General features: G+C 41.6%; 44 protein-coding genes, 1 pseudogene and 1 riboswitch. Of the genes and pseudogenes, 40 read left to right on the forward strand and 5 right to left on the reverse strand.

Annotated elements, in window-relative coordinates; genetic code table 11:
* Positions 1-2 precede the first annotated feature (2 nt).
* Together NBH03_RS16150 and NBH03_RS13795 are read left to right on the forward strand one after the other, a co-directional pair.
* Positions 3-116: a zinc ribbon domain-containing protein gene (locus tag NBH03_RS16150; protein ID WP_334303175.1), complete on the forward strand. Its 114-nt coding sequence runs from the start codon at positions 3-5 to the stop codon at positions 114-116.
* A 303-nt stretch (positions 117-419) separates the two neighbouring features.
* Positions 420-1,415, forward strand: coding sequence for an SIS domain-containing protein (locus tag NBH03_RS13795; protein ID WP_178441409.1), 996 nt, complete (start codon positions 420-422; stop codon positions 1,413-1,415).
* Between the two features lie 245 nt (positions 1,416-1,660).
* On the opposite strand, the gene NBH03_RS13800 is transcribed toward NBH03_RS13795, so the two are convergent.
* Positions 1,661-1,963 (reverse strand): 2-oxoacid:ferredoxin oxidoreductase subunit gamma family protein, encoded by a 303-nt coding sequence (locus NBH03_RS13800; protein WP_215689103.1) that lies wholly within the window; start codon positions 1,961-1,963, stop codon positions 1,661-1,663.
* Between the two features lie 71 nt (positions 1,964-2,034).
* Here NBH03_RS13800 and NBH03_RS13805 point away from each other — a divergent pair.
* The 4 genes and pseudogenes from NBH03_RS13805 to NBH03_RS13820 form a co-directional block, all read left to right on the forward strand.
* A pseudogene (locus NBH03_RS13805) lies at positions 2,035-2,190 on the forward strand (FAD-binding oxidoreductase); the annotation flags it as partial.
* Between the two features lie 212 nt (positions 2,191-2,402).
* A complete protein-coding gene (frlC, locus tag NBH03_RS13810) occupies positions 2,403-3,227 on the forward strand; it encodes a fructoselysine 3-epimerase (RefSeq protein WP_227082962.1) in 825 nt (274 codons plus the stop codon).
* A complete protein-coding gene (gene frlD, locus NBH03_RS13815) occupies positions 3,224-4,033 on the forward strand; it encodes a fructoselysine 6-kinase (protein WP_250799917.1) in 810 nt (269 codons plus the stop codon). Before frlC ends, frlD begins: the two co-directional genes overlap by 4 nt.
* 81 nt (positions 4,034-4,114) lie before the next feature.
* Positions 4,115-4,738: a M48 family metallopeptidase gene (locus NBH03_RS13820; protein WP_250799918.1), complete on the forward strand. Its 624-nt coding sequence runs from the start codon at positions 4,115-4,117 to the stop codon at positions 4,736-4,738.
* A gap of 47 nt (positions 4,739-4,785) precedes the next feature.
* Here NBH03_RS13820 and NBH03_RS13825 read toward each other — a convergent pair whose 3' ends face one another.
* On the reverse strand, positions 4,786-5,742 hold the full coding sequence (locus NBH03_RS13825; RefSeq protein WP_250799919.1) for a DMT family transporter: 957 nt from the start codon (positions 5,740-5,742) through the stop codon (positions 4,786-4,788).
* Between the two features lie 268 nt (positions 5,743-6,010).
* On the opposite strand from NBH03_RS13825, the gene NBH03_RS13830 reads away from it, so the two are divergent.
* The 4 genes from NBH03_RS13830 to larE all read left to right on the forward strand — a co-directional run bounded on the left by NBH03_RS13830 (position 6,011) and on the right by larE (position 10,764).
* Positions 6,011-7,339 carry an aspartate kinase gene (locus NBH03_RS13830; protein WP_215689107.1) on the forward strand — a complete coding sequence of 443 codons (1,329 nt, stop codon included), beginning with the start codon at positions 6,011-6,013 and terminating at the stop codon, positions 7,337-7,339.
* A gap of 271 nt (positions 7,340-7,610) precedes the next feature.
* Positions 7,611-8,369: a nickel pincer cofactor biosynthesis protein LarB gene (gene larB, locus NBH03_RS13835; RefSeq protein ID WP_117539277.1), complete on the forward strand. Its 759-nt coding sequence runs from the start codon at positions 7,611-7,613 to the stop codon at positions 8,367-8,369.
* Positions 8,370-8,480: 111 nt separating this feature from the next.
* The gene (gene larC, locus NBH03_RS13840) at positions 8,481-9,872 is read left to right on the forward strand and encodes a nickel pincer cofactor biosynthesis protein LarC (protein ID WP_250799920.1); all 1,392 of its coding nucleotides are present in this window, start codon (positions 8,481-8,483) and stop codon (positions 9,870-9,872) included.
* Positions 9,873-9,954: 82 nt separating this feature from the next.
* On the forward strand, positions 9,955-10,764 hold the full coding sequence (larE, locus tag NBH03_RS13845; RefSeq protein ID WP_215689109.1) for an ATP-dependent sacrificial sulfur transferase LarE: 810 nt from the start codon (positions 9,955-9,957) through the stop codon (positions 10,762-10,764).
* A gap of 111 nt (positions 10,765-10,875) precedes the next feature.
* Here the strand turns inward: larE and NBH03_RS13850 are convergent, their stop codons facing one another.
* Positions 10,876-11,250 (reverse strand): ParB N-terminal domain-containing protein, encoded by a 375-nt coding sequence (locus NBH03_RS13850; protein WP_117539271.1) that lies wholly within the window; start codon positions 11,248-11,250, stop codon positions 10,876-10,878.
* 201 nt (positions 11,251-11,451) lie between these two features.
* Between NBH03_RS13850 and NBH03_RS13855 the strand changes: the two genes are divergently transcribed.
* The 17 genes from NBH03_RS13855 to atpC all read left to right on the forward strand — a co-directional run bounded on the left by NBH03_RS13855 (position 11,452) and on the right by atpC (position 23,821).
* Positions 11,452-12,231 carry an ABC transporter permease gene (locus tag NBH03_RS13855; RefSeq protein ID WP_250799921.1) on the forward strand — a complete coding sequence of 260 codons (780 nt, stop codon included), beginning with the start codon at positions 11,452-11,454 and terminating at the stop codon, positions 12,229-12,231.
* A 1-nt stretch (position 12,232) separates the two neighbouring features.
* The gene (locus tag NBH03_RS13860) at positions 12,233-12,961 is read left to right on the forward strand and encodes an ABC transporter ATP-binding protein (RefSeq protein ID WP_250799922.1); all 729 of its coding nucleotides are present in this window, start codon (positions 12,233-12,235) and stop codon (positions 12,959-12,961) included.
* A gap of 21 nt (positions 12,962-12,982) precedes the next feature.
* The gene (locus NBH03_RS13865) at positions 12,983-13,945 is read left to right on the forward strand and encodes a glycosyltransferase family 2 protein (RefSeq protein WP_250799943.1); all 963 of its coding nucleotides are present in this window, start codon (positions 12,983-12,985) and stop codon (positions 13,943-13,945) included.
* 12 nt (positions 13,946-13,957) lie between these two features.
* The gene (locus NBH03_RS13870) at positions 13,958-15,013 is read left to right on the forward strand and encodes an L-threonylcarbamoyladenylate synthase (protein WP_284703471.1); all 1,056 of its coding nucleotides are present in this window, start codon (positions 13,958-13,960) and stop codon (positions 15,011-15,013) included.
* Between the two features lie 81 nt (positions 15,014-15,094).
* Positions 15,095-15,523 (forward strand): ribose 5-phosphate isomerase B, encoded by a 429-nt coding sequence (gene rpiB, locus NBH03_RS13875; RefSeq protein ID WP_015513208.1) that lies wholly within the window; start codon positions 15,095-15,097, stop codon positions 15,521-15,523.
* Positions 15,524-15,616: 93 nt separating this feature from the next.
* Complete coding sequence (locus tag NBH03_RS13880) at positions 15,617-16,102, forward strand: deoxycytidylate deaminase (protein WP_250799923.1); 486 nt, start codon at positions 15,617-15,619, stop codon at positions 16,100-16,102.
* 220 nt (positions 16,103-16,322) lie between these two features.
* On the forward strand, positions 16,323-16,598 hold the full coding sequence (locus tag NBH03_RS13885) for an AtpZ/AtpI family protein (RefSeq protein ID WP_015513210.1): 276 nt from the start codon (positions 16,323-16,325) through the stop codon (positions 16,596-16,598).
* The gene (locus tag NBH03_RS13890; protein ID WP_117528591.1) at positions 16,549-16,980 is read left to right on the forward strand and encodes an ATP synthase subunit I; all 432 of its coding nucleotides are present in this window, start codon (positions 16,549-16,551) and stop codon (positions 16,978-16,980) included. Before NBH03_RS13885 ends, NBH03_RS13890 begins: the two co-directional genes overlap by 50 nt.
* Before the next feature lie 4 nt (positions 16,981-16,984).
* The gene (gene atpB / locus NBH03_RS13895) at positions 16,985-17,680 is read left to right on the forward strand and encodes a F0F1 ATP synthase subunit A (protein WP_250799924.1); all 696 of its coding nucleotides are present in this window, start codon (positions 16,985-16,987) and stop codon (positions 17,678-17,680) included.
* A gap of 45 nt (positions 17,681-17,725) precedes the next feature.
* On the forward strand, positions 17,726-17,992 hold the full coding sequence (gene atpE / locus NBH03_RS13900) for an ATP synthase F0 subunit C (protein ID WP_250799925.1): 267 nt from the start codon (positions 17,726-17,728) through the stop codon (positions 17,990-17,992).
* 62 nt (positions 17,993-18,054) lie between these two features.
* A complete protein-coding gene (locus NBH03_RS13905; RefSeq protein WP_250799926.1) occupies positions 18,055-18,570 on the forward strand; it encodes a F0F1 ATP synthase subunit B in 516 nt (171 codons plus the stop codon).
* Positions 18,558-19,040, forward strand: coding sequence for a F0F1 ATP synthase subunit B (locus NBH03_RS13910; RefSeq protein ID WP_250799927.1), 483 nt, complete (start codon positions 18,558-18,560; stop codon positions 19,038-19,040). The genes NBH03_RS13905 and NBH03_RS13910 overlap by 13 nt, the downstream gene beginning before the upstream one ends.
* Positions 19,028-19,567 (forward strand): ATP synthase F1 subunit delta, encoded by a 540-nt coding sequence (atpH, locus tag NBH03_RS13915; protein ID WP_015513215.1) that lies wholly within the window; start codon positions 19,028-19,030, stop codon positions 19,565-19,567. The genes NBH03_RS13910 and atpH overlap by 13 nt, the downstream gene beginning before the upstream one ends.
* Positions 19,568-19,588: 21 nt before the next feature.
* Positions 19,589-21,109, forward strand: a complete 1,521-nt coding sequence (gene atpA, locus NBH03_RS13920; protein WP_015513216.1) for a F0F1 ATP synthase subunit alpha — start codon at positions 19,589-19,591, stop codon at positions 21,107-21,109.
* Between the two features lie 6 nt (positions 21,110-21,115).
* The gene (atpG, locus tag NBH03_RS13925; RefSeq protein WP_015513217.1) at positions 21,116-21,982 is read left to right on the forward strand and encodes an ATP synthase F1 subunit gamma; all 867 of its coding nucleotides are present in this window, start codon (positions 21,116-21,118) and stop codon (positions 21,980-21,982) included.
* 23 nt (positions 21,983-22,005) lie between these two features.
* Positions 22,006-23,394: a F0F1 ATP synthase subunit beta gene (atpD, locus tag NBH03_RS13930; RefSeq protein WP_015513218.1), complete on the forward strand. Its 1,389-nt coding sequence runs from the start codon at positions 22,006-22,008 to the stop codon at positions 23,392-23,394.
* A gap of 16 nt (positions 23,395-23,410) precedes the next feature.
* Positions 23,411-23,821: an ATP synthase F1 subunit epsilon gene (gene atpC, locus NBH03_RS13935; RefSeq protein WP_215689114.1), complete on the forward strand. Its 411-nt coding sequence runs from the start codon at positions 23,411-23,413 to the stop codon at positions 23,819-23,821.
* A 64-nt stretch (positions 23,822-23,885) separates the two neighbouring features.
* Here the strand turns inward: atpC and NBH03_RS13940 are convergent, their stop codons facing one another.
* On the reverse strand, positions 23,886-27,416 hold the full coding sequence (locus tag NBH03_RS13940) for a DUF6270 domain-containing protein (RefSeq protein ID WP_250799928.1): 3,531 nt from the start codon (positions 27,414-27,416) through the stop codon (positions 23,886-23,888).
* 183 nt (positions 27,417-27,599) lie between these two features.
* Between NBH03_RS13940 and NBH03_RS13945 the strand changes: the two genes are divergently transcribed.
* The 9 genes from NBH03_RS13945 to NBH03_RS13985 all read left to right on the forward strand — a co-directional run bounded on the left by NBH03_RS13945 (position 27,600) and on the right by NBH03_RS13985 (position 41,544).
* Positions 27,600-29,771 carry a glycosyltransferase-like membrane protein gene (locus NBH03_RS13945; protein ID WP_250799929.1) on the forward strand — a complete coding sequence of 724 codons (2,172 nt, stop codon included), beginning with the start codon at positions 27,600-27,602 and terminating at the stop codon, positions 29,769-29,771.
* Positions 29,768-31,027, forward strand: a complete 1,260-nt coding sequence (locus NBH03_RS13950) for a CDP-glycerol glycerophosphotransferase family protein (RefSeq protein ID WP_250799930.1) — start codon at positions 29,768-29,770, stop codon at positions 31,025-31,027. The genes NBH03_RS13945 and NBH03_RS13950 overlap by 4 nt, the downstream gene beginning before the upstream one ends.
* Positions 31,024-31,761: an IspD/TarI family cytidylyltransferase gene (locus NBH03_RS13955; RefSeq protein WP_250799931.1), complete on the forward strand. Its 738-nt coding sequence runs from the start codon at positions 31,024-31,026 to the stop codon at positions 31,759-31,761. The genes NBH03_RS13950 and NBH03_RS13955 overlap by 4 nt, the downstream gene beginning before the upstream one ends.
* Positions 31,761-32,837 carry an NAD-dependent epimerase/dehydratase family protein gene (locus NBH03_RS13960; protein ID WP_250799932.1) on the forward strand — a complete coding sequence of 359 codons (1,077 nt, stop codon included), beginning with the start codon at positions 31,761-31,763 and terminating at the stop codon, positions 32,835-32,837. The genes NBH03_RS13955 and NBH03_RS13960 overlap by 1 nt, the downstream gene beginning before the upstream one ends.
* Positions 32,838-32,848: 11 nt before the next feature.
* Entirely contained in the window at positions 32,849-35,449 is a 2,601-nt protein-coding gene (locus NBH03_RS13965) for a CDP-glycerol glycerophosphotransferase family protein (RefSeq protein WP_250799933.1), read from the forward strand.
* A 15-nt stretch (positions 35,450-35,464) separates the two neighbouring features.
* Positions 35,465-36,586 (forward strand): CDP-glycerol glycerophosphotransferase family protein, encoded by a 1,122-nt coding sequence (locus NBH03_RS13970; RefSeq protein WP_250799934.1) that lies wholly within the window; start codon positions 35,465-35,467, stop codon positions 36,584-36,586.
* A gap of 64 nt (positions 36,587-36,650) precedes the next feature.
* Positions 36,651-38,534, forward strand: coding sequence for a L,D-transpeptidase family protein (locus NBH03_RS13975; RefSeq protein ID WP_250799935.1), 1,884 nt, complete (start codon positions 36,651-36,653; stop codon positions 38,532-38,534).
* A 24-nt stretch (positions 38,535-38,558) separates the two neighbouring features.
* Positions 38,559-40,436: an NlpC/P60 family protein gene (locus tag NBH03_RS13980; RefSeq protein ID WP_250799936.1), complete on the forward strand. Its 1,878-nt coding sequence runs from the start codon at positions 38,559-38,561 to the stop codon at positions 40,434-40,436.
* Between the two features lie 142 nt (positions 40,437-40,578).
* Positions 40,579-41,544: a glycosyltransferase family 2 protein gene (locus NBH03_RS13985; RefSeq protein ID WP_250799937.1), complete on the forward strand. Its 966-nt coding sequence runs from the start codon at positions 40,579-40,581 to the stop codon at positions 41,542-41,544.
* A gap of 64 nt (positions 41,545-41,608) precedes the next feature.
* Here NBH03_RS13985 and NBH03_RS13990 read toward each other — a convergent pair whose 3' ends face one another.
* Entirely contained in the window at positions 41,609-44,104 is a 2,496-nt protein-coding gene (locus NBH03_RS13990; RefSeq protein ID WP_250799938.1) for a phage tail tip lysozyme, read from the reverse strand.
* A gap of 190 nt (positions 44,105-44,294) precedes the next feature.
* On the opposite strand from NBH03_RS13990, the gene NBH03_RS13995 reads away from it, so the two are divergent.
* The 4 genes from NBH03_RS13995 (at position 44,295) to NBH03_RS14010 (ending at position 49,408) form a co-directional block, all read left to right on the forward strand.
* The gene (locus NBH03_RS13995; RefSeq protein ID WP_250799939.1) at positions 44,295-45,965 is read left to right on the forward strand and encodes a hypothetical protein; all 1,671 of its coding nucleotides are present in this window, start codon (positions 44,295-44,297) and stop codon (positions 45,963-45,965) included.
* A gap of 76 nt (positions 45,966-46,041) precedes the next feature.
* Positions 46,042-46,881 (forward strand): MBL fold metallo-hydrolase, encoded by an 840-nt coding sequence (locus NBH03_RS14000; RefSeq protein WP_250799940.1) that lies wholly within the window; start codon positions 46,042-46,044, stop codon positions 46,879-46,881.
* A 73-nt stretch (positions 46,882-46,954) separates the two neighbouring features.
* Positions 46,955-47,057: riboswitch (NiCo riboswitch) on the forward strand.
* Positions 47,058-47,157: 100 nt separating this feature from the next.
* Positions 47,158-48,045, forward strand: coding sequence for a cation diffusion facilitator family transporter (locus NBH03_RS14005; protein ID WP_250799941.1), 888 nt, complete (start codon positions 47,158-47,160; stop codon positions 48,043-48,045).
* Positions 48,046-48,460: 415 nt separating this feature from the next.
* A complete protein-coding gene (locus NBH03_RS14010) occupies positions 48,461-49,408 on the forward strand; it encodes a substrate-binding domain-containing protein (RefSeq protein WP_250799942.1) in 948 nt (315 codons plus the stop codon).
* Positions 49,409-49,580 lie beyond the last annotated feature (172 nt).

Consider the following 49,580-nt stretch of genomic DNA (forward strand, 5'->3'; position numbering starts at 1 on the left):
AACTGAAACTTTCGGACAGAGTATACCTTTGTAGATGTGGAAATCGGATAGATCGGGATCTGAATGCGGCAATCAATATACGTGAAGAAGCACGCCGCATGTTGTTAGCAGGATAAATGGGAAATGTCTGTATCCAGACAATGAAAATATCCCATAACTGGGGAAAAATAAATCGCGGGGCACGCGAGGATAGCTTGTAGATACTTGGCTCAGTAGAGCCATTGAGCAAGAAGCCCCCACTTCAAAATCTGTGATTTAAGTGGTGGGAGCATGTCACTAATTTCTCTTTAGTGTCTATATCTAATTTAAGGATGGTCTGATATAATTTTCTGATGAAAAAGCTTGCAACAAAGACTTAACTGATGTATGATGAGATAGGTTAATTATTTGACAGTATTTAAGAAATGGAGATAAAGATTATGCTGAAATTTGATGAACAGAAGCAGCTGGACAGCGTCAATGGTGCTCTGGCTCTTCGCGGTCGTATTGAAGAAATTGTTGATGCTATTTGTGCTGAAGGATACAAGAATATCTGCTGGCTTGGCATTGGCGGTACATGGGCTTCTGCTCTGCAGGCTGAAGTGCATATGAAGGAGAAATCTGCTATTGAACTTTTCTCAGAGAATGCAGCTGAGTATGTGACAACAGGCAACAAGCGTGTCGGCAAAGGCACAATTGTGATTCTGTCTTCTGTTACAGGAAGCACGATTGAGATGGTTGAAGGTGTGAAGAAAGCACAGGCTGACGGTGCTAAAGTATTTGGTTTCATTGATAAGGCAGAAGCTGAACTGGCGAAGATGGTAGATTATGTGATTTCCTATCCGGCCAATGAACAGCTGAAGTTCTTCATGGTTGCAGACCGTTTCATGAAGAATGCAGGCGAGTTTGAAGATTACGATGAATATTATGCAGAAATGGATGCACATCTGGCTCAGGGTCTTGTAGATGTAGAGAAGGCTGCAGATGCTTTTGGTGCTGCTTACGCTGAAAAGCACTGCAATGACAAACTGCATTACTTTGTAGGTGCCGGCAATCAGTACGGCTCTACATATTCTTATGCAATGTGTTATTGGGAAGAACAGCATTGGCTGCGTACAAAGTCTATCCACAGTGCAGAATTCTTCCATGGTATGCTGGAAGTTATCGACAAAGATACACCTGTAACTGTATTTGTCGGTGAAGATTCCCAGAGAAGACTCAGCGAAAGAGTTGCAGCATTCCTGCCAAAGGTATGCGCCAACTACACAATTATTGATACAAAAGATTATCCGATCAAGGGTATCAGCGAGAAATACCGTGGCAGCATCAGCCATCTGATCAGCCATGCAGTTACTCAGAGAATCGATGCGCATATCGAGAAGATCAACTGCCACCCAATGGAGATCAGAAGATATTACAGACAGTTTGATTATTAAAATATAGTAACTGTTCAGAGCCAACCTCCAAAATGCTACGCATTTCGTCGGTGTGGCGTATCCGCCAAATAAAATTTCAAAAACAGTTTTAAAAATGCAAGCGTTTTATACCTGTTTTTTGAAATTTTGCCTGGCTCTGAACAGTTACAAATAGTGATAGAAAAGAAGAAGCATTGTACCTGCAATCACAGAGACAATGCTTCTTCTTTTGTCAAGTAGAAAGGAAAATTTATCAAAAATTAAAGTTATACGGCATTAAATCCAGCATCAAAAGCCCTGGCATTAGACTCGTTGAATTTGGATTTGCCTTTTTTGGCAAACATATGGTTCATAGCCAACAGCAGATCTGGTGTTTCTGGTGATGGGTTGTAGATATAACCGTCATTGCTGTATTTGACTGTACAGTTGGCTGTACCGCCACGCATAGCGGAACCATAGGATGGTACCCATGTGACGTGAATACCTTCACTTGCTGCGATATCAGAGATAATCAGGCCGGAAGTAAGGACACCCTGGCCGCCGGAGCCTGCAAATATAATTTCTTTCATTTATTTGGCCTCCTCTCTCCTGGTGATGAAGGCGCTCAGGTTGGCGGTATGTGTATTGAAAATGCGGTGGTGTTCGTGCCGTTAAACATGGTACAGGTAAGACAAGAAAACCTTACATGAATCTGCAGTATACACCGCATGTACTTGGTATCATGAAGAGCATCAAGAAAGCCTTTGACCCGAACAACATTCTGAATCCGGGTGTTATCATCGATTTAGATGATTAATGACCATAAATAAGCAGGTTTTGCTATATAACTTCCTCGACCAATGATATTGACCAATCATCATTGAACACTTACACAAAAAGACGATTCGCCGGGAATCGTCTTTTTTGTGTGCAGCAAAACCTGACCTTGTATATCTGTTTGTTCTATATTAAAATAGAAGTATTATTTATTATTTAAAGTAGAAATACTAAAATGAAATGGAAAGGAAGGTGGCAGAATTGGAGCTGGGGCTTTTTACGAGTGGCTATCAGCGGTATCCGTTGGAGCAGGCTTTTGAGGATGCCAGTCGTTTTGGCTATGATTATATAGAATTATGGGGCGGTTATCCGCATGCGTATGTGGAAGATCTGACGGCAAGAGGGGTTGGAGAAATTGACAGACTGATTCAAAAATACCGGATGCCTGTGAAATGTTTTACACCGGAGCACAATGGCTATCCCTTTAATTACATGGCCGGAGACGAATTTCAGTGGGAGCGATCAATGGTGTATTTAGAGAAAGCCATTGAGCTGACAGCGGCCATGGGCGCACCGATGATGCTTTTCTCGGCCGGTCATGCAGGGTATCAGATGACAGGACATGAGATTGAAGAACGGCTTCAGAAAAGTCTGGAACGTCTGACAGCAAAGGCAGAGCAGCAGAAGGTGAAGTTGATTTTAGAGCCTCTGACGATTTATGAGAGCAATGTTATTACAAGTCTAAATGACCTGGAACGGGCATTGGATAAAGTCCCGTCACCGTATCTGGTGGGCATGTGTGATCTGGCGGTGCCATATACAACAGGTGAACCGGCAGCGGAGTATGTCAGGCGTCTTGGCGGTCGATTCGGGTATCTGCATGTGATTGACAACGATGGCGTCAGTGATAGCCATATTCTGCCGGGGGATGGCAATATGCCTCTTGAAGGAATCCTTCGGGAAATCAGAAGGGCCGGATATGATGGCTGCGCTACCATTGAACTGGTGACAGGGTATCTGAAAGAACCGTCGGTGTATGCGGAGATAGCGATAAAAAGAATTAGGAGTATTTTATGAGAGAAAACAAAATGAAGAAAATAAGAATTGCAGCAGCTGGTGACAACTGCATGGATGTTTACGATAAAGAGAATAAGGCTTTTCCGGGAGGCAATCCTGTGAATGTGGCGGTTTATGTGGCACGTCTTGGCGGTGCGTCCGCCTATATCGGACCGGTGGGGACAGATGTCTACGGCAAGCAGATGATGGATGCCATTCAGGGCAAAGGTGTGGATGTTTCCCGGATGAAGATACTTGAGGGAACAACTGCTGTGACCCACGTGGAGATTGTGGATGGCGACAGAGTGCTTGGTGATTATGAAGAGGGGGTTATGGCCGATTTCAAGCTGGATGCGGAAGATATTGATTTCCTCAGCAGCTATGATATGGTTGTTTCCGGTCTCTGGGGCATGATTGAGAATGATCTGCCGGTTTTGAAGGAAAAAGGGGCAATAGTAGCCTTTGATTTTGCCACAAGACCGGATGATCCGGTATCTGTCAAGGCTATTCCGTATGTAGATTACGGTTTCTTTGCTGATGATGACAAGGATGAAGAAGAATTGAAGAAAATGCTGATTGACCTGCATGCCAAAGGACCGAAGGTGATGGTTGTTACCCGCGGCGAGAAGGGCAGCATGGCTTATGACGGCGAGAAGTTTTATTATGGTGGTATTGTGCCTTGCGAAGTGGTGGATACCATGGGGGCAGGCGACAGCTTTATTACAGGATTTCTTTATGCTATTTGCGAGGGAAAAGGAATTCAGGAAGCTATGGCGGACGGTGCGGCTAACAGCAGTGTGACCATTGCCTATTCCGGCGCTTGGTAGGATACAAACAGAAACAGGAATTTGAGTGAATAATGAGCCAAAACCTATGTGAACAATAAAGGATAGAATGCGGCGATACAAATGGTATTAAATTTAAGAAAAAATATACTGATTTTGAATGATTTGTCTATATCCTGCCGGCTGATTCGTTCAGACAGACGTTCCTTGGGGCTTGAGATAAGAAAAATTCCGGAGGGCGGAGCGGAACTTCTGATTCGTGCACCAAGGCGGATGAAGATAGCGTATATTGAATGGTTTATCAATGAAAAAGAACGGTGGATAACTGAGAAATATTTGGCTGCACTTGTGGAAAAACCAGGTCCGCAAATGATGGAAATTCCGGAATATGTGACGGAACAATGGCTTCGGACAGAAGGGGCTGAAAGATTCCAGCAAAAGACGGCTTTTTGGGCGGCAAGAATGAAAGTGACTTACGGCAGGATCACGATCCGTGATCAGAAAACACGGTGGGGAAGCTGTAGCAGTCGGGGAAACTTGAATTTTAACTGGCGGCTGCTTCTGATGCCGGAGAGGGTTATGGATTACGTGATTGTCCATGAACTGGCCCACCGGCGGGAAATGAACCATTCTGCGGTTTTCTGGCAGATCGTCGAAACGTATCTGCCGGATTACCGGGAACGGCGGCAGTGGCTGAAAGAAAATGGTGTTCGGTATGCCGGGCCTGTTGAACTGCCGAAGTACTAGAGTAAGCAGGCACTGAAATCTTCAGATAAAATGACTGTCGAATTCGGCTAAGCGGCCACAGACTTTTTCTCAGGGATTTGAGAAAGCATAATGGCGGCAAACATCAGCAGACAGCCGCAGAGTTCTTTCGGAGACAGATACTGATGCAGGATAATCCATCCGGCTAACAATGAAAATGCAGATTCCAGACTCATAAGGAGTGAGGCAATAACGGGATCTGTATTTTTTTGTGCCACGATCTGCAGCGTATAACCTACCGCACAGGAAAGTACACCTGCATAAAGGAGAGGCTGCCATGCTGTCAGAATGGCATGGAGATTCGGTGATTCTGTCAGCATGGCAGGTATGCCGCAGATGATGCCGCAGGTGAAAAACTGAATGCAGGACATGCGGACACCATCGACTTTTGGTGAAAAATAGTCCACCACCATAATATGAAACGAAAAACAAAAAGCGCAGATAAGGACAAGAATATCACCTTTGCCCAGGGAAAGACTTTCTGTCATGCAGAGCAGGTACAGGCCGATGACGGAGAGTCCGACACTGATCCAGGCAATAAGACGGACTTTTTTACCCACAAAAAGGCCGAGGATCGGGACAATCACGATATACATGGCGGTGATAAATCCAGCCTTGCCAACGGTTGTGTAGATAATGCCAACCTGCTGAAAAGAACTGGCAATTGCCAGAAGGATACCGCAGACAATACCGCCGATGATCAGTGTTTTCTTGTCAGATACGGATGAGGAGGATGTCGATGCAATGTCGGTGGCAGAGACCGCATCACTGTTGGAAGCGTTGACGGTTGCTGCGGATTGTCGGTTGACTTTGTCAAGTAATGGAATAAAAAGCAGCAGAACAAAAGTACCGATAAAATTTCTGACAGAGTTAAAGGTAAATGGACCGACATAATCCATCCCCACACTCTGTGCGACAAAAGCAACACCCCAGATGAAGGCGGTCAATAAGAGCATCAGATTGCTTTGCATTTTTTTTGAATTCATATTTGTCTCTCCTTTAGGTGACCATCTATTATTCGTTAAGGCACATGCAGGCTGTTTTTGTTCGGTATCGGTATGGATAAAGACGTAAAACATGTGCTTTTTGATGTTTTATAGTGGTAAAGTATTGTAATAAGGTTTATAATAGCACATGTATCTATGAAAATAAAAGAAAAATGCATAAAATTTGAAAAAAACACTTGATTATCGACAAAAATAGTGTATTTTATGTAATTAGGAAATTATTTCGAAATTGTCGGAGGATTAAATCATGAAGATCGTTGTAAAATTCGGCGGAAGTTCCCTTGCAAGTGCCGAACAGTTTAAAAAAGTTGCGGATATTATTCACGCAGACCCACACAGAAGATTTGTTGTCCCTTCTGCACCGGGCAAGCGTTTTGATGGAGATACAAAAGTTACAGATATGTTATATGGATGCTATGATCTGGCAGAAGCCGGCAAGGATTTTGATGGTGCATTGGCAGACATCAAGGCCCGCTATGATGAAATTATTGAAGGACTTGGGCTGGATCTGACACTGGACAAAGAGTTTGAGACAATTCATGAACAGTTCCGTCTGAAAGCAGGAAGAAATTATGCCGCATCCAGAGGTGAATATCTGAATGGTATCGTGCTGGCCAATTATCTTGGTTTTGAGTTCATTGATGCAGCTACAGTTATCCGTTTTGATGATGCAGGCAATTTTGAAGCAGACAGAACAGATTTGATTTTGTCTTCAAGATTGAAAGATGTTGAATATGCCGTTGTGCCTGGTTTCTATGGGGCTCAGGATGATGGTGTGGTGACAACTTTCTCCAGAGGCGGTTCTGATATCACAGGTTCTATCGTGGCAAAGGCTGTCCATGCGGATGTATATGAGAACTGGACAGATGTTTCTGGTTTCCTTGTGGCAGATCCGAGAATTATCAAGAATCCTGAAGCGATTGAAGCAATTACATATAAGGAACTGCGTGAGCTTTCTTACATGGGCGCATCTGTACTGCATGAAGATGCTATTTTCCCGGTACGTAAAGAGGGCATTCCGATCAATATCCGCAACACAAATAAGCCGGATGATCTGGGCACATGGATTGTAGAAAGCACATGCCGTAAACCGAAGCATACAATTACCGGTATTGCCGGCAAGAAAGGCTTTGCATCGATTAATATTGAAAAAGATATGATGAACTCCGAAATCGGATTTGGCAGAAAAGTTCTGCAGGTATTTGAGGATAATAATCTTTCTTTCGAACATATGCCGTCAGGCGTCGATACAATGACTGTGTTTGTACACCAGTCAGAGTTTGAGCACAAAGAACAGCAGGTCATCTCAGGTATTCACCGTGCAGTTCATCCGGATCTTCTGGATCTTGAATCCGGTCTGGCACTGATCGCGGTTGTGGGACGCGGTATGAGAGATACGCGTGGTGTGGCAAGTAAAGTATTCGATGCACTGGCCAAGGCGAATATCAATATTAAGATGATCGACCAGGGCTCCAGTGAGCTGAATATTATTATCGGTGTGAAAGAGAAGTATTTCGAGGATGCGATCAAAGTCATCTATGATGCTTTTATCACCAATGCAGCACCGGCTAAATAGTCATCACGCAATATTGGCATAACATCAGTCTAAAAACATATAACCATAGTAGGAGTTATAATTGACGCTTATTCGCTGATATGTTAGAATGAGTGAGAAAAGTCCGGTACGAAGCCGGCTGTGAATTTTAGAGAGACGATATAGAATAAAGATAACTGAACAGTTACATATCAAGGCCACGAAGGCGTTTGAGCGTGAATACCCATATGTGTGAGATATGGTTTAGCTCGGTACGTTTTCGTGGCTTTCGTTTTGCATGGGGAGGGACAATATGGACGTTTTAAAGCTACTGGAAGATGTGAAAAATGATAAGGTTTCACTGGAAGAGGCAGCTAAGGAATTAAAGCAGCTGCCTTATGAGGATCTGGGATTTGCCAAGTTGGATCATCATCGGCAGATTCGTTCCGGATTCGGCGAGGTTGTATTTTGCAGTGGCAAATCGGATGAGCATTTGCTGAAGATTTATGAGACATTTTATAAAACTGATACAGAGGTACTCGGTACGCGCGCTTCTGAGCATCAGTATGAGCTAGTGAAAGCCGTTATACCGGAAGTGACTTATGATCCGCTGTCAAGAATTTTGAAGATTGAGAAGCCCGGAAAGGAAAGAATTGGCCGTGTGGCTGTCTGTACAGCCGGTACGGCAGATATTGCAGTTGCTGAAGAAGCAGCACAGGTGGCGGAATATTTTGGCACCAACGTTGATAGATTTTATGATGTGGGTGTTGCAGGCATTCATCGTTTATTTGCCAAACTGGAAGAAATTCGCAAAGCCAACTGTATTATTGCTGTTGCCGGTATGGAGGGAGCACTTGGCGGTGTTCTGGCGGGCCTTGTTGAAGTACCGGTGATTGCTGTTCCGACTTCTATTGGTTATGGTGCGAACTTCGGCGGTCTGTCAGCACTTTTGACAATGCTGAATTCCTGTTCCAATGGCATTACTGTTGTCAATATTGATAATGGTTACGGTGCCGGCTATATCAGTACACAGATTAACCGTTTGGCAGTCAAAGCCTATAAGCCGGAATAACAGAGACGGGGATTTGGCGGCAATATCATATAGATGAAGCAGTGCCTGCCTGAGAAATTGATTTTGAGCAGTCTATTGTAATTTAAGTATAAAGATAAGGGGATTTGTAAAATGAGCAAGAAAGTTTTATATCTGGAATGTTTTTCGGGTATCAGCGGGGATATGACGGTTGGTGCATTATTAGATCTTGGGGCAGACCCGGAAGTATTAAAACAGTCATTGGATTCACTGCATGTGGATGGTTATGAGGTAAAGATCGGCAGAAGCAGCAAGTGTGGTATTGATGCCTGCGATTTTGATGTGCTGATACCAGATCAGCCGGAATATGATGAAGGCCATATGCATCACCATGATGATGACCACGATCACGAACATCACCACCATGATGATGACCACGATCACGAACATCATCACCACGATGATGACCACGACCACGAACATCATCACCACGATGATGACCACGATCACGAACATCATCACCACGATCATGACCATCATCATCATGATCACGGCCATGGTCATCATCATGCGCATGTACATAGAAATATTCATGATGTATTCGCAGTGATTGATAGACTTGAGAATGAGCATGTTAAGACATTAGCGAAAAAAATGTTTATGATTGTTGCGGAAGCAGAGTCTAAAGCCCATGGCCTGCCGATTGAAGAAGTGCATTTCCATGAAGTAGGTGCCATTGATTCTATTGTAGATATTATCAGTGTGGCTGTCTGTGTGGACAATCTCGGTGTGGACGATATTGTCGTTTCCGAATTATATGAGGGATCCGGCCATGTGCATTGTCAGCATGGTATGATGCCTGTGCCTGTACCTGCAACTGCGAATATTGTTGCGGCTAATCATCTGCCGATGAAGATTACGGACGCTCAGGGAGAAATGGTCACACCGACAGGTGCAGCGATTGCAGCTGCTCTTCGTACGCAAGATCATTTGCCAGAGGATTATCAGTTACTGAAGATCGGCCTTGGTGCCGGCAAGAAGGATTTCCCGAAGGCAAATGTTTTGAGAGCAATGCTGCTTGAGACAAAGGATCAGCCACAGACAGGTGAGGAAGAAGATATCTGGAAACTGGAGAGCAACATTGATGACTGTTCAGGCGAAGTTCTCGGCTATACAATGGAGCGTCTTTTGGCTGCAGGGGCGAGAGACGTATGTTATGCGCCGATTTACATGAAGAAGAATCGTCCGGCCTATATGCTTCATGTGCTGTGCGACCGCAGACAGATTCCTGCAATGGAAGAAATTATTTTTAATGAGACGACAACCATCGGTATTCGCAGATATAAGGTTGAGCGTACAATTTTAAAACGTCATGAAGCAAAAGCCAAAACGGCTTATGGCGAAGTGGAATTAAAAATTTGTGAGAAGAATGGTATCGTTTATCGTTATCCTGAATATGAAAGTGTTAAAAAGCTTTGTGAGGCAGCCGGTGTACCGTTTAAAGTTGTATATCAGGCAGCCTGTGAAGCAGAAATCAGTGAATAAACAGCATGGAAAGCGTGCTGTAAATGAAATAAAATGTCGAACAGGGCATCAGGTATGAGACACAAGAAGTGAGGAATCAGACATGGAAATCAGAACACGTTTAGTAAATTATATGAAGGAATTGGGGGATAAGGATCTGTGTGTGGCTTTTTCAGGCGGCGTGGACAGCTCAGTTATCTTAAGGGCAGCCTGTGAGGCGGCAGCAGCTAATGGTAAAAAGGTGTACGCAGTGACCTTTGAGACAAAACTGCATCCAAAGGCAGACTTGCCACAGGCTCAGAAAGTGGCCAAAGAAGCAGGCGCTATTCATCATGTTATCTATGTCAATGAGCTGGATAATGAGGAGATGCTCAACAATCCTGTGAACAGATGCTATCTCTGCAAAAAATATTTGTTCCAGAATTTGCTGACATTTGCCGCTGAAAAGGGTATCGATACAATCATGGAAGGCAACAATGCAGATGATCTTCTTATCTATCGACCGGGAACACAGGCAGTTAAAGAGCTTGGAGTATTAAGTCCGCTGGCAGAGCTGGGGATTACAAAGGCACAGGTGCGTGAAATTGCAGCAGATATGGGACTTTCATGTGCCAGCCGTCCATCTTCTCCTTGTCTGGCAACACGACTGCCGTATGGTACACCGATTTCATTCGAACTGCTTGCAAGGGTGGATGCCGGTGAACAGTGGCTGAAGGAGCAGGGATTCCCAATTGTCCGTCTGCGTGTTCACGGTGATATTCTGCGTATTGAAATTGACAAAGAACGTTTTTCGGATTTTATTGCAATGGCAGATAAGATCACAGCAAAAATGAAGGAACTTGGTTTCGTCTATATTACATTGGATGCGGAAGGTTTTCGCTCAGGCAGCATGGACGTACATATTGTGAAATAGACAGAAAAGAAATAAAGTAAAATGAGCCGTTCCGGGACTGAAATAGAAGAAACGATGCCCGGAACGGTTTTTGTGTCAATGATAAAAAGCCGGAAAGGAAGCAGTTGATTCTTATGAAACACAGGCAATAATGTGCTCATATTCAGATGGTCTGAAATGCACAATAAAATGCTGCTGCTGTTTCTGAGAAAGATAATAGCACGGAATATTTTCAAGACCAAGCGCTCTGGCTTTATGCAGACGGTGATTGCCGTCGATCAGCAGCAAATGATCTTTGGAAAGCTCGGCAACCACCAGAGGCTTTGTCAGATCGGAGGCCATGGCCCGGGTGTGACTGACTCTGGCATCATTATGGTCAGCCAGTAAAGCGGTGGAAAGTGTCTGGATTGTATAAGAATCAGGATGTTGTTCAATGTCTTCAAGAATAGAAGTGACATCCCAGATGAGAATACCGTTGTCTGTTGCAAAATGATATTTCTGTCGCATAAATCAAACCCTCTGTAAATGGAAAAAGTTGGTAACAACGAAAAAAGGCAACGTGCGATAGACGCCGTTGCCTTTTACTGCTCTATCATAGCATAATATTTTTAAAATGTATATCCCCCTAATTTAAAAATATTGATTTATGGGTGCAGATATAGTATGATAATCAGAGAATTTTATGAAAAAGAATTTAGGAGGCGTAATGTGAAGCGGTTTATTAACGATACGAAAAAGTACTGGAAATATACCTTATACGCTGCAAAGTCACAGTTGAAGACAGAGGTAGCCAATTCCTACCTGAACTGGATCTGGTGGGTGCTTGAGCCATTCTGTTTTATGTTGATTTATGCATTTATTTTTGGGTATATGCTGGGGCGTAAGGAATTATATTACAATGTTTATATATTTGTGGGTCTTGCCATCTGGGATTTCTTCAACAGATGTATCAAGAGTTCTGTCAGAATGGTGAAGCGCAACAAGTCCATTGTGTCGAAAGTGTATTTGCCGAAGCACACATTGATTATGTCTGATATGATGGTGAACGCATTCAAGATGCTGATCTGCTTTGGCCTTTCAGCCGGCATGATTATTTACTATAGAGTACCGATTGGCTGGCAGGCACTCTATGCGATTCCCGCATTGATCACGATGATCATATTTACGTTCGGATGCTGCTGTATATTGCTTCATCTGGGAGTTTTTATTGATGATATGGCTAATGTGATTAATATTGTGCTGCGTTTTGTGTTTTATTTGACAGGTATTTTCTATAATATTAATATTTTTCCGGAGCCAATTTATAGTCTGGTACTGAAGGGAAATCCGCTGGCATTTATGATTTCAGGTTTCAGAGATTCTATCCTGTATCAGACAGTACCTTCGAGAAAATGGTTGTTATTCTGGTTTGTCATTTCAGTGGCACTGGCTGCATTTGGTGTGCGGAACATTTATAAGAATGAGAATACGTATGTAAAGGTAATATAATATGGAAGAATATGCAATTACAGTCAAAGATTTAAAGATTCGTTATAAAAGTGTACAGGCCTATTCAATCAAAAAGAGTCTGCTTCGGTTGAAAGGTGTGGAGGCGAAAGCCTTTGAAGCCGTGCGCGGCATCAGTTTTGAAGTTAAGCAGGGCGAAATCCTTGGTATTACAGGCAAGAATGGAAGCGGCAAATCAACACTGCTTCGCGCATTGGCACATATCTTTTCTGCGGATGAAGGTAGTATTGATCTGCATGGCCATTCTGTTTCACTGCTGGCCATTGGTGTTGGATTCAAGAATGAGATGACAGGACGTGAGAATATCATGCTGTCAGGTATGCTGCTTGGATTCAGCGAGAAAGAAGTACAGGAACGTATGGAGGACATCATCGAATTTGCCGGATTGGGTGAATTTATTGATATGCCGGTGCGTACCTATTCAAGCGGTATGTATTCCAAGCTCGCATTTTCTATTACGGCCATTCTTGAAACAGATATCATGCTGATTGATGAGGTACTCAGTGTAGGTGATGAGAAGTTCAAGAAGAAGAGCTATGAGAAGATGAAATCACTGATCTCACAGCGCAACCGGACGGTTGTTATTGTGTCACATAATCTTAAGACTTTGGAAGAATTGTGTGATCGTGTTATGTGGATGCATGAAGGCAAGATTGTGAAGATCGGTGAACCGGTTGAAGTATTGAATGAGTATCGGGAGTTCATGAAATAGATGATGAAAGGAAGCGATAGGATGAATGGCCTGCTGTCAGTCATTATACCTGCTTATAACGAGCAGGAGATGATACCAAAAGCCGCAGCGACAATTGCAGAGATACTTGAGCAGGCAGAGATTTCCTATGAATTGCTTTTTGTGAATGATGGTTCCAGGGATCTTAGCTGGCAGTGTATAGAAGAAGCTGCGGATCAGAATCCAAGCATCCGCGGATTGAATTTTTCGAGAAATTTCGGCAAAGAATCGGCGATGTTTGCCGGTTTATCAGAAGCAGCGGGAGATTGTGTGGTCGTGATTGACTGCGATCTGCAGCATCCGCCGGAGAAAATTGTCGAAATGTATCGGCTCTGGCAGGAAGGATACGAAGTTGTTGAGGGCATAAAGAGTAGCAGAGGCAAAGAAAGTCCTGTTCATACATTTGCGGCTTCATGCTTTTACAAATTGATTGGGAGTGCGACGGGATTTGATATGAGCCGTGCATCTGATTTTAAGCTGCTGGATCGGAAAGCGGTGAATGTTCTCCTGAATATGAAGGAGAAGAATGCGTTTTTCAGAGCTCTTTCATCCTGGGTTGGATTTAAGACAACAGAGGTTCCTTTTGAAGTGCAGGAGCGGGAAGCCGGTGAGTCCAAGTGGTCTGTGAAGGCCCTTACCAGGTATGCCATTTCCAACATTACATCATTCTCGGCTGCGCCGATGCAGATTGTGACATTTTTGGGCGTTGTCATGCTGATTGTATCCGTTGTTCTTGGTGCCATTGCACTTGGGCAGAAGATATCAGGAGTGGCGCTTGGCGGTTTTACAACGGTGATTATCATACAGCTTTTTACCGGAAGTATTATCATGATCAGTTTGGGAATTATCGGGTATTATATTGCTAAGATTTATGATGAAGTCAAGGGACGCCCCCGTTTTATTATTGCATCCACCTGCGGAAAGACGCAGTCGGGGAATAACGGGAAAACGGCAGGAGAGAAATAGAAGGTGACAGAATTGAAAACAATAGTTGAGTTGTACAATGATGATAATCGCAGACCGGAAGTTATGGAAAGGGCAGGAGAAATCCTGAAAAAGGGCGGACTTGTAGCTTTTCCGACAGAAACGGTGTACGGACTGGGTGGAGATGCTCTGAATCCTGAAGCGTCGGCCAGAATTTATGCGGCAAAGGGACGGCCATCGGATAATCCGCTGATCGTGCATATCGCAGATATGGAAGCGCTTAAAGTACTGGCATCGGAAGTCCCTGAGAAAGCCAGACTGCTGGCGGATCGTTTTTGGCCGGGACCATTGACCATGATTATGCCTAAATCAGATGCGGTGCCTTATGCAACAACAGGTGGTCTGGATACAGTTGCTATTCGTATGCCATCGCATCCGACAGCTTATGAATTGATCAGAAGCTCCGGTGTGTATATTGCGGCACCGAGTGCCAACACATCAGGCAGGCCAAGTCCGACAACTGCACAGCATGTCTATGAGGATTTGAATGGACGTATTGATATGATTATCGACAGCGGCAAAGTGGATATCGGATTGGAATCTACCATTGTGGATCTGACCGGAGAGATACCAACGATTCTGCGCCCGGGCTATATAACGAAGAAAATGCTGGAAGAGGCTGTGGGCCCTGTGACCATTGACAAGGCAATTCTTGCAGATCATGAGGATCCGAATCTTCGTCCAAAGGCGCCGGGAATGAAATATAAGCATTACGCACCGAAGGGCGATCTGGTTATTGTGGAAGGAAAGAAGCAGGCAGTGGCCGAGACAATCAATCATTTAACAAAGATGAATGCAGAAGCCGGATTAAAAACAGCAGTTATTGCTTCTGATGAGAATTTATCTCTTTATGATGCGGACTGCAAGATCAATATCGGGTCCAGAGAACATGAGGAAAGCATTGCGGCTAATCTGTATGAAGTCCTTCGTGAAATGGATGAGATGGGGGTTCAGAAGATGTATTCGGAGAGTTTTGCCGGCGGCGGACTTGGCGCGGCCATTATGAATCGCCTGCTGAAAGCGGCCGGACATCATGTGATCCGCGTATAATATTTAAGGTACTCAGCCGGATGCCTGGAGGCATGGACAAAGGGTATCCGGACAATATATATAACAAAGGAGAATGAGAAAATGATAGCACTTGGATGTGATCATGGTGGTTATGAACTGATGCAGGAAGTGATAAAATATCTGGAGGAGCACGGCCTGGAATATAAGAATTACGGTACTTATTCCACAGATTCCTGTGACTATCCGGATTATGCCAAAAAGGTAGCAGAAGCAATTCTTGCAGGTGAATGTGAAAAAGGTATTCTGATCTGCGGTACAGGCATTGGTATTACAATTGCAGCCAACCGTTATGAGGGAATCAGAGCGGCCAACTGTACAAACAGCTTTATGGCGGAAGCTACAAGAGAGCATAATGATGCCAATATTCTTGGTATGGGAGCACGTGTCATTGGTGTGGGCACTGCATTGAAGATTGTGGATACATTCCTGAATACACCATTTTCCAATGATGAAAGACATAAGAGAAGAATTGCAAAGATTGAACATTAAAGCATCAAATCATCCGCCGGGCAGGCGGCAGTGCCTGCCTTTAACGGGTGATTTTTGCTGTTTATATGAATAATGAACAAAAGGAGGATAAAGATGTCAGAAAAGAGGCAAGATTATATCAGCTGGGATGAGTATTTTATGGGGGTAGCAAAGCTTGCAGGGCTAAGATCTAAGGATCCGAACAGTCAGGTTGGTTCCTGCATTGTCAGCCCGGATAATAAGATCCTGTCCATTGGTTATAATGGTTTTCCGAGGGGGTGTTCGGACGATGTATTCCCCTGGAGCCGAGAAGGCGATGAATTGGATACCAAGTATTTTTATGTTACTCACAGCGAATTGAATGCTATTTTGAATTACCGCGGAGGCAGCCTGGAAGGAAGCAAAATTTATGTGTCATTGTTTCCGTGCAACGAATGCTCCAAGGCGATTATCCAAAGCGGAATTCGAGAGATTATCTATGATTCGGATAAATATGGTGACACACCGGCTGTTATAGCATCGCGAAAAATGCTGGATGCAGCGGGTGTTCATTATCGCCGTTATATTCGGAGCAGGCGGGAACTGAAGATAACAGTATAAAAAACAATAAACAAACGTTGAGCAGTTTGCATGAATTGTTTGTGTGCAAACTGTTCAATATATACATTGAATAGATACAGAATTATGTATACAGTAGACATGTTAAATAGTAAACATGACGCTATGCAAAAGAATTATAGACATATTTATTAAAATTTGCTAAAATAATTATTGAGCGAATTTTGAAACAGATAGAGTAATCATAAAAGGGAGAGAGAGGATGAGAGATAAGCATGGTATAGGACAGGCGATTGTGATGATCACACAGCTCAGCATCAATATGCTTGTACCTGTTTTTATGTGTCTGTTTATTGGTATCTGGCTGGATAAGCGATTGGGTACAGGATGGCTGACACTTGTTTTTCTGATTCTTGGTATTATGGCATCTATTCGTTCAATGTTCATCACGTTAAAGCCATTGTTGAAGGGAGAAAGAGAGAAGAAGGATGAAGCATTTAAAAAGCAACTGGATGAGCAATTTAAAGACTCAGAATGAAGCACTTGCGGATCTGATTCTTGGTATCCTGATATTTGGCATACTGGTAGTATTTGTGGGACTGTTTGTGGCCCCGGATAAAGCAGCCTTTGTGTTGGGTGCAGTACTTGGTACAGCGACTTCCGTAATCCGAGCCGTGCATATGGCGGTGACACTTGATCGGCAGCTGGATTACGGTGAGAAGGATGCAAGAGCTTATGCGGCACGTAATTATGGTATTCGTTATCTGATTATGATCGCAGTGCTTCTTGTTTCAACCAGACTGGGTGTTTCCGGCATGGCGGGAGCTGTCATCGGATTGTTTTCGATGAAGCCTGCTGCGATTCTGAGTCCTCAGATTCACAAGTATATTTATACCAGAATTTTTGGCAAAGGAAGGTGAAGTTATGGGCAATGAAGTCGACTTTATGGTACATGGATATGTTCCTCTGAACATTTTCGGCCATGAAGTCTGGTTGACGACAACACATGTCTGCCTGCTGATTGTCTGCCTTTTTATGCTGGTCATAGGGCTGATTGTCAACAACAAGATGAAGCACGCAACAGAGGTGCCGGGAATGGTACAGAACATTGCGGAGCTTTATGTGGAAATGATGGACGGCGTGGTCCAGTCAAGTATGTTCAGGCATTGGGGCAAATATGCCAACTATATCCTGACAATTTTCATGTTCCTTCTGTTTTCCAACATTTCGGGTCTTTTCGGACTCAGACCGCCAACTGCTGATTACGGTGTGACATTGCCGCTGGCATTGATCACATTTGTTTTGATTCAGTTTAATGCATTCAAGTGGAAGGGTGTTGGAGGCTATGTGAAGGATCTGATGGATCCAATCCCATTATTCCTGCCACTCAATATTATCAGCGAATTTGCAACGCCGGTTTCACTGTCGCTGCGTCTGTTTGGTAATGTCATGGCCGGAACCATTATGCTGGCATTGTATTACGGCATGCTGCCTGTGCTGGCAACAGTAGTGATTCCGTCATTCTTACATGCATATCTTGACTTATTCTCCGGAGCAATCCAGGCATATGTCTTCTGTATGCTGTCAATGACATTTATCTACCAGAAAATGCCGGAATAAAATATCCGGACAATCAAAATTTTATTTTTTTAAGGAGGAAATATAATGAATGGTATAACAAATGAAGGTTTAGTATTAGCGTGTTCAGCAATTGGCGCCGGCCTCGCTGTTATTGCCGGTATCGGACCTGGTGTAGGCCAGGGTATTGCAGCCGGTCATGGTGCATCTGCAGTTGGACGTAACCCGGGTGCTAAGGGTGATATCATGAAGACAATGATTCTTGGTCAGGCCGTTGCCGAGACAACAGGTCTTTATGGTCTGGTTATCGCTCTGATCCTGCTCTTCGCCAACCCATTATTGGGCAAACTGTAAGATCAGACAATATTGTTTAAGCAACAATATAAAACAGAGATATTCTGAAAGGAGGCTTAAACTTGGAGGACAGATTGTTTGGGCTTGACGTGCAGCTCCTGTTCGATGCGTTTGTACTGTTTGTTGTGATTATGATCATGTACGCCATCATGAGCAGGCTCTTCTTTAAGCCGGTGCGTGCATTCCTTGAACAGAGAAAGCAGGCAGTGGCAGCAGACAGAGATGAAGCACAGCAGCTTCAGGAAGCAGCCGAGGTATCAAAGGCGGCTTATGAAGAAAAGCTGAAGGCTGTACACAAAGAAGCCGAAGAGATTCTATCCGCATCCAGAAAAGCTGCAATGAAGCAGCAGGATGCCATTATTGACCAGGCGAAGTCAGAAGCCTCTGCAATCATGGAACAGGCAGACAGGGAAACAGTATCTGAAAAACAGCGTATCAAAGCGGATGTGAGAAAAGAGATGTGCGGACTGGCACTTGCAATGACAGGACGGTTTGCAGATCAGGCTGATCCACAGCGCGGAGAAGTTCTTCTTGAGGAAGCGCTGAAGGAAATGGGTGGTGGAGCATGGTTGAATTAATTGTTACAGCGATCAATGTGTTCATCCTGTTTTTCCTGATAGGATACCTTGTCTCGGATATGCTGTCCGGAATGCTGACTAAGCGTCAGGAACGGATTGCTGATGACATCAACACAGCCCGTATGAGTAAAGAAGAAGCACTGGCTCTTAAGAATGATTATGAGCACAGACTGGCTGATTTTGAAAGTGAAAGGGCTGATATTCTTGAGAATACACGCAGGAAAGCTGCACAGATGGAAGAGAGAATTCTGCTGGATGGACAGCAGGAGGCTGACAGAGTGATTGCCCGTGCGAAGAGAGAAGCTGAGTTGAAGAAGACGAAGCTTATGGAAGAGGTCAGACATGATATGATCATGGCTGCATCTATCACAGCATGCAAGCTGGCAGCAGAAACTCTTGATGACAAGAAGCAGGCGGTATATATTCAGGAAATGCTGGATGAGATGGGTGAATCAACATGGCAGAATTAATTGATAAGACATATGGAGAGGCATTGTTTCAGCTGAGCCTTGAAGAAGGCAAGGTAGAACAGTATGCCGATGAAGTAAGAAGCATCAAAGAAGCCATTGCTGAGAACCCTGAATTCATGGTTTTACTGGACCATCCTCAGATTACGAGGGAAGAGAAAGTGGAAGTTATGAGAAACTGTCTGGATGGCAGAGCCTCTGACAGTGTGACCGGCTTCTTTGTTACCGTTATTCAGGCGGGAAGACAGCATTTTCTTATGGGAATGATTGATTATTTCCTGGATGCTGTCAGAAAGTATCAGCATATTGGCATAGCAGATGTGACCAGTGCCTGTGCATTGAGTGATGCGCAGAAGGCGGCCGTTGAAAAACGGCTTTTGGAGACAACGGGTGATGTCTCCATTGAGATTAATTATCAGGTAGATCCTGAGATCATTGGAGGATTGGTTATCCGGATCGGTGACAAGGTTGCCGATAATAGTATCCGGACCCAGATCAATACTCTGACGAAGGCTATATTAAACAGCTAGAAAGAAGGTGCCAAAAGCTCCATGAATTTAAGACCTGAAGAAATTAGTTCAGTTATTAAAGAACAGATTAAGAGATATAAATCAGAACTTGAAGTATCAGATATTGGTACAGTTGTTCAGGTAGCGGATGGTATTGCGCGTATTCACGGACTTGAGAATGCGATGCAGGGCGAACTTCTTGAATTCCCGGGTGACGTTTATGGTATGGTCATGAACCTGGAGGAAGATAATGTTGGTGCCGTTTTGCTCGGCAGCAACAGAAATATCAATGAGGGAGACGTTGTTAAGACAACAGGACGAGTAGTTGAGGTACCGGTTGGTGACGCAATGCTTGGACGTGTTGTCAATGCTCTTGGTCAGCCAATCGATGGCAAAGGCCCTATTGATACCAATGCTTTCCGACAGATTGAGAGAGTAGCCCATGGCGTTATCGAGAGAAAGAAAGTCGATACACCGTTACAGACAGGAATTAAGGCGATTGACGCCATGATCCCGATTGGCCGTGGTCAGCGTGAGCTGATTATCGGTGACAGACAGACTGGTAAGACAGCCATTGCCCTTGATACGATTATCAATCAGAAAGGACAGGATGTCCTTTGTATCTATGTTGCAATTGGTCAGAAACAGTCGACAGTATCTTCTATTGTACACACACTGGAATCCTTCGGAGCCATGGATTATACAGTTGTTGTTGCAGCAACAGCATCCGAACTTGCACCATTGCAGTATATCGCGCCATATGCGGGCTGTGCGATCGGTGAAGAGTGGATGGAGCAGGGCAAGGATGTCCTCATTGTTTATGATGACTTGACAAAGCATGCTGCTGCTTATCGTACACTTTCCTTGCTTCTCCGCAGACCACCAGGGCGTGAAGCATACCCAGGTGACGTTTTCTACTTGCATTCAAGACTTCTGGAACGTGCTTCCAGACTGTCCGATGATCTGGGCGGCGGTTCATTGACTGCACTTCCGATCATTGAAACACAGGCAGGCGACGTATCTGCGTATATTCCGACGAACGTTATCTCCATCACAGACGGACAGATCTACCTTGAAACAGAAATGTTCAACTCAGGTTTCAGACCAGCGATCAATGCCGGACTTTCTGTCAGCCGAGTTGGTGGTGATGCGCAGATCAAGGCAATGAAGAAGATTGCCGGTCCTATCCGTACAGAGCTTGCTCAGTTCAGAGAGCTGCAGTCCTTCGCACAGTTCGGTTCCGATCTGGATGCGGATACACTGCAGAACCTGGCACAGGGTGAACGTATCCAGCAGATACTGAAACAGCCTCAGTATCAGCCAATGCCGGTTGAGAAGCAGGTTGTTATGATTTATGCCGTTACAAGAAGACATCTGACAGATATTCCTGTAGATCAGGTACTTGACTTTGAAAAGGGTCTGCTTGAATACATGGACAGCAAATGCGATGATGTTCTGGCAGCTATCCGTACAGAAAAGGTACTGACAGAAGATATCGAAGCAGGTCTTGTAAAGGCAATCACAGAGTACAAGAAGGTATTTCTGGAAGAAAATAAGAGGTGATAAAGCATGGCCTCAATGAGAGAAATTAAACGACGCAAAACCAGTATTCAGAGTACGGCTCAGATTACAAAAGCCATGAAACTGGTTTCTACGGTTAAGTTTCAGAAGGCGAAAGTCAAAGCTGAAACCACCCGTCCGTATTTTGACAAGATGTATGAGACAGTGTCTTCTATCCTGTCAAGATCAGGCAATATTCACCATCGTTATCTGATGCAGGGTGAATCTCAGAAAAAGGCAGTTATTGTCATTACGTCCAATCGCGGCCTTGCCGGCGGCTACAACAGTAATGTTGAAAAGGCTGTTACCAGTGTCGGTTTTAATCCTGCAGATGTGCAGCTTTACACAGTAGGTAGTAAAGGACGTGACAATCTCTCCAAAAAAGGTTATGCCGTAGCAAAGGATTACGGCGATGTCATTGAAGCACCAACGTATCGTGCAGCAATGGATATCGGCCGTGATGTGCTGAATGCCTTTTCGTCCGGTGAAGTGGGTGAAATCTGGATGGCCTATACGGTCTTCAAGAATACGATCACTCATATTCCGAAGATGATCCGTCTTCTGCCTGTAGCTGTTCCTGAAGAGGAAACAGCCGAAGAGAAGAAAGACGGACCACTGCTTCTGATGAATTTTGAGCCGGAACCGGAAGAAGTACTGGATGCAGTCATTCCGAAGTATATCAATAGTGTTATTTACGGTGGTATGATGGATGCCGTTGCCTCTGAGAACGGTGCCCGTATGACAGCCATGGATAATGCAACAAGCAATGCAGAGGATATGATTGAGAATCTGACATTAAGCTATAACAGAGCAAGACAGGGTGCGATTACACAGGAAATTACCGAAATCGTATCCGGTGCAGAAGCGCTTAAATAAACAGAAGGGAGTGATAGCAGCATATGGCAGAGCATAGTATTGGCAAAATCACTCAGATTATCGGTGCGGTACTGGATATCAAGTTTGCCGACGGAAATCTTCCTGAGATAAACGATGCCATCCGCATTACCAGAAAAGACGGCTCAACACTTGTTGTTGAAGTTGCTCAGCATCTGGGTGATGATACTGTCCGCTGTATTTCCATGGGACCTACTGATGGTCTTGTGCGTGGTATGGAGGCTATCGCTACAGGCGGCCCTATTACGGTGCCTGTAGGTGAAAAGACACTGGGACGTATTTTCAACGTTCTCGGTGAAGCAATTGATAATAAAGAAGCTCCACAGGCTGAAGAACACCTGCCGATTCATAGAAAACCACCTGCTTTTGAAGATCTGTCTGATGAGCAGGAAATCCTTGAAACAGGTATCAAAGTCGTTGACTTACTTTGCCCTTATCAGAAGGGTGGTAAGATCGGTCTGTTCGGTGGTGCCGGTGTAGGGAAGACCGTCCTGATCCAGGAGCTGATCCGTAATATCGCAACAGAGCACGGCGGCTACTCTGTATTCACAGGTGTAGGCGAGCGTACCCGTGAAGGTAATGACCTTTACACAGAAATGTCTGAATCCGGTGTTATCAACAAGACAACCATGGTATTCGGACAGATGAATGAGCCACCTGGCTCAAGAATGCGTGTCGGTCTGACAGGACTGACAATGGCAGAACATTTCCGTGATACCGGCAAAGACGTGCTGCTTTTCATTGACAATATTTTCCGTTTTACACAGGCTGGTTCAGAGGTATCTGCTCTGTTGGGCCGTGTACCTAGTGCCGTTGGTTATCAGCCGACACTGCAGACGGAAATGGGTGCGCTTCAGGAGCGTATCACATCTACAAAGACAGGTTCCATTACATCCGTACAGGCTGTATATGTACCTGCCGATGACTTAACAGACCCTGCTCCGGCAACGACATTCACCCATCTGGATGCAACGACGGTACTTTCACGTTCCATCGTTGAGCTGGGTATTTATCCGGCCGTTGATCCGCTGGAATCCACATCACGTATGTTGGATCCGCATATTGTTGGTGAAGAACATTACCGTGTTGCCAGAAGCGTACAGGAGATTCTTCAGCGTTATAAAGAATTACAGGATATTATCGCTATTCTTGGTATGGATGAACTTTCAGAAGAAGATAAGCTGGTTGTATCCAGAGCACGTAAGGTTCAGAGATTCCTGTCCCAGCCTTTCTTCGTAGGCGAACAGTTTACAGGTCTGAAAGGACGTTATGTACCGCTGTCTGAGACAATCCAGGGCTTCAAGGAAATCATTGCAGGTAAATACGATGATATTCCTGAAAGCTATTTCCTGATGGCAGGTAATATTGATGACGTTCTTGCCAAAGTGAAATAAGTCTGGAGGATGAGATATGGAAGCCTTGATGCAGCTGCAGATCATTACACCGGATCGTCTGATGTGTGATGAATCTGTCAAAATGGTTGAAATGAGAACTGCGGAAGGCGAGATTGGCGTCCTTCCGGGACATATTCCGGTGACTGTCATGATGGCGCCGGGAGTTACTCATATCACAAAGGCTGACGGAAGTATCCGACATATTGCGATTCATGATGGTTTTGTAGAAATACAGCCAGACAAGATCAGCATCATGGCGGAAATTGCCGAATGGCCAGAGGAAGTCGATCTGGATAGAGCAAAAGCTGCGCTTTCCCGTGCGAGAGAGCGTATCACTAATCCAGGTCCGGATACGGATATTGCCCGCGCAAGACGTGCATGGGCCCGTGCCGCAGCTCGAATTGAATTACTTACCAGAGAGTGGTAAAAAAAAGACAGCTGTCGATAACAACTGATATTTATATACCAGTTGGATATCGGCAGCTGCTTTTTTATTTCAATAATTTATGATACAACCTGTGTAAAAAACGGTCTGCTTTATTAAGATGTGATTGTTTAGCTTGCGGCGTCCATACAGCTTCTGCTATGACCAAACGAATATTGTTCATCGGCATGCAGGGAAGTGTGCCTTGGTCAGGCAAAATTGCTTTTAAAGATGCAAAATTTTTGGTAGAAGCAGATAGTGTTTCTGATTGCAATGTTCCGTCGGACATATACCAATACCATTGACCATCAATTTTAACACGGATTTTCCAACCGGAAAAAATATAATCTTTCTGTTGATAAGCATTTGGTTTGAGAATATTGGAGCCATCATTGTATAAGTACTGACTGGTACAGCGATATTCATAAGAACCACTTGGATTGCGGACCATTTGCCCATCCTTCTGGTCGTATTTCCATGAAAGAGATTTGTGAGGTTTTGCTGTGTAATAGTATATATTAAAAGCATTTTCTTTATTGTTTTTCTCCCAGGATGCGCATAAGATGACTTCTTTAATATGTTTTAATGGTAAGTGAGGAATCGCCTGATTATTAAAGAAGCGATATAGCTGTGCATCTTCATGCCATTTATAATCACTTTGAGGAACTAGACCACCGGATTGTAAATACCAGAAATAACATGTATTGATTTTTACCAAAATATTCCATCCTAAGAAATGATATCCATCGCGCGTAAAGGGATTATTTAATGGGATGGAAGTACCATCATTTGATAGATAATAGTCTTTGGGCTGATAGATATATCCATAGTCTGTTTTCAAAAATTCATCAAAATTATTTGATTGATAATGAATGCAGTGTTCATCAGTGTCAGGCAATTCTGAATAGCTGCAAAAACGAACAGGATATATAAGATTATCAACGTTGGACTGCTCATTGGAAGATGGGGTAGATATTTTATGAGCAGCTTTTTCAATAGTGGTTAAAATCAAATTTTCAATAATATTGCATTTTTCTTGTATATAGCCGGATTGAACAGATTCATCTGATGTGGTCATTGATGGCAGAAATGCACAATCAGCAGTCATATTTTTCCCACAAGTCAGTCCAATAGCCGCGGCGTAGGAAGAATCTGTAAAAATATATTGAGCATAATAAAGATATCCCAACCATTCTTCAATACTGATATTGGTTAAACAGTTATAAACTATCTGAGTACCGCAGAAAGATTTATCCAAGGTTTCTTGACACTCATCGAAAATAAAGATATCTGTATGATGATCAAGTGCATAACGGTGGGCTTGTTCGATCATATGAAGCCCCTTTTCTGATGTTATATGCAGAAATACAAAATTTTCCACTGAAGGTTTTGACAGAATCTGGTGATAAAAATTTTTATCCTGCAATAATAAAAGAGATATTTTATGCTCCGGTTGACAATTAAGAAGACTTTCGGCATCTATACAACAATCACATCCCGGGGTTGTAAACTCTAACATATCCGGAAGATAAGATGAACGTGTTCTTCTGATATGTTTAGCTGTAAATTTTTCAGAAACCGAAATATTATTGGAAGGTATGATGCTGGCAGCATATAGTGATTGATCGTTAATAATTGTGTTGTCGATATTGTGATTATCAAGAAACTGTTGAAAAGCAAGGGCAAAAAGAGGGGTTATAAAGGAAGTATCTTTACTGCAAAGGGAAGGAAAGCGTAAACCGACTCTTTTTTTCTTTCCAATAAAATATTTCTGTTTAGGTTTATTTTTGACAATATAACGGATGTAGTCTAAAGTTTCTTCATAACAGGCGTTTTGGTAATGGACATCTTCGAGATTCATAAAACCTGTTTCATCGGAAATGTAACTTCCGGTAACATTAATATAATAGCAATTGGTCAACTGTACAAAATATTGAGACATTTCATACATAAGAGGATTGGCTTTTTTGTTTTTTTCAATGACTTTATCAGAAAACTTTTTAATTTCAGATTCTTGTGAAAGAAAAGTATCCTGACGTTTACATTGAATCATAATAATATGACTGCCGTATCTTTGCTTTAAAGCCTGGGCATAAATACGCAGGCGACGCTGCAATTCGGAAATTGGCATATCATCCAAAAATGAATATTTTTCTGCATGCAGCGCATCAGCAATAAGACCTCTAAAATCGGTAAAATAATGATCACCGATACGGTGGGCTCTGGGACTGGATAAACTGAAAAAGTCAACTAATAACCATTCACCGGGAGAATCATTGAGTTTTTTCATAAATGTTCCTGACAGCTCATCCTGTGCAATTTGGTCATACCAGGATGAGGTGTATTTTGCAATGGCCTGCTTATCATATTTTGCGGGCGTAGTTTCGACAAAAGGCGGTACCTGAAAAAGATAAATAGATGTTACGAAGTTTTTTTCGTCATCAAAATTTAAATTAGTTCGGGAAATGCAGGATCCCCAGAGGTCAACAACAACGGGACGTAATATATCCTTTTCATAGTGTAATGCCGAGGCTGCATTTTCAAATGCTTTTATATCGGATGTTTGCATGAATGCAAACCAGGCACCATAATTTTGAAAAGTAATCTGTTTTCTATGGGTGAGACCTAATTGATTCAACTGCGGTTTGGCCCATTTTTGAATTGCATTTAAAAGTGATGGGATTCGAAAACCATTTGAAAAAAGGCAGTTATAGACGATGTTTTTTTGATTATATTTATGACGGCGAACCGCATCAAAAGCCTGCAATACCTGACATAATTCGGAAATACTATCAAAATGCTGATTCTGAAGCTTTTTAAGATAAACTTGAATGGATTGATTCGTATTGTTGTCGTTTGCGAGATATAAAAGGGCAGCTTGATGCTTTGATAAAAATTCCGGGGATGAACATAATACAAAATCTTCCAATATATGTGTCTGATCTAAAAAAAGGTTAAATGCTTTCTTTTCCAGTGTATCAAAATAAGACAGAAACCTGTCTAAACTATATGGAAAGTAGGGTTCTGTGTCAAATATATCTGTTTGTGTTTGAAACCATGTGTCGATTCGGTATACTATTTCATGATAATAAGCATCTTCGAATCGATAAAGCGCTAATTTCTGGCCATAGGGTTTAAAGGAAAAATAACAGTTATGAAGAGAAATTGTGTGGCATGCAATTTTGTCATGAAAGGCCTGCTCTATTGCTTGAATGAGCGGTATATAGTCATTGGCAGTTTTGGAGCGGATTCGATTTTTGACAATATAATATTGTGGACGAAATACGTGTAAAAGCAGAATTTGATTAGCTGAAAAATGCAACGCAATGTCAGAGGAAAATTTGTCCATCCACGTAAGAGCTTCTTCCTGAGACAGTGAACGGGTAATGCATTCTTCAATCAACGCTTGGAAATCTATAACAATAAAATCGTATGGCAGATCGGTTGCTTTGGCAGGGAGGGCAGCATTTGGAAAATTCCTGGTGCTCAACATTTTATCAATATAGGTTATTTGGTATTCATCAGGAAAAAAGTTTCTACGATGAAGTTCTTGACAAATTCTGCCGCCAAACAGCAGAAGAGATTTTGAATTGCTCATTTTTGTGTCTCCTTTTATTTTAAAGATATTAGACAAATTCACATATAATGTATAACATATTTGAGCTTGATTTGCAAGCCGGGCGATTTCGTGAGTATAGAAACTCTTGAATTACGTATAAAGGACATGGTATAATAGCTAAGTTAAAGGTGTATTTTCTTCGATAAAAGGAGGAGTTTATTTATGAAGATATATACATGGCTGCAGAAAGTTATTTTAGCAGTTATGACGTGTATTTTTTTAATTATTGCAGGCGGAAATTTGTTTCAGTTTTCGCAGATTAGTTTGTCAGATGGTAGTAATACACCCTTTCTTTTTATTTTGGGCATGATTGTATGTGCACAGTTATTTATTGTTATTAGGGCACTGTTTAGAGTGATTGATTATATAGATCGGACAGCTCCGAAAAAACAGCGTATAGTGACTGTTTTATGTTTTGTTATAATGACGATTGTATTTTTAATATTCATTATTTCCATGCATCCGAGGCCGATTACAGATAGCTATGATGACATAGATACGGCTGCATGGATTGTGTCTCATGGTGCTGTACTCGGAGACAACTATCATATTAAATTTGTAGGGGCCTATGGCAATAACTATACATTGACATTGATATTTTCATTTATATTGAAAGTATTTTCTTTCTTAAGTTTATCTGGCATATTAATACTTTTTTTTGTGTTGAATATGGCAGCTATCTTATTGAGCGTGTTTTTTACCTGGTTAATCCTTAAAGAGTGCGTACATATCAGGACGGCTAATAAAGTGCTGATTTTATGTGTACTTAATCCGCTTTATTATTGCCTTGTTTTTTGGATATATTCATTGACATTTAGTTTGCCAGTTATGATGGGAATTATTTATACAGCTGTTAAAATTTATCAATGTGAATCCAAATGGAAGGAAATTGTATTAGGAATATTAATGGGGGGATTAGTAGTTGCCGGATATGAATTAAGACCGACAACAGTATTTCCTGTCATTGCGATGGTAATAACAACCCCTGTACTTATTTATAAACACAAGATGTTTAAGAAGATTTTCTTGACAGGAGTTGTAACACTTTTATCAGCAGTGATGATGTATTCCGTAATTTCAATGGTTAAGGAGCACTATTTTGGAGAAATTCAAGGAAAAAATTTTCCATTAGTATTTTGGTTGTCTATGGGATCTCATGGAACAGGAGATTTAGAGAGCAATAAGGATGCATGGAATATTATAGTAGAGCATCCGGATGTAGATGAGCAGGCGGAAATCTTTCGCAATGAAACAATAGAGAATTATAAAGAACTTGGTGTTTCGGGAACGGTCGGTTTGTGGATGAAAAAGACCGTGATTACCTGGTCAGATGGATATTCAACACTTAATAATCGATTATCGCATGGAGAAATTAACAGTTATCTCTACGAATTGATTGGTGGAACACATCGGCAGTTCTTTGAAATTTATTGTCAGGCATACCGATTTTTGATCATATTTGGGATCATTTTGTTTTGCCTGCAACAATTGGGGGCTCAAAAGTTTTCTGTGCTTTATTTTACTATGCTTGTAACGCTGGCCGGAGGCATTGCTTTTTATATGATATGGGAGGCAAAGGATATATATTCAGCCGCCTTTTTGCTGCCAATGTTTATTTTAGCGCAGGAAGGACTTGGACAGACGGTGGAGAAAGAGATTCCTGTACCTGCGTTGTCGGCAAAACGCCGTTTTATTAATAATATTTTGATTGTGATGATTGCTGTCGTATTTTTGTGTGGGGATTATATGTGCAGGACAAAAGCGACATTTAATTACTATCGAATTAACACAATGTATAATTCAAGAGAGAGCGATCCCATTGAAATGACTGGGAGTCTTTGCCAGGATTTCTATGTGGAAAAGGCATTTAATAGAATTACGCTGATGGCAGGGATAGATGAGGAAGAGGGGATTATATCGGATTATACGATTTCAATACTGGACAGCAATAAGAGACTGCTGGCAGAGAAGAATGTAAAAGCGGATGATATTAAGAAACGTAGAATCACGCTTGATTTTGATAAGATACAGTGTGATAATCATTATTATTTGACGATCCGAAAGAATCAGACGTCATATGGTGATATTCACTTCTATATCAGAAATACATACTTCTTGGATTCTTATAGAGGACAGTTGATTGTTGATGGCGCCGGAGATTTTGTCAATGATTTGAATATGGATGTCAGTTATTCAGTAAAGCAACCATATTTTACCTTTGGAAGGAGAATGCTTTTTAATGGAACGTATGCTGTAATATCAATTTTATGTTTTGTGTATATTTTAAAAGAACAGAAAGCGGTGGAAAGAGAGCGGCAGGAGACAAGAAGATGAATATCAAAAAAATTAAAGATATAGTCAAAAAAGTCGTTGATTATCATATTGAAGGGGATTATCATGTATATACAGTGAAGAATACACCTTTGAGTATCAGAATTTTGATGACAAGAAAATACAATAAAAAATGGGCGAATCTGCCAGTTAATCCCAGAAAGATTATTTTTGATAATTATATGGGAAGCGGTTACGGATGCAACGGGAAATATATCACAGAAGAATTGATAAGAGAATGTTCTGACACGGAAATTGTATGGACAGTTCGGAATGTTGAGAAGCATAGACATGAATTTCCGTCTCAAGTGCGGTTGGTGGAATATTTATCTGATGAGGCAATGTATGAGTATGCTACAGCGGCTATATGGATTTGCAATATTCATATGGTGCCCTACCTTTACAAGGGACTTCGCAAGAAAGAAGGCCAGTTTTTTATCCAGACATGGCATGGGTCATTAGGCATTAAGAAAATTGAGAACAATAGTCCGTTTATTCGAAAAGCACAGAATTGGCTGAAGATGGCAGAACTAAGTTCATCGTATACGGATTATTGGATTTCGAACAGTAAGTTTGAAACAGATGTTTATAAAAGTGCTTTTTGGCATGTCCGTACAATTCTTGAATATGGTCATCCAAGAAATGACATTTTAATAAGCGATAAAAAAGATGTTATGGGGGCTGTTAGAGATAGTATTGGTATACCGAAAGGTATAAAGACGGTACTTTATGTACCGACTTATCGTGAAAGTGACACCACCGAGAAATTTGAAATGGATTATCAACGGGTTATCAGTGCTTTCGAAAAGCGATATAGGGAGAATTGGATAATGCTTATTCGTATTCATCCCAAAATGCGTGAAAAAGCTCGGGAGATAGTGCCAAAGACAGAGAAGATAGTGGATGTGTCGCTGTATCCGGATATTCAGGAATTAATGGTGGTCGCAGATGCCTTAATTACGGATTATTCAAGTGCTGTTTTTGACTTTATATTGACTTATAAGCCCGGATTTATCTATGCAATTAATGAACAGAGATATGATATAGAAAGAGGATTATATTATCCTTTAACAGCAACGCCATTTACTGTTGCAAGAAATAATGAAGAATTAGAACGGAATATTATTAATTTTGATGCAGAAGAATATAGTAACAGAGTTACTCGTTTTTTACAGGAAAAGGGATCTGTAGACGATGGAAAAGCTTCAAAAAGAACTGTACGATTAATACAGACATTGCTTAGGAGGTTAGGAGAATGAATATAGGTGTTATTTTTGCAGGCGGCGTGGGAAAACGAATGAACAGCCGTGTAAAACCAAAACAATTTTTAAATGTATATGGTAAGCCGATTATTATTCATACGTTGGAAGTATTTGACAGTCATCCGGATATTGATGCCATTGTGGTTGCGTGCCTGGAAGAATGGATTCCGTATTTACAGGAACTTATAGAGAAGTATAATTTAAAAAAGGTGAAAAAAATTGTTCCGGGAGGCAGGAGTGGACAGGAGTCTATTTATCATGGCTTACAGGCAGCGAAGCAGGTCGCTGGGCAGGAAAAATCTATAGTATTGATTCATGATGGTGTGAGACCAATGATTTACAAAAAGACAATTGATGACAATTTGCAATCTGTGAGAGAGCATGGATCGGCAATTACCAGCGTGGCAGTAAAAGAAACTGTATTAGTTGTTTCTGAGGATAATTCGATTAAAGAAGTACCAAATCGAAAGGATACAAGATTGGCCAGAGCACCACAGAGTTTTTATCTGGACGAAATTATCGGATTGCATCGACGCGCAATTACAGAGGGAAAAGATGATTTTATTGATTCCTGTTCGATGATGCAGTACTATGGCCATAAGTTATATCTGATTGATGGCCCTCAGGAAAATATTAAAATTACGACACCGGATGATTTTTATACGATGCGTGCACTTTTGGATGCGAAGGAAGAAGCACAAATATTTGGATTTGAAGCGGAAGATAAGTAATGGAGGAGAAGAGAGAGATGAAGTCTGTTTTGGATGAGGATTTGGAAATTCTGTCAAAGAGTAATCTTGCATTTGAGCAATTTCGTGGGAAAAGCATTTTAATAACTGGGGCAACAGGCCTGATAGGTTCTTTGTTGGTAAAGACATTTTTGTACTGTAATCAGATCCACCATTTAGGAATGAAGGTTTATGCGTTAGTACGAAGTATTGAAAAGGCAAATACAATATTTTCAGATTGTGTTGGTGCAGCTGAGTTAAAATGTGTCATTGCAGACCTGGAAAAGGATGAGCTGGGTGATAAAATTCAGATAGAAGGAGATTGTGATTATATCATTCATGCGGCGGCAGTGACCACTTCAAAATTAATGGTATCCAATCCTGTAGACAATATACGAACTGCAGTTAATGGAACGGATAAGATGCTGCAGTTTGCGGTTGATAAGAAGTGTACATCCTTTATTTATATATCGTCAATGGAAATATACGGTCAGCCATCCAAAGAGGGAAAAACAGGTGAACAGGATTACGGCTACATTGATATTTCATCAGTCAGAAGCTGTTATCCGGAAGGAAAACGTATGTGTGAATGTCTTTGTACAGCGTATGCTTCACAGTATGGGTTAAATGTAAAAAGTGCAAGGCTGGCACAAACATTTGGACCGGGTATTCTTCCAACGGAGAATCGGGTATTTGCACAATTTGCAAGAAGTGCAATGAATGGTCAGAATATTGTGTTGCATACAATGGGCACTTCAGAAGGCAATTATGTTTATACAAGAGATGCCGTGAAAGCAATTATAATGCTTCTTACAGAAGGAAGTGCGGGCCAATCTTATAATATTGCCAATGAAAAAAGTCATATGACAATTCGTCAGATGGCAGAGCTTGTTGTTAATGAGATTGCAGATAATAAAATTCAGGTCGTTATAGATGTCCCAAAAGACAATAGTTCTTTGGGGTATGCGCCTGGTGTGAAAATGTGGTTGGATGCTTCTAAGATAAGAGCGCTTGGATGGCAGCCGGAAGTTGATCTTGCAGAATCTTACCGAAGAATGATTAAGTGGATGGAAAGATAAAGGTTTAGAAAATGGGTAAATTATATGTTATTTATAGAGACCGTGGAAGCACAGAGTCATGTCATGATGCAGAGCAACTTTTGCATCAATCTTTGCAGCATATAACTGACAGTGAGTTTATTCATGCAGATATCAGTAATTATGCTGAAATATTTAATCGTATTCTGCAAGAGAATGATGAAGGAGGTCTGCTTATTGTAGATGCAGGCGATCGTTTTGCAGCAGATTATGTAGAAAAACTCTGGCATGTACTTAAAAACTCTAATGCGGCTTATATTTCAGGCAGGAAAAGTTTTATCTGGATGGATAAGACAGTTGCTAACAAGCTTTTATTAAGCAAAAAACAATTGGAAATGATGCCTTATACAGATATTTTGGCAGGAACATTGGTTAATATAAAAATGGCCAAGGGTTTGGCTTTGCAGGGACATCTCGGTGGAGATATGGAAGCCGATTTTCTGATGCGTCTGGCAATGAAACATACAGTGGAAATTCAGGAATTACTGGATTATGAGTATAGCCAGCCGGATGCCAGCCAGTTTCAGTGTTATCAGGGGGTATATTTCAAAGAGTGGTATTTTGAAAGTATGACGGACTTTTTGATTCCGCTGCTTATTGAAGCAGAGAAAATAAATGGAAAGATTCCGTTGTTTGTGCAATATTATGCCATGTATGTGATGAAGTGCAGATTTGACGCGAATTCCAATAACCGAAATAAACATGTGATAGCAGAACATGAAATTCCAGAGTATTTAAATTTGTTAAGACGTGTTTTAGTATATCTTGATGATGCAGTCATCATGAACCTGCATGACTGCAATTATTATTCTAAGAATTACCAGTTTAATAGAATGCTTTTGCGTATTAAATATGATGTTCCACAGTTGGATGAACAGTATTTATGTGAGCGAACAACACTCTGCATTATTTATAAAGAAAATGTTATTTATTTGCTGAATAAAATGAGAGTAAATATTCTTTTTATGAATTATGTGGATGGCAGATTGGAGATTGATGCTTCTGTTCCGGATCATTTCAGCCGTGAAAAGGTAGCATACTATTTCCGATTAAACGGAGTAAGATATGATGTTGTTTTTAATGAAGGCTATTCTCTGACAAAGTATTTTGGTGTTTCGGCTTATAAGCGATTCAGCTTTCATGCTTCAATTCCGCTGAAAACAACAGGAGAACATCAGGAACTGCAATTTTTTGTACAATATGAGAATAAGGAATATGTTGTTCTTACGGAATATAAATCGCATACTTCCAGATTATCTAATGATCCGGCCAGTTCGTATTGGCATTTTGGTAATTTTATTGCCACAAGAAATCCGTCTACCATTATGATTGATCCTTATAAATGGAAGGCAATGGTAAAACTTGAATTAAAAATGTGGAAAGAAATGCTTTCCAAACATACAAAGCATGAGCTAATGCTGCTTTTAGTACGCGTGGGATATGTTCTGACACGACCTTACTTTAAACGTAAGAAGATTTGGATGTTTTATGATAAGATATATAAAGGCGGCGATTCGTCAGAATACTTATACAAATATGCAATGCAGAAGAAAGACGGCATTAAGAAATACTATTTATTAGATAAAAATGCGGTTGATTATAAACGTATGAAGCGAGAAGGATATCATCCGTTGAAGAGATCAAGTATTATGCATCGATTGGTTTTCCTGAATGCGGATATGATGATAGTATCTAATTCAACAGTATTTGCATTTAATGATTTCCATATGAAAAATTCAAAATACGTCAGAGGAATTACGGACTTTCATGTGGTTTGTGTACAGCATGGGTTGTCGGTTCAGAAAATTGCACTGGCTCAGCAGAGATTACGTGACAATACACGTTTGTATTTCTGTGCATCCAAATATGAGATTGAAAATTTGTCCAAGCCGGTCTACAATTATAATGGATATGACGCTTTGAAGCTGACAGGTGTTCCGCGTTATGATGGGTTAGTAGATAGAAATCAAAAGCAAATTTTAATTTCACCAACATGGCGAATGCAATCTGCTTTGTTAGTAAGTAAGAACGAAGGTGTGGCAAGAGATTATAATCCTAACTTTAAAGAAACGGAATATTTTAAAGTTTATAATTCTTTGATTAATGACAAACGTTTAATTCAGGCGGCTAAAGAGTACGGATATAAGATTGCTTATGTTTTACATCCGATTGTTAGTCCGCAGGCAGAAGACTTCGATAAAAATGAATATGTCGAAATTATTCCATCTACAGGTGAGATGAGTTATGAAAAGCTGTTTTGTGAGTCCAGTTTAATGGTAACCGATTACAGTGGTGTTCAGTTCGATTTCGCATATTTGAGAAAACCATTAATTTATCATCATCATCGTGATTTGGAAGCACATTACGAAGAAGGGACATTCCATTATGATACAATGGCTTTTGGTGAAATTACACATGATAATGATGAGCTAATTGATTTGCTGATTGATTATATGCAGCATGATTGTGTTATGAAAGAAAAGTATAGGAAACGCGCAGATGATTTCTTTGCTTTTAATGATAATAACAACTGTCAGCGTATATATGATGTTATGATAGACTATCAGCAGCGGGTAATTGATAAGAATCGCTGATAAAGGAGAAGCGGGTTGAGTGTTCTTTTTACATTAAAACAATATGTCAAGATGGTGATCCAAAATAAATATTTGCCCTATATCTACCAAAAGGCATGTAAAAAGCCGGTTAAGAAGGGGAAAATATTATTTGCGGATGCACATCACACGGAACTTACAGGGAATATGAAACCGGTATATCAAAAACTGAAGAATGGCGGATATGATATTCAACTGTATTGTGAAGATATTCAGACAATGCCAGTGTGGAGAATGATTGCTTTTATGAAAGAATTTATGCAGGTTTATGCACAGGCAGAATATGTTTTTATTAATAGCTACTTTTTACCTGTTTCATCCTGTCGGAAACGCAAGGAAACAACAGTTGTACAGCTTTGGCATTCTGGCGGCCTGATGAAGAAGATGGGGTATGATACTACAGAGGATATTCCAAAATATTATAAAGGAAACCCTACAGCCAATTACGATTTGGTAACGGTGAGTGCGCCATGTTGTGAAGCTGTTTGGGAAAAGGCATTGCATCTTTCTCAGGGAACTGCAAAGGCATTGGGACTGGCGCGTACAGATATTTATTTTGATAAGGAATGGAATGCGGATAATAAATGTCGTTTTTATCAACGATATCCGGAGGCGAGAAATAAAAAAATATGTGTCTATGCACCATCGTTTGAGGGAAATGCAGCACATCCGTATAATAGAGGAATAGAGTCTGGCATTTTAGATATTATGAAACATCTGGAAAAAGAATGGTTTTTTATTATCAAAGTACATCCGCATATGGAAAAAAATTATCCTATGTATCATTGCGATTTTTCGACAGAAGAATTATTTGCTGTAACAGATTTGCTGATAACGGATTACTCGTCTGTTGTATATGATTACTTGATTTATCAGAAATCGTTTTTGCTGTATGCACCGGATTTGGAAGAATATAAGCAGCAAAGAGGCTTTTACCTGGAATATGAAAGCCTCCCGGCACCTGTAATCACGTCTTCGGATGCGCTGGAAGCGGCAATGAGGGAGCAGGCCTGGCTGCCGTATTCCTCTGATTTGGTAAAATGCTATCAGGAGTATATGGGGGCCTGTGATGGTCATGCAACGGATAAAATTTTAAAAAAGCTGAGTCTTTATTCATAATTTTATTATATAAAAAAGAAACAATCAGCACAGCTTATGCATAAGTAGAGAGGGGATAAGTTATATGAAAAAATCATCAAGATGGAAAACAATGATTTTGACAGGTGCTTTTGTATTGGCCCTTAATTGCGGCAATGTTTTTGCATCAGAAGCTGGTATGACAGGTGAATCGAATACTGAAGCGACAATAGTTGAGGAGAATGGTGCTGCTGATAATGTACAGAATCCGGCAGATTCACAAGTTGTCAATGATCAGAATGGTAATAGCTATTCGGTAAATTCAGCGGATGTCCCTGAATCAGGGGATCCGGCAGTAGAACCGACAGAACCGCCAGCGGATCCTCCAGCGGAGATGAAGCAGGGCTGGCAGGACGAAGATGGAGGCAGAAGATATTATATTGACAATAATTATGTTGTTGGAGAGCAGAATATCGACGGCAGTTGGTACTATTTCCATGAAAATGGAATGATGGCTACAGGCTTAACGGAACAGAGTCAGAATCCGGGCAACCTGTATGACTATGGCGAGGATGGTAAGCGTCTGTATGGTTGGCAGAATGTGAATGGCGTGCAGTATTATTTTCATCCTGAAACAGGCATTATGCTCAAATCTTCAGAATGTAAGATTGACGGTTTCTGGTATTACTTTGATGAGAACGGTCAGTTTGTAGCAGGACGCTGGATTAATCATCATAATGCGGATTATTATTATGATGAACAGGGACATATGTATTATGGCTGGAAACAGGAAGGTGATAAGACATATTATCTGAATAAAGGAAATGGCAAAAAGGTAATCGGAGAGAAAAAGATTGATGGTTTCTGGTACTATTTTAATGAAAATGGTGAAATGGCAACAGGTTGGTCACAGCACAATGATCATATGTACTATTACCAGGCAAATGGTCAGATGACTTATGGTGAAGCCAAAATTGATGGCCACTGGTACTATTTTAAAGAAAAAAGCGGTATCATGGCAACCGGATGGTCCAAACACAATAACCATACATATTACTATCAGTTAAATGGCTGGATGACTTATGGTGAAAAGAAAATTGACGGCAAATGGTATTACTTCCATGAACGTACCGGTGTTATGGCAACAGGTTGGTCCAAACACAATGGCCATACATATTATTATCAATCTAATGGTCAGATGACTTACGGCGAAAAGAAAATCAGCGGATATTGGTATTATTTCAAGAATAAAACCGGTGTTATGGCAACTGGACTGACTTCCCATTCAGGTAAAAAATATTATTATCAATCCAATGGCCGTATGAAATACGGATGGCAGGCAGTTGGCAGCAATGCTTACTATTTTGAGCAGAAGACCGGTGTTATGAAACCATATACATTTAAGAAGTCAAATGGTTATTGGTTGGCGTACGATTCAAATGGCAAGCAAGTGAAGGATTTGCGTTCTGCTTTTAATAATGCCTCATCTTATGTGATTAAGGTTAATAAGCCGATGAATGCGGTAACTGTCTATATTCAGTATGGAGATGGTTCCTATACTGTTCCGCTTGTAGCATTTATTTGTTCAACAGGTGCAGATACGCCGACAGGTACATTCTATACACCGGATAAGTGGAGATGGCTGCGTATGATGGGGCCTAGCTGGGGACAGTGGGTAACACAGATCACAGGTGATTATTTATTCCATTCGGTTTATTATAATTCTGCTAATAATAATAATACACTTTCTGTCAGTGCTTATAATAATCTTGGTAAACAGGTTTCACATGGCTGTATTCGTTTAACAGCAGGTGATGCTAAATGGATTTATGATCATTGTGCGTTAGAGACAAAGGTTGTTATTTACAGTGACAGATCGACGTATGGCCCATTGGGAAGACCAACGGCTTACAAGCTGCCTTCCTGGCATACATGGGATCCAACGGATCCAAATATGTATTATAAATGCCAGCAGAGAGGTTGCCACTAAACACAGGAGAAGGTAATACATAAAATGAAGAAATGCTTAATAAAAGGGATGACTGTGATTATGATCAGTACGATGCTGGCATCAATACCCGTCGTATCATATGCAGCAGAAACCGAACCCAAGAATTTAACAGAATCAGCGGTTCCGGAGTCTGATGTTCAGAATGCTGTGAATACAGTTGATATACCTGAAACAGATAAAGAATCTGAGACGGGTGGGCAGTTACCACAAGAACAGCCGCCACAAGAGCAGCCGCCACAAGAGCAGCCGCCACAAGAGCAGCCGCCACAAGAGCAGCCGCCACAAGAGCAGCCTCCGGCAGAAATTCGCCAGGGTTGGGTGACAAGCGAAAGTGGCACACAATATTATATTGACAATGTCTATGTGGTTGGTGAGAAGAAAATAGATGGTTATTGGTACTATTTTGATGCGAATGGGATGATGGCCACAGGATGGACCGTACAGGAAGCAAAACCAGACAAGCAGTATTATTATGGCGCGGATGGTAAAATGCAGTATGGCTGGTTGACATTGGAGAATAAGACGTATTATTTTCATCCGTCATCAGGTGTGATGATGAAAGAATGCGAACGAAAAATTGATGGCAAATACTATTACTTTAATGCAGATGGCACCATGGCCACTGGTTGGACAAAGCAGGCAGCCAGACCAGATAAGATTTATTATTATAACCCGGATGGTACCATGAGTTATGGTGAAAAGAAGATAGATGGTCATTGGTATTATTTTCATGAGCGTTCCGGAGTAATGCAGACAGGATGGGTGAATCACCATAATCATACGTATTATTACAATCCGGATGGTACCATGTATTATGGTGAAAAGAAGGAAAATGGTCACTGGTATTATTTCAAAGATAGAACAGGTGTCATGGCAACCGGATTGACCAAGCACCACAATCATACTTATTACTATAATGCCGATGGTACTATGTATTACGGCGAGAAAAAGATAAGTGGCCACTGGTATTATTTCAAAGATAGAACAGGTGTCATGGCCACTGGCTGGACCAAGCATCATGGCAAGCAGTATTACTACGCAGCGGATGGTAAAATGTGTTATGGTCTGCAGACGATAGATGGTGTGAGATATTATTTTCATCCAACGTCTGGTGTTTATCAGTGGAAGAATCGTAAATATCAGAATCCATCCCAGTATTATCAGATTCAGGAATCCTCCATTCAGTTGTCTGGCGGCGGCTACAATTTGAATATCGGATATGAAGGTATTAAGACCGCATGGGTCATAAGGGCATTAAAACTTGGCAATGCAGTCGGTATGGGCGGCGCTGAATACACAAGAAGAGTGTTTAATGCTGTCAAGAGTTTTCAGAGTAGACATGGTCTGGAGGCTACAGGTATTACAGATCTGGCAACGTGGAAAGCACTTGGTTATAGTGAAGCCGATTGGTATTCATTGGGGGCTTATGCTTCACCAATCCGAACTAGTATTTACAGCAGCCGTAGCGACTGCGTTGAGGCAATGATCAACAGAGCCTATGATTATCTGGGGGATGATTATATGATTGGTGCCTCAGGTGCTCCGGGGCTTGGCATTGACTGCAGTGGCCTTGTTATGCAGGCATTATATGCAGCGGGCATTGATATGTCTCCGATTAATCCTGTGCGGCATGCTTCACCCGGTTATGAATATGAGTCTGCCAACATATGGACCAGCTCACAGCTGAAACATGTTTCTTATGGTGAAAGACAGCGAGGCGATATTATTATTTACTGTAATTCTGCAGGTGTTGTTATACATTCGGCTATTTATTTAGGCAATAATAGAGTAATTGAGGCGTGGCCAAATAAAGTAGTTGTTTCATCAATGATTAATAATCAGCATCCGCGTGTGTTGGGCGTCGTGAGACCATTCGTATAAAAGTGTCAGAAAAGTGCTGGAAATAAACTGATAAAATAATCCCGGAAGATATGTATTCCGGGATTATTTTTTGATATAATAGGGATGTATTTTGATAGTGAAATGACATAAAAGGCAGAATGGCATACGGAGGAAAATATCAATGAACAGCAGATTATTTATAGTGATACCCTGTTATAATGAAGAAGAAGTCCTTCCAATCACATCTAAAATGTTCCTTGAAGAGCTTGAAGATTTGATACATAAAGGAAAGATTAGTGATAACAGTCGTATTTTGTTTGTAAATGATGGAAGTAAAGATAAAACCTGGGAGATTATTGAAAACCTGGCAGCTGAGAATTCACATTTTATCGGTATGAGCCAGAGTCGTAACAGAGGACATCAGAATGCGGTTCTTGCAGGATTGATGGAATCCAAGGATATGTGTGATATCACGATTTCCATAGACTGTGATGGTCAGGACGATATCAAGGCGATGGAAGCCATGGTGGATGCTTATCATGATGGCAGTGAAGTTGTTTATGGTGTGCGCAGCAAGAGAGACACGGATACGTTTTTTAAACGTTTTACGGCGGAATCTTTTTATAAGTTATTGAATAAGATGGGGGTTGAGGTTGTATACAACCATGCTGATTACCGTTTGATATCAGCAAGAGTATTAAAGGAATTTGCCAATTTTAAAGAAGTGAATCTGTTCCTCAGAGGTATGATTCCACTCGTAGGATTTAAGAGTACCAGTGTTTATTATGAACGTCATGAACGTATTGCCGGTGAGTCACATTACCCGTTATCCAAGATGTTGGGATTGGCCATTGACGGCATAACCAGTCTGAGCATTAAACCGATTCGTTTGATTACAGGACTTGGAATTGGCGTATCTATTCTGAGTTTTATAGGTGTAATCTGGGCTGTGATTTCTCAATTGACAGGGCATGCAGTGACGGGATGGGCAAGTACAGTTTGTCTTGTATGTTTCATGGGCGGTGTGCAGTTAATCTGCCTTGGTGTACTGGGTGAATATATTGGCAAGATTTACATGGAGGTTAAAGCCAGACCAAGATATATTATTAGTGAGAGAACCTGGGAAGAAAAAGACAAGGATAAATAATTGCAGAAAATAAAAATACAGGCAGGACTTTGATGAGTCTTGTCTGTATTTTTTAAATCTTAGATTACTGCAATTTCCAACGTTGAGCTTTGCCGAGGTTGTAACTCCAGATATCTATGTTCTTTCCCTTTCCAAGAATTCCTGTATATAAATCCAAAGTACAGGTTGAAGAGCAGTTCGGTACCAGATAATAGGCGCCGGTGCCGTCAGGAAGCACTTGCCATGGTGTAGCGGATGAGGAAAGCTGGACATTAGAGCCTGCCTTAGAACCGTTATTGGCAACACCAAGATAGAGTCCGGAGCCTACATTTTTAATCTTGTAATAGCCGTTGCCTTGATATACAAATTGGAACTTGCGATAAGCGACATTCGATTTTGTCCAAAGCAGAACATTGGTGCCGGAAGTATTCTGGTTGCGGTCTACAGATAATACATAATTATCATTGTAGTTGTTGGCAATGATATGGGTGCCGTTTGAAATTGTCCGCCTGTTGCTGAGTACCATGAAGGCGGTGTTGACCAGTGTGGTTGTCCCGGAGGCGGTAACAGCAGTTACTTTATATCGGTAGCCGCTGGCTGCTAAGGAGCCGAATTTGATGCTGGTATCAATATTCTTTAGGTTATAGGAAGTAGTATTCGGAGATACTGTCTTACCAATTTTCATTTTACCATTTGTATCATAAACACCAACAGTAACAGAGGAGATTGGATTACCTGAGGAAATTTTACCACGGATACTGAAAGAGCTTCCCTGAGTCATAGTAGTTGGAACTGTCTGCCCTGAAATCACTGGTTTCGCTTTTATTTCGGATAAAGCCCAGCGTTGAGATTTTCTGAGATTATAGTTCCATGTTCCTATATTCTGCCCTTTCTTGATAACTCCGGTGTAAAGGTCCATAGCACTGGTGGAGGAGCATTTTGGTACCAGGTAGTAAGAACCGGTGTCATCGGGAAGTACCTGCCATAAAGTGCCATCATTAGATTGTTCTACATTGGCGCCGGATGATGCAGATTGTCCTGCAACACCGAGATAAATACCTGATCCCATATTTTTAATCTTATAATAACCATTGCCTTGGTAAATGAACTGAAACTGTCGATATAGAATCGATGATTTAGTCCAGAGCAGGATATTGGTACCGGAAGTGTTTTTATTATGGTCTACGGATAGAACATATCCGGTATTCTGAACATTGGCAATCTGATAGATACCGTCAGCAATTGTTCTGTCTGTTCCAAGTACCATAAAAACTTTATTAACTAAGGTGACAGTACCGGCAGAGGATGTTGCCATAACTTTGTATCGGTAACCACCAGCAGGCAATGTACTGAATTTCACAGCTGTATCAAGTGATTTTAGATCATAGCTTGTAGTGCCGGGGGCAACGGTCTTGCCAATTTTCATGGCATCACTTGTATCATAGACACCTACAGTGACGGAAGTGATAGTACCGCTGCATGAAAGTGTACCGCGAATATCAAAAGAACTGCCAGTGGTCATTGTACTTGGCGAAGAGGCACCGGAAATAGTGACTGGGTCGTTGCTTGGAATAATTGTTCCTGAATATTTCGGCCAGTAAGTATTTTTGGCAAGATTGCCTCTGGAAACAGCCAGAGTGTACATATTGGCTGGCTTTTCAAAAATAGTACACCAGTCATAGGCAGTTTTATAGGCACCATCGGTACCATTGCTTGCTGATTTTAAACTGCTCCATAACGAAGGGTAGCTTGTTTTTAACTCATAATGCAGATATTCAAGCTGTCCTTGAAGTGTATCCCATTCTTCAGTATAGTTCTTCAATGCAGTGAAACGTTCATTATGCCATTGGCAGATACCATAGCTGCTTCCGCTGTCACCATAAATATTCGGATTAAAAGAGGATTCAGCTTGGATATTGGCAAGTACGCCGCAGGCAGCGGCAATATTCAGTCCCATATCTTCTGTAAGGTATTTGAAAATGACAGATTCATTGCTGCTGGATGCGTTGTCAGCGGCCATCAGACTGATTCCGTCTGATGAATCAAGCCACACACCTATGTAAGGCAGGTCGATATCATCTGCAAGGGCATAACTGTCTGTATCCCACACCGGATCAAATTCATAGTAGAAAAACGATGTCGTATCAAAGTCACCGATGCTTTTCCAGGAAACGGAGATTGCCTGTGGTTCAGAACTTCCGTCCAGATAAACATTCAGTGCAGATGGAAGTTCAGCAATGAGGTCTGCTTCGGATGGCTTATCATAATAGGACATGTATAGATGACACTCATCTTCGGAAAGTGGAGCAAAACCAGTAATGGTATGCTGTTCACTGTCTGATTCTATCGTGTTGATCGGCTGTGTCTCAGAAAGCGAGTCATTTTCGGTTTCTGTGGTTGCTGCAGTTGTATCTTCTGCGTAAAGGTTTGTCTCATTCAGTGCTGTTGTCTCGACTTCAATAGAGTCTGTACTTGAATCAGAAGTTTCTGCGGCTATTGCAGGAAACGAAATTGAAGTCAGAAAAAGGGCTGTGGACAAGCTTATTGCTGTCAGACGAAACAACCATTTGTTGTGTTTCATTGTGTATGAGTCTCCTTCCTTTTTCATATTGCTTCTATTATATCATAAATGTAATATATTCGTAAAGTTTTTAACAATTATGAAAAAAATGAATGGTTTCTGGCAATCCTAAAGAGATTGATAATTGAAGGATGGTGATATATGAGCTATAATTAAAATATGACTTTTAATTTTAGAAAGGAGAAGTATGATGAAAAAGGGGTTATTTACGGCGGCAGTGATTGCTGCAATGATGATGACACAGCCGGTTATGGCACAGGAAGTTGTTGAACAGACGGGAGAAGTTGTTCAACAGACAGAAGAGGATGTTTCTGAGCCTGATATGGCTGCCGATTATCAGATGGAAACAGATTTGGCTGCAGAGATAAATGTATTTAGTGCAGATAATAATGAAACGCCAATTGTTAGTGCTGATCCAACGGGCCAGGAAGGCGACAAAGACGCAGAAGAAGGCGATAAAGAACCTGAGATTAAAACCGGATGGCAGACAGAAGAAGGCAAGACCTATTATTATGATGAAAAGGGGAATAAGTCCGTCGGTGAGAAGAAGATAGACGGTAAATGGTACTATTTTGCAGAAGATGGTGTGATGCAGATTGGTTTTGTACAATTGACATCTAAGAGAGTATGCTATGGAGAAGATGGCGCCATGCTTTATGGCAAACAGTCCGTAGATGGAAATGGATACTATTTTAATACGAAAACAGGTGCTGTGACAACCGGCGAGAAGAAGATAGATGGTAAGTGGTATTATTTCGGTGAAGACGCTGTGATGCAGACAGGAGTACAGACGGTTCCAACGAAAAACGGTGGCAAGAAAAAAGTATGCTATGGAGAAGACGGTGCTATGCTGTATGGTAAGCAGAAGTGCGGCGATAACTGGTATTATCTGCAGGCAAAGACAGGTGCTATGATGTATGGCGAACAGAAAATAGATGGCAAGTGGTATTATTTTGATCGTCAGACCGGTATTATGGCTGTTGGTATCCAGTCGATTACGATGAATAACGGTTCGAAGAAAACGGTTTGTTATGGCGCGGATGGTGCCATGTGCTATGGCGAACAGAAGATAGACGGTAAATGGTATTTGTTTGATTATAAGACGGGTGTCATGCAGACCGGTATGGTGAAATTATCGAAGAAGACGGTTTATTATGGCGCGGATGGTGCCATGAGATATGGTGAACAGAAGATTAATGGCAAGTGGTATTATTTCCATATGAGAACAGGTGCCATGCAGACAGGTCTTCAGACGGTGCCATTGAAAAATGGCGGTACAAAAACAGTTTATTATGGAACTGATGGCACGATGCGATATGGAGAGCAGAAGATTAAAGGTAAATGGTACTATTTCCAGCAGGGAACAGGCGCAATGCAGATTGGATTCGCAAAAGTGTCAGGAAAGACGGTTTATTACGGAGAAGATGGTGCTATGAGATATGAACATCAGCTTATTGATGGTGACTACTATTACTTCCATCCAAAAACAGGTGCCATGCAGACGGGGCTGTTGGATTTTGGCGGCGATAGATGGGGCTTTTATGGTGCCGATGGTAAGCAGATACCAATGATAGATGCTAAGACAGCTATAGACGCAGCACATGAATTCTTTAAGGAGACGATCAGTGATGAGGATTTAGAAATCATTAAGGGTCACTATGTGCAATATCTGGCAGCTGAGCCAGAGATGGTAGATGGACATTCGAATCCGCAATACTATATTTACGCCATAGTTACAGAGGATGATGCTGATTTTGATGAGAATACAGATGAAGATGATGTTATTTATGGTGATGTTATCCGAGTGGACGCTGTAACAAAAGAATGTGTTTATGACACAGATGTGTCTGGTATTGATTAAGTGAGCAGGACAGCGCATTCCAATATTCCAATAAGCATTGACTTTGATAGAGAACGACAGAAAGCGAGTGACAGAGATGAGTGATACATACTATAAACCACTGAAAATTGCAGAGAATATTTACCATATCTATGAACCGGGCAATGTTTATACAACATTGATTATAGGCGAGGAGAAGGCATTGCTGATTGATACGGGTTATGGATTTGGTGATCTGGCAGCATTTGTGAGAACGCTGACAGACAAACCTCTGGAAGTGGTACTGACACATGGACATACAGATCATTGCGGCGGCAATTATGAATTTCCGACGGTTTATATGAATCTGATGGATGTACCAACTTATCTCTGGTATGAAGCAACGCAGAAGACATTGATTGTTGAAAAGTTTAAGAGGGATCGGTCTGCGGCCGGTCTCCCTCCTGTGTGGCCGGATGATTTTGATGAGAAGGCCTGGGGGCAGCAGCATACAAGACATTTTGAACCGTTGAAGAATGGACAGATCTTTGATCTGGGCGGACGAGAAGAAGAAATTATTTTTATGCCGGGACATACAAAGGGCTCTATTGTTGTATTTGACCATGAAACGGGACTTTTGTTTTCAGGGGACAATATCAGCGACAGTTTGTGGATACTGTTTGATACAAGTGCACCGTTGGCGGAATATGTAGGGCATCTGATGGATATCAAATTACTTCCGTTGACGGGAATTGTGGCTTCTCACAGAGGGATTATTTTCCCGGTATCTATCATCAGTGATCTGTTGAGGACCATCAGCTGCATTAATCCGCAGACGGATCGGGGATTTGTTCATCCGAGAACAGGACAGAAGGCATTGAAGCATCGTGAGCCATGTGAAGCTGTTGAAAATATTCAATATATCTATGTCGTTTATGATGAGAATAAGCTTCAATAAAATGCCGGTTTACGCTTGACTAACTGTGTACCCGCGTACTATAGTATAGATAATCTCTTTGCACTGCATATATACAGTACAAACTGATCAGGCGGGGCGCACTTTTTATAAGCGATCGCAGCCGGGCCCTTTCGGGCAGCAGATGAATGAAATGGTGAAGCATCTGCGGGACAGTTGGTGTTCCGCAGGTGCTTTTTATGTTTATAAGCATCTGCCGCAGAATATGGAGAGAGCGAGAATTAGAATCGTTTCATTTCAGAACGGAGGGTGTTATTGATGAAGAATGTAAAAACAAAGACAAATGAACAAATTGCGATGCAGGTATCAGCGAATAGTATTGCTGTGAACCTGATGTTATCTATTTTTAAGCTGATTGCCGGCTTGCTGGCATCATCAGGAGCGATGATCTCAGATGCCATTCACTCAGCATCTGACGTGTTCAGCACAATTATTGTTATTATCGGAGTTAAGATTTCCGGTAAGGCATCGGATGAAGATCATCCATATGGGCATGACAGATTTGAATGTGTTGCTTCTATTATATTGGCTATTCTTTTGGGTGTGACCGGTGTCGGCATCGGTTTAACCGGTGTTCAGAAACTGACGGCTGGTCATTACGACACACTGGCAGTACCTGGAGTGCTGGCACTGGCGGCAGCTGTTATTTCTATCGTTGTCAAGGAAATCATGTATTGGTATACAAGAAATGCAGCCAAGAAGATTAACTCAGGGGCATTAATGGCAGATGCATGGCACCATCGTTCAGATGCATTATCATCTGTAGGAAGTTTTGTGGGTATATTAGGAGCCAGAATGGGATTTCCTATGCTGGATCCTTTGGCCAGTGTTGTCATCTGTCTGTTTGTTGTCAAGGCAGCTGTTGATATTTTCAGAGACGCCATCAGCAAGATGACGGATAAATCCTGCGATCAGGAAACCGTGAATGAAATGCATGACTGCATTATGAATATTCAGGGTGTAGAAGGCATAGACCTTCTGAAGACAAGAAGTTTCGGGTCGAAGTATTATGTAGATATTGAGATCAAAGCGGATGGTGATAAAAAATTGTGGGAGGCACATGCCATTGCTGAGAATGTCCATCATGCCATAGAGCAGCGGTTCCCATTGGTCAAACATTGCATGGTCCACGTCAATCCGGCATAAAATAATAAATGCAGAATGCTGTGTTGTTTAAATGCGCAAGAAATGATAAAAAATTACTTAGACAGAGGTTTAGGTGAAACAGTATTGAAAATTTAATAGAGTGCGGTAAAAAGCTTTAGAATAGGCTTCAAAAAGGCCATTCAGACACAGGGGCTTCAACGGCGGCTGGTACTTAGGCAGTGTATTGTACTGCCTTATGTACCATTGCCAGACGTTGGCAGCGGAAGCAATCCTGTGACTGAATGGCCTTTTTGAAGCCTTTTTATGTCTGGGGCCGCACGCTCAACTTTTCGTATTTTTTTCATGAATTTTACATAACCCTGGTTTTAGATTTTACATGGAAGTTTTATCTTTAATAGCGACACGAGAAGTTAAAGAGTTAAAAAGGAAAATCTCAAAGAAGGAGAAATGAGAAATGAAAAAATTTATTTGTACAGCATTAACACTTGCAATGGTTGTAGGAAGCCTTGCAGGATGCGGAAGTTCATCATCTAAAGAAACAACAGCAGCAAGCGGTGCCGCTACGGAAGCTGCCACAGAAGCAGCACAGACAGAAGTTGCTGCAGCAACAGGTGATTTTGATACAAGCAAAGAAATCAGTGTTAACTCACGTGAAGATGGTTCAGGTACAAGAGGCGCTTTCATAGAATTGTTTGGTGTAGAAGAGAAAGCCGCTGATGGTACAAAGGTTGATAATACAACAGTGGAAGCAAATATTACAAACAGCACATCTGTTATGATGACAAGCGTAGCTGGTGATCCATATGCAATCGGTTATATTTCACTTGGTTCGTTAAACGATACAGTAAAGGCTGTTAAGATTGACGGCGCCGAGGCAACAACAGATAATGTTGCAAATGGCACATATAAAGTAGCAAGACCGTTTAATATTGTAACAAAAGACGGACTCAGTGATGTGGCAAAGGATTTTGTAGATTATATTATGAGCGCTGAAGGTCAGGATATCATTGAACAGAACGGTTACATCAAGATTGATCAGAATGCAGCAGCTTATGCAGGCAGTAAGCCTGATGGTAAAATCGTTGTCGCAGGTTCCTCAAGTGTATCTCCGGTTATGGAAAAATTAAAAGAAGCTTATCTTGCAGTGAACACAAATGCAGATATTGAAATCCAGACATCCGATTCCACAACAGGTGTTACATCTACACAGGAAGGTATCTGTGATATCGGTATGGCTTCCAGAGATCTGAAAGATACAGAAACAGGTGTAACAGCAACAACAATTGCACAGGATGGTATCGCAGTTATTGTCAACAATGAAAACCCTGTAGAGAACCTGACAAGTGACCAGGTAAAATCTATTTTCACAGGTGAAACAACAGTCTGGGCAGATGTTCAGTAAGCAGTATTCGAGTCAATGAATTGGGGGCTGTCTTCGGACAGTCCCCATGTTTTAGTTTGCGCGCCATGGGCGCGCTCTAACGGGTGAAAGTCCCGAACACGCCTAGGCGACAAGGAAGTGTATAGCTGAACAGCAAGGGTGTCTATCGTAAGGTAGAATCTGAAGGAAGCTG

It is taken from the genome of Coprococcus intestinalis, from assembly GCF_023656595.1.
Classification (GTDB): domain Bacteria; phylum Bacillota; class Clostridia; order Lachnospirales; family Lachnospiraceae; genus Coprococcus_A; species Coprococcus_A intestinihominis.

What these genes read in the sequence shown, in the direction of transcription:
- NBH03_RS14000 (WP_250799940.1), top strand. Translation starts at nt 46,042, where the DNA reads ATGAGTGATACATACTATAAACCACTGAAAATTGCAGAGAATATTTAC.
- rpiB (WP_015513208.1), top strand. Translation starts at nt 15,095, where the DNA reads ATGATAGCACTTGGATGTGATCATGGTGGTTATGAACTGATGCAGGAA.
- NBH03_RS13965 (WP_250799933.1), top strand. Translation starts at nt 32,849, where the DNA reads ATGGGTAAATTATATGTTATTTATAGAGACCGTGGAAGCACAGAGTCA.
- atpH (WP_015513215.1), top strand. Translation starts at nt 19,028, where the DNA reads ATGGCAGAATTAATTGATAAGACATATGGAGAGGCATTGTTTCAGCTG.
- NBH03_RS13820 (WP_250799918.1), top strand. Translation starts at nt 4,115, where the DNA reads ATGGTATTAAATTTAAGAAAAAATATACTGATTTTGAATGATTTGTCT.
- NBH03_RS13940 (WP_250799928.1), bottom strand. Translation starts at nt 27,416, where the DNA reads ATGAGCAATTCAAAATCTCTTCTGCTGTTTGGCGGCAGAATTTGTCAA.
- NBH03_RS13850 (WP_117539271.1), bottom strand. Translation starts at nt 11,250, where the DNA reads ATGCGACAGAAATATCATTTTGCAACAGACAACGGTATTCTCATCTGG.
- NBH03_RS13950 (WP_250799930.1), top strand. Translation starts at nt 29,768, where the DNA reads ATGAATATCAAAAAAATTAAAGATATAGTCAAAAAAGTCGTTGATTAT.
- atpC (WP_215689114.1), top strand. Translation starts at nt 23,411, where the DNA reads ATGGAAGCCTTGATGCAGCTGCAGATCATTACACCGGATCGTCTGATG.
- NBH03_RS14005 (WP_250799941.1), top strand. Translation starts at nt 47,158, where the DNA reads ATGAAGAATGTAAAAACAAAGACAAATGAACAAATTGCGATGCAGGTA.
- NBH03_RS13865 (WP_250799943.1), top strand. Translation starts at nt 12,983, where the DNA reads ATGAATGGCCTGCTGTCAGTCATTATACCTGCTTATAACGAGCAGGAG.
- NBH03_RS13985 (WP_250799937.1), top strand. Translation starts at nt 40,579, where the DNA reads ATGAACAGCAGATTATTTATAGTGATACCCTGTTATAATGAAGAAGAA.
- NBH03_RS13995 (WP_250799939.1), top strand. Translation starts at nt 44,295, where the DNA reads ATGAAAAAGGGGTTATTTACGGCGGCAGTGATTGCTGCAATGATGATG.
- NBH03_RS13955 (WP_250799931.1), top strand. Translation starts at nt 31,024, where the DNA reads ATGAATATAGGTGTTATTTTTGCAGGCGGCGTGGGAAAACGAATGAAC.
- NBH03_RS13860 (WP_250799922.1), top strand. Translation starts at nt 12,233, where the DNA reads ATGGAAGAATATGCAATTACAGTCAAAGATTTAAAGATTCGTTATAAA.
- NBH03_RS13825 (WP_250799919.1), bottom strand. Translation starts at nt 5,742, where the DNA reads ATGAATTCAAAAAAAATGCAAAGCAATCTGATGCTCTTATTGACCGCC.
- atpG (WP_015513217.1), top strand. Translation starts at nt 21,116, where the DNA reads ATGGCCTCAATGAGAGAAATTAAACGACGCAAAACCAGTATTCAGAGT.
- NBH03_RS13795 (WP_178441409.1), top strand. Translation starts at nt 420, where the DNA reads ATGCTGAAATTTGATGAACAGAAGCAGCTGGACAGCGTCAATGGTGCT.
- NBH03_RS13800 (WP_215689103.1), bottom strand. Translation starts at nt 1,963, where the DNA reads ATGAAAGAAATTATATTTGCAGGCTCCGGCGGCCAGGGTGTCCTTACT.
- NBH03_RS13830 (WP_215689107.1), top strand. Translation starts at nt 6,011, where the DNA reads ATGAAGATCGTTGTAAAATTCGGCGGAAGTTCCCTTGCAAGTGCCGAA.
- NBH03_RS14010 (WP_250799942.1), top strand. Translation starts at nt 48,461, where the DNA reads ATGAAAAAATTTATTTGTACAGCATTAACACTTGCAATGGTTGTAGGA.
- NBH03_RS13975 (WP_250799935.1), top strand. Translation starts at nt 36,651, where the DNA reads ATGAAAAAATCATCAAGATGGAAAACAATGATTTTGACAGGTGCTTTT.
- larE (WP_215689109.1), top strand. Translation starts at nt 9,955, where the DNA reads ATGGAAATCAGAACACGTTTAGTAAATTATATGAAGGAATTGGGGGAT.
- NBH03_RS13885 (WP_015513210.1), top strand. Translation starts at nt 16,323, where the DNA reads ATGAGAGATAAGCATGGTATAGGACAGGCGATTGTGATGATCACACAG.
- NBH03_RS13880 (WP_250799923.1), top strand. Translation starts at nt 15,617, where the DNA reads ATGTCAGAAAAGAGGCAAGATTATATCAGCTGGGATGAGTATTTTATG.
- atpD (WP_015513218.1), top strand. Translation starts at nt 22,006, where the DNA reads ATGGCAGAGCATAGTATTGGCAAAATCACTCAGATTATCGGTGCGGTA.
- atpB (WP_250799924.1), top strand. Translation starts at nt 16,985, where the DNA reads ATGGGCAATGAAGTCGACTTTATGGTACATGGATATGTTCCTCTGAAC.
- larC (WP_250799920.1), top strand. Translation starts at nt 8,481, where the DNA reads ATGAGCAAGAAAGTTTTATATCTGGAATGTTTTTCGGGTATCAGCGGG.
- NBH03_RS13960 (WP_250799932.1), top strand. Translation starts at nt 31,761, where the DNA reads ATGGAGGAGAAGAGAGAGATGAAGTCTGTTTTGGATGAGGATTTGGAA.
- NBH03_RS13910 (WP_250799927.1), top strand. Translation starts at nt 18,558, where the DNA reads ATGGTTGAATTAATTGTTACAGCGATCAATGTGTTCATCCTGTTTTTC.
- larB (WP_117539277.1), top strand. Translation starts at nt 7,611, where the DNA reads ATGGACGTTTTAAAGCTACTGGAAGATGTGAAAAATGATAAGGTTTCA.
- NBH03_RS13945 (WP_250799929.1), top strand. Translation starts at nt 27,600, where the DNA reads ATGAAGATATATACATGGCTGCAGAAAGTTATTTTAGCAGTTATGACG.
- frlD (WP_250799917.1), top strand. Translation starts at nt 3,224, where the DNA reads ATGAGAGAAAACAAAATGAAGAAAATAAGAATTGCAGCAGCTGGTGAC.
- atpA (WP_015513216.1), top strand. Translation starts at nt 19,589, where the DNA reads ATGAATTTAAGACCTGAAGAAATTAGTTCAGTTATTAAAGAACAGATT.
- NBH03_RS13990 (WP_250799938.1), bottom strand. Translation starts at nt 44,104, where the DNA reads ATGAAACACAACAAATGGTTGTTTCGTCTGACAGCAATAAGCTTGTCC.
- atpE (WP_250799925.1), top strand. Translation starts at nt 17,726, where the DNA reads ATGAATGGTATAACAAATGAAGGTTTAGTATTAGCGTGTTCAGCAATT.
- NBH03_RS13890 (WP_117528591.1), top strand. Translation starts at nt 16,549, where the DNA reads ATGAAGCATTTAAAAAGCAACTGGATGAGCAATTTAAAGACTCAGAAT.
- NBH03_RS13980 (WP_250799936.1), top strand. Translation starts at nt 38,559, where the DNA reads ATGAAGAAATGCTTAATAAAAGGGATGACTGTGATTATGATCAGTACG.